At 63.0% G+C, this 57,076-nt stretch carries 52 protein-coding genes, 1 tRNA gene and 2 rRNA genes (2 of these 55 only partly in view); 34 read left to right on the forward strand and 21 right to left on the reverse strand.

The window, feature by feature from the left end:
• The 3 genes from JOH52_RS08030 to JOH52_RS08040 all read left to right on the forward strand — a co-directional run.
• Positions 1–1,644, forward strand: a 23S ribosomal RNA gene (locus JOH52_RS08030) (it extends 1,215 nt beyond the left edge of the window).
• A 223-nt stretch (positions 1,645–1,867) separates the two neighbouring features.
• Positions 1,868–1,982, forward strand: a 5S ribosomal RNA gene (gene rrf / locus JOH52_RS08035).
• A 186-nt stretch (positions 1,983–2,168) separates the two neighbouring features.
• Positions 2,169–2,245: transfer RNA gene (locus JOH52_RS08040), tRNA-Met, on the forward strand.
• A gap of 109 nt (positions 2,246–2,354) precedes the next feature.
• Here the strand turns inward: JOH52_RS08040 and JOH52_RS08045 are convergent.
• Positions 2,355–3,302, reverse strand: a complete 948-nt coding sequence (locus JOH52_RS08045; protein WP_010970326.1) for a sugar-binding transcriptional regulator — start codon at positions 3,300–3,302, stop codon at positions 2,355–2,357.
• A 380-nt stretch (positions 3,303–3,682) separates the two neighbouring features.
• On the opposite strand from JOH52_RS08045, the gene JOH52_RS08050 reads away from it, so the two are divergent.
• The 14 genes from JOH52_RS08050 (at position 3,683) to JOH52_RS08115 (ending at position 17,038) form a co-directional block, all read left to right on the forward strand.
• Entirely contained in the window at positions 3,683–5,311 is a 1,629-nt protein-coding gene (locus tag JOH52_RS08050; protein WP_010970325.1) for an ABC transporter substrate-binding protein, read from the forward strand.
• A 93-nt stretch (positions 5,312–5,404) separates the two neighbouring features.
• Entirely contained in the window at positions 5,405–6,418 is a 1,014-nt protein-coding gene (locus JOH52_RS08055; RefSeq protein ID WP_010970324.1) for an ABC transporter ATP-binding protein, read from the forward strand.
• Positions 6,415–7,413, forward strand: coding sequence for an ABC transporter ATP-binding protein (locus tag JOH52_RS08060; protein WP_010970323.1), 999 nt, complete (start codon positions 6,415–6,417; stop codon positions 7,411–7,413). The genes JOH52_RS08055 and JOH52_RS08060 overlap by 4 nt, the downstream gene beginning before the upstream one ends.
• Positions 7,410–8,336: an ABC transporter permease gene (locus JOH52_RS08065; RefSeq protein WP_010970322.1), complete on the forward strand. Its 927-nt coding sequence runs from the start codon at positions 7,410–7,412 to the stop codon at positions 8,334–8,336. The genes JOH52_RS08060 and JOH52_RS08065 overlap by 4 nt, the downstream gene beginning before the upstream one ends.
• A gap of 17 nt (positions 8,337–8,353) precedes the next feature.
• On the forward strand, positions 8,354–9,235 hold the full coding sequence (locus tag JOH52_RS08070; RefSeq protein ID WP_010970321.1) for an ABC transporter permease: 882 nt from the start codon (positions 8,354–8,356) through the stop codon (positions 9,233–9,235).
• 12 nt (positions 9,236–9,247) lie between these two features.
• Entirely contained in the window at positions 9,248–10,015 is a 768-nt protein-coding gene (locus JOH52_RS08075) for a glycerophosphodiester phosphodiesterase family protein (protein ID WP_010970320.1), read from the forward strand.
• Between the two features lie 67 nt (positions 10,016–10,082).
• Complete coding sequence (locus JOH52_RS08080; RefSeq protein WP_014526990.1) at positions 10,083–10,991, forward strand: TIM barrel protein; 909 nt, start codon at positions 10,083–10,085, stop codon at positions 10,989–10,991.
• A gap of 390 nt (positions 10,992–11,381) precedes the next feature.
• Positions 11,382–12,209: a transporter substrate-binding domain-containing protein gene (locus JOH52_RS08085; protein ID WP_010970318.1), complete on the forward strand. Its 828-nt coding sequence runs from the start codon at positions 11,382–11,384 to the stop codon at positions 12,207–12,209.
• A gap of 66 nt (positions 12,210–12,275) precedes the next feature.
• Positions 12,276–13,556: an NAD(P)/FAD-dependent oxidoreductase gene (locus JOH52_RS08090; protein WP_010970317.1), complete on the forward strand. Its 1,281-nt coding sequence runs from the start codon at positions 12,276–12,278 to the stop codon at positions 13,554–13,556.
• A gap of 17 nt (positions 13,557–13,573) precedes the next feature.
• The gene (locus JOH52_RS08095; protein ID WP_010970316.1) at positions 13,574–14,545 is read left to right on the forward strand and encodes an amino acid ABC transporter permease; all 972 of its coding nucleotides are present in this window, start codon (positions 13,574–13,576) and stop codon (positions 14,543–14,545) included.
• A complete protein-coding gene (locus JOH52_RS08100) occupies positions 14,535–15,416 on the forward strand; it encodes a DMT family transporter (protein ID WP_010970315.1) in 882 nt (293 codons plus the stop codon). Before JOH52_RS08095 ends, JOH52_RS08100 begins: the two co-directional genes overlap by 11 nt.
• Before the next feature lie 14 nt (positions 15,417–15,430).
• Complete coding sequence (locus JOH52_RS08105) at positions 15,431–16,186, forward strand: amino acid ABC transporter ATP-binding protein (RefSeq protein WP_010970314.1); 756 nt, start codon at positions 15,431–15,433, stop codon at positions 16,184–16,186.
• 148 nt (positions 16,187–16,334) lie between these two features.
• Positions 16,335–16,580, forward strand: a complete 246-nt coding sequence (locus JOH52_RS08110) for a type II toxin-antitoxin system Phd/YefM family antitoxin (RefSeq protein WP_003535711.1) — start codon at positions 16,335–16,337, stop codon at positions 16,578–16,580.
• Positions 16,577–17,038, forward strand: coding sequence for a PIN domain-containing protein (locus JOH52_RS08115; RefSeq protein WP_010970313.1), 462 nt, complete (start codon positions 16,577–16,579; stop codon positions 17,036–17,038). Before JOH52_RS08110 ends, JOH52_RS08115 begins: the two co-directional genes overlap by 4 nt.
• A gap of 21 nt (positions 17,039–17,059) precedes the next feature.
• On the opposite strand, the gene JOH52_RS08120 is transcribed toward JOH52_RS08115, so the two are convergent.
• Together JOH52_RS08120 and JOH52_RS08125 are read right to left on the reverse strand one after the other, a co-directional pair.
• Positions 17,060–17,872, reverse strand: a complete 813-nt coding sequence (locus tag JOH52_RS08120) for a fructoselysine 6-kinase (protein ID WP_003535707.1) — start codon at positions 17,870–17,872, stop codon at positions 17,060–17,062.
• A gap of 79 nt (positions 17,873–17,951) precedes the next feature.
• A complete protein-coding gene (locus tag JOH52_RS08125; protein WP_003535705.1) occupies positions 17,952–18,965 on the reverse strand; it encodes an SIS domain-containing protein in 1,014 nt (337 codons plus the stop codon).
• Between the two features lie 218 nt (positions 18,966–19,183).
• On the opposite strand from JOH52_RS08125, the gene JOH52_RS08130 reads away from it, so the two are divergent.
• Positions 19,184–19,915 (forward strand): GntR family transcriptional regulator, encoded by a 732-nt coding sequence (locus tag JOH52_RS08130; protein ID WP_003535703.1) that lies wholly within the window; start codon positions 19,184–19,186, stop codon positions 19,913–19,915.
• Positions 19,916–20,104: 189 nt separating this feature from the next.
• Here JOH52_RS08130 and JOH52_RS08135 read toward each other — a convergent pair whose 3' ends face one another.
• Complete coding sequence (locus tag JOH52_RS08135) at positions 20,105–22,099, reverse strand: putative bifunctional diguanylate cyclase/phosphodiesterase (protein WP_013844880.1); 1,995 nt, start codon at positions 22,097–22,099, stop codon at positions 20,105–20,107.
• 426 nt (positions 22,100–22,525) lie between these two features.
• Between JOH52_RS08135 and JOH52_RS08140 the strand changes: the two genes are divergently transcribed.
• Complete coding sequence (locus JOH52_RS08140) at positions 22,526–23,569, forward strand: class I SAM-dependent methyltransferase (protein WP_010970310.1); 1,044 nt, start codon at positions 22,526–22,528, stop codon at positions 23,567–23,569.
• 125 nt (positions 23,570–23,694) lie between these two features.
• On the opposite strand, the gene JOH52_RS08145 is transcribed toward JOH52_RS08140, so the two are convergent.
• The 6 genes from JOH52_RS08145 to JOH52_RS08170 all read right to left on the reverse strand — a co-directional run bounded on the left by JOH52_RS08145 (position 23,695) and on the right by JOH52_RS08170 (position 31,918).
• The gene (locus JOH52_RS08145; protein ID WP_010970309.1) at positions 23,695–24,894 is read right to left on the reverse strand and encodes a tetratricopeptide repeat protein; all 1,200 of its coding nucleotides are present in this window, start codon (positions 24,892–24,894) and stop codon (positions 23,695–23,697) included.
• A 141-nt stretch (positions 24,895–25,035) separates the two neighbouring features.
• Positions 25,036–25,530, reverse strand: coding sequence for a hypothetical protein (locus JOH52_RS08150; RefSeq protein ID WP_013844878.1), 495 nt, complete (start codon positions 25,528–25,530; stop codon positions 25,036–25,038).
• A gap of 98 nt (positions 25,531–25,628) precedes the next feature.
• On the reverse strand, positions 25,629–26,981 hold the full coding sequence (locus tag JOH52_RS08155; protein ID WP_010970307.1) for an HlyD family type I secretion periplasmic adaptor subunit: 1,353 nt from the start codon (positions 26,979–26,981) through the stop codon (positions 25,629–25,631).
• 2 nt (positions 26,982–26,983) lie between these two features.
• On the reverse strand, positions 26,984–29,071 hold the full coding sequence (locus tag JOH52_RS08160; protein WP_013844877.1) for a type I secretion system permease/ATPase: 2,088 nt from the start codon (positions 29,069–29,071) through the stop codon (positions 26,984–26,986).
• A gap of 103 nt (positions 29,072–29,174) precedes the next feature.
• On the reverse strand, positions 29,175–31,229 hold the full coding sequence (locus tag JOH52_RS08165) for a hypothetical protein (protein ID WP_010970306.1): 2,055 nt from the start codon (positions 31,227–31,229) through the stop codon (positions 29,175–29,177).
• Between the two features lie 137 nt (positions 31,230–31,366).
• Positions 31,367–31,918: a hypothetical protein gene (locus JOH52_RS08170; protein WP_010970305.1), complete on the reverse strand. Its 552-nt coding sequence runs from the start codon at positions 31,916–31,918 to the stop codon at positions 31,367–31,369.
• A 1,010-nt stretch (positions 31,919–32,928) separates the two neighbouring features.
• Between JOH52_RS08170 and JOH52_RS08175 the strand changes: the two genes are divergently transcribed.
• The gene (locus JOH52_RS08175; RefSeq protein ID WP_013844875.1) at positions 32,929–33,717 is read left to right on the forward strand and encodes a helix-turn-helix transcriptional regulator; all 789 of its coding nucleotides are present in this window, start codon (positions 32,929–32,931) and stop codon (positions 33,715–33,717) included.
• 89 nt (positions 33,718–33,806) lie between these two features.
• Here the strand turns inward: JOH52_RS08175 and hppD are convergent, their stop codons facing one another.
• On the reverse strand, positions 33,807–34,919 hold the full coding sequence (hppD, locus tag JOH52_RS08180) for a 4-hydroxyphenylpyruvate dioxygenase (RefSeq protein WP_003536763.1): 1,113 nt from the start codon (positions 34,917–34,919) through the stop codon (positions 33,807–33,809).
• Between the two features lie 130 nt (positions 34,920–35,049).
• Between hppD and JOH52_RS08185 the strand changes: the two genes are divergently transcribed.
• Positions 35,050–35,529: an Lrp/AsnC family transcriptional regulator gene (locus tag JOH52_RS08185; RefSeq protein ID WP_003536762.1), complete on the forward strand. Its 480-nt coding sequence runs from the start codon at positions 35,050–35,052 to the stop codon at positions 35,527–35,529.
• Positions 35,530–35,551: 22 nt separating this feature from the next.
• Here JOH52_RS08185 and JOH52_RS08190 read toward each other — a convergent pair whose 3' ends face one another.
• The gene (locus tag JOH52_RS08190; RefSeq protein ID WP_010970303.1) at positions 35,552–35,998 is read right to left on the reverse strand and encodes a MarR family winged helix-turn-helix transcriptional regulator; all 447 of its coding nucleotides are present in this window, start codon (positions 35,996–35,998) and stop codon (positions 35,552–35,554) included.
• A 79-nt stretch (positions 35,999–36,077) separates the two neighbouring features.
• On the opposite strand from JOH52_RS08190, the gene hmgA reads away from it, so the two are divergent.
• The 4 genes from hmgA to purU all read left to right on the forward strand — a co-directional run bounded on the left by hmgA (position 36,078) and on the right by purU (position 40,249).
• Positions 36,078–37,439, forward strand: coding sequence for a homogentisate 1,2-dioxygenase (gene hmgA, locus JOH52_RS08195; protein WP_010970302.1), 1,362 nt, complete (start codon positions 36,078–36,080; stop codon positions 37,437–37,439).
• Between the two features lie 80 nt (positions 37,440–37,519).
• Positions 37,520–38,536, forward strand: a complete 1,017-nt coding sequence (locus JOH52_RS08200; protein ID WP_003536759.1) for a fumarylacetoacetate hydrolase family protein — start codon at positions 37,520–37,522, stop codon at positions 38,534–38,536.
• 11 nt (positions 38,537–38,547) lie between these two features.
• Positions 38,548–39,201 carry a maleylacetoacetate isomerase gene (maiA, locus tag JOH52_RS08205; protein WP_010970301.1) on the forward strand — a complete coding sequence of 218 codons (654 nt, stop codon included), beginning with the start codon at positions 38,548–38,550 and terminating at the stop codon, positions 39,199–39,201.
• A 163-nt stretch (positions 39,202–39,364) separates the two neighbouring features.
• Positions 39,365–40,249, forward strand: a complete 885-nt coding sequence (gene purU, locus JOH52_RS08210) for a formyltetrahydrofolate deformylase (protein WP_003536756.1) — start codon at positions 39,365–39,367, stop codon at positions 40,247–40,249.
• 384 nt (positions 40,250–40,633) lie between these two features.
• Here the strand turns inward: purU and lpdA are convergent, their stop codons facing one another.
• Genes lpdA through JOH52_RS08230 form a run of 4 tightly spaced genes read right to left on the reverse strand, consistent with a single transcriptional unit; the run spans position 40,634 to position 45,566 of the window.
• On the reverse strand, positions 40,634–42,028 hold the full coding sequence (gene lpdA, locus JOH52_RS08215) for a dihydrolipoyl dehydrogenase (RefSeq protein ID WP_010970300.1): 1,395 nt from the start codon (positions 42,026–42,028) through the stop codon (positions 40,634–40,636).
• 6 nt (positions 42,029–42,034) lie between these two features.
• Positions 42,035–43,315, reverse strand: coding sequence for a dihydrolipoamide acetyltransferase family protein (locus JOH52_RS08220; protein ID WP_010970299.1), 1,281 nt, complete (start codon positions 43,313–43,315; stop codon positions 42,035–42,037).
• 3 nt (positions 43,316–43,318) lie between these two features.
• Positions 43,319–44,332, reverse strand: a complete 1,014-nt coding sequence (locus tag JOH52_RS08225; protein WP_013844873.1) for an alpha-ketoacid dehydrogenase subunit beta — start codon at positions 44,330–44,332, stop codon at positions 43,319–43,321.
• Between the two features lies 1 nt (position 44,333).
• Positions 44,334–45,566, reverse strand: coding sequence for a 3-methyl-2-oxobutanoate dehydrogenase (2-methylpropanoyl-transferring) subunit alpha (locus tag JOH52_RS08230; RefSeq protein ID WP_017274142.1), 1,233 nt, complete (start codon positions 45,564–45,566; stop codon positions 44,334–44,336).
• A 179-nt stretch (positions 45,567–45,745) separates the two neighbouring features.
• Here JOH52_RS08230 and JOH52_RS35885 point away from each other — a divergent pair, with 179 nt between their 5' ends.
• Positions 45,746–45,868, forward strand: coding sequence for a hypothetical protein (locus tag JOH52_RS35885; protein WP_013844872.1), 123 nt, complete (start codon positions 45,746–45,748; stop codon positions 45,866–45,868).
• Between the two features lie 21 nt (positions 45,869–45,889).
• On the opposite strand, the gene JOH52_RS08235 is transcribed toward JOH52_RS35885, so the two are convergent.
• On the reverse strand, positions 45,890–47,227 hold the full coding sequence (locus JOH52_RS08235) for an NAD(P)/FAD-dependent oxidoreductase (protein WP_014529920.1): 1,338 nt from the start codon (positions 47,225–47,227) through the stop codon (positions 45,890–45,892).
• 170 nt (positions 47,228–47,397) lie between these two features.
• Here JOH52_RS08235 and JOH52_RS08240 point away from each other — a divergent pair, with 170 nt between their 5' ends.
• A complete protein-coding gene (locus tag JOH52_RS08240; RefSeq protein ID WP_014526986.1) occupies positions 47,398–47,793 on the forward strand; it encodes a winged helix-turn-helix domain-containing protein in 396 nt (131 codons plus the stop codon).
• Between the two features lie 12 nt (positions 47,794–47,805).
• Here the strand turns inward: JOH52_RS08240 and modC are convergent, their stop codons facing one another.
• The 3 genes from modC to modA all read right to left on the reverse strand — a co-directional run bounded on the left by modC (position 47,806) and on the right by modA (position 50,532).
• Entirely contained in the window at positions 47,806–48,879 is a 1,074-nt protein-coding gene (modC, locus tag JOH52_RS08245) for a molybdenum ABC transporter ATP-binding protein (protein WP_003528799.1), read from the reverse strand.
• Complete coding sequence (gene modB, locus JOH52_RS08250; protein WP_013844869.1) at positions 48,876–49,568, reverse strand: molybdate ABC transporter permease subunit; 693 nt, start codon at positions 49,566–49,568, stop codon at positions 48,876–48,878. Before modB ends, modC begins: the two co-directional genes overlap by 4 nt.
• Before the next feature lie 178 nt (positions 49,569–49,746).
• Entirely contained in the window at positions 49,747–50,532 is a 786-nt protein-coding gene (modA, locus tag JOH52_RS08255; protein WP_010970293.1) for a molybdate ABC transporter substrate-binding protein, read from the reverse strand.
• Between the two features lie 202 nt (positions 50,533–50,734).
• On the opposite strand from modA, the gene ung reads away from it, so the two are divergent.
• The 6 genes from ung to JOH52_RS08285 all read left to right on the forward strand — a co-directional run bounded on the left by ung (position 50,735) and on the right by JOH52_RS08285 (position 55,993).
• The gene (ung, locus tag JOH52_RS08260) at positions 50,735–51,460 is read left to right on the forward strand and encodes a uracil-DNA glycosylase (RefSeq protein WP_003528805.1); all 726 of its coding nucleotides are present in this window, start codon (positions 50,735–50,737) and stop codon (positions 51,458–51,460) included.
• Between the two features lie 121 nt (positions 51,461–51,581).
• Entirely contained in the window at positions 51,582–52,352 is a 771-nt protein-coding gene (gene cobF, locus JOH52_RS08265; protein ID WP_003528807.1) for a precorrin-6A synthase (deacetylating), read from the forward strand.
• Between the two features lie 125 nt (positions 52,353–52,477).
• The gene (gene cobG / locus JOH52_RS08270) at positions 52,478–53,845 is read left to right on the forward strand and encodes a precorrin-3B synthase (protein WP_010970292.1); all 1,368 of its coding nucleotides are present in this window, start codon (positions 52,478–52,480) and stop codon (positions 53,843–53,845) included.
• 2 nt (positions 53,846–53,847) lie between these two features.
• Complete coding sequence (locus JOH52_RS08275) at positions 53,848–54,480, forward strand: precorrin-8X methylmutase (protein WP_003528811.1); 633 nt, start codon at positions 53,848–53,850, stop codon at positions 54,478–54,480.
• Positions 54,477–55,232, forward strand: coding sequence for a precorrin-2 C(20)-methyltransferase (locus tag JOH52_RS08280; RefSeq protein WP_003528814.1), 756 nt, complete (start codon positions 54,477–54,479; stop codon positions 55,230–55,232). The genes JOH52_RS08275 and JOH52_RS08280 overlap by 4 nt, the downstream gene beginning before the upstream one ends.
• Complete coding sequence (locus JOH52_RS08285) at positions 55,229–55,993, forward strand: precorrin-3B C(17)-methyltransferase (protein ID WP_010970291.1); 765 nt, start codon at positions 55,229–55,231, stop codon at positions 55,991–55,993. Before JOH52_RS08280 ends, JOH52_RS08285 begins: the two co-directional genes overlap by 4 nt.
• Here JOH52_RS08285 and JOH52_RS08290 read toward each other — a convergent pair.
• Complete coding sequence (locus tag JOH52_RS08290) at positions 55,957–56,757, reverse strand: cobalt-precorrin-6A reductase (protein ID WP_010970290.1); 801 nt, start codon at positions 56,755–56,757, stop codon at positions 55,957–55,959. The genes JOH52_RS08285 and JOH52_RS08290 overlap by 37 nt on opposite strands.
• On the opposite strand from JOH52_RS08290, the gene JOH52_RS08295 reads away from it, so the two are divergent.
• Positions 56,735–57,076: the beginning of a bifunctional cobalt-precorrin-7 (C(5))-methyltransferase/cobalt-precorrin-6B (C(15))-methyltransferase gene (locus tag JOH52_RS08295; protein WP_014526984.1), read on the forward strand. It continues 891 nt past the right edge of the window; 342 of the gene's 1,233 nt are visible here — the first part of the coding sequence; it begins with the start codon at positions 56,735–56,737; its stop codon lies beyond the right edge, outside the window. The genes JOH52_RS08290 and JOH52_RS08295 overlap by 23 nt on opposite strands.

Raw genomic sequence — 57,076 nt, forward strand, 5'->3', positions numbered from 1 at the left:
GGTCTTTGCGCCGAAAATGTAACGGGGCTGAAGCCATGCACCGAAGCTGAGGATACGTCGTAAGACGTGTGGTAGCGGAGCGTTCCGTAAGCCAGTGAAGGGATACCCGTGAGGGGTCCTGGAGGTATCGGAAGTGCGAATGTTGACATGAGTAACGATAAAGAGGGTGAGAGACCCTCTCGCCGAAAGACCAAGGGTTCCTGCTTAAAGTTAATCTGAGCAGGGTTAGCCGGCCCCTAAGACGAGGCGGACACGCGTAGTCGATGGGAACCACGTTAATATTCGTGGGCCTGGTGGTAGTGACGGATTGCTCAACTTGTCCGGACTTATTGGATTGTCCGGGCGGGGACGCGGTTCCAGGAAATAGCTCCACCGTATAGACCGTACCCGAAACCGACACAGGTGGTCAGGTAGAGTATACCAAGGCGCTTGAGAGAACTATGTTGAAGGAACTCGGCAAATTGCACGCGTAACTTCGGAAGAAGCGTGACCCTTTTCTACGCAAGTAGGATGGGGTGGCACAGACCAGGGGGTAGCGACTGTTTATCAAAAACACAGGGCTCTGCGAAGTCGCAAGACGACGTATAGGGTCTGACGCCTGCCCGGTGCTGGAAGGTTAAGAGGAGGGGTGCAAGCTCTGAATCGAAGCCCCAGTAAACGGCGGCCGTAACTATAACGGTCCTAAGGTAGCGAAATTCCTTGTCGGGTAAGTTCCGACCTGCACGAATGGCGTAACGACTTCCCCGCTGTCTCCAACATAGACTCAGTGAAATTGAATTCCCCGTGAAGATGCGGGGTTCCTGCGGTCAGACGGAAAGACCCCGTGCACCTTTACTATAGCTTTACACTGGCATTCGTGTCGGCATGTGTAGGATAGGTGGTAGGCTTTGAAGCGGGGACGCCAGTTCTCGTGGAGCCATCCTTGAAATACCACCCTTATCGTCATGGATGTCTAACCGCGGTCCGTCATCCGGATCCGGGACAGTGTATGGTGGGTAGTTTGACTGGGGCGGTCGCCTCCGAAAGAGTAACGGAGGCGCGCGATGGTGGGCTCAGAGCGGTCGGAAATCGCTCGTCGAGTGCAATGGCATAAGCCCGCCTGACTGCGAGACTGACAAGTCGAGCAGAGACGAAAGTCGGTCATAGTGATCCGGTGGTCCCGCGTGGAAGGGCCATCGCTCAACGGATAAAAGGTACGCCGGGGATAACAGGCTGATGACCCCCAAGAGTCCATATCGACGGGGTTGTTTGGCACCTCGATGTCGGCTCATCGCATCCTGGGGCTGGAGCAGGTCCCAAGGGTTTGGCTGTTCGCCAATTAAAGCGGTACGTGAGCTGGGTTCAGAACGTCGTGAGACAGTTCGGTCCCTATCTGCCGTGGGTGTAGGAATATTGACAGGATCTGTCCCTAGTACGAGAGGACCGGGATGGACATATCTCTGGTGGACCTGTTGTCCTGCCAAGGGCATAGCAGGGTAGCTATATATGGAAGGGATAACCGCTGAAGGCATCTAAGCGGGAAACCCACCTGAAAACGAGTATTCCCTTGAGAACCGTGGAAGACGACCACGTTGATAGGCCGGGTGTGGAAGTGCGGCAACGCATGAAGCTTACCGGTACTAATCGTTCGATTGGCTTGATCGTTCTTGTTGCCTATGCTCATCGAAGATGAGCATCGCAACTTTCTTTGTCCTCACGCGCGTAGCGCTGCGGACGGCGCGCGCCACAAGGCGCGACGCGCTCTGCGCTTGCGGCCTCACGGCCGGGGCGACAGACAGAAGACGTGTTCAAAAGAAGTGAAAAACTTCACCAGCTTCTCAAAATCGGTTCGAGCCTGCAGCGCAGGCTCAATCTTGCGCTTTGCCGACCTGGTGGTTCTGGCGGGGTGGCTGCACCCGTTCCCATTCCGAACACGGCCGTGAAACGCCCCAGCGCCGATGGTACTTCGTCTTAAGACGCGGGAGAGTAGGTCGCTGCCAGGTCTGCAAAACGCAGGATAAACAAACCGAATATCTTCTCTTATGCATTCGGCCGATACACCGGCCGCCGACAAGCGGCCTTTCGATCGCCAGACCGAACCAAAACATACGAGATTTGCTTTGCAAAACTCGGACGAGATTTTGGCTCGCAAAACTCAGACGAGATTTTGCTTCGCAAAACTCGGATAACGCGGGGTGGAGCAGCCCGGTAGCTCGTCAGGCTCATAACCTGAAGGCCGCAGGTTCAAATCCTGCCCCCGCAACCAAACACATACACATAAACGCCAAAAGGCCCGCAGCAGCGGGCCTTTTGGCGTTTTGGGGCTACCCAGCGCCGATAGGGCGCCCGTTTTGCAGCGTCGTTTCCAGTCGATGTCACCTTTCCTCCGCGCGCTGCAGCATCGCCATGGCGGTCTCGGCGTCGGTGATCAAGATCGTGGGCAGCCTTGCCCGTGCCAGGGCCAGGAGAATGCCGTGCTTGTGCGAACCGCCCGAGGCAATGATGCGGCAGGGGATGCGGCGGTAATCGTCGAACTCGGGCGAGAGCACCTGACGGTTGAGCGGGTGATCGACGGGGTTGCCTTTGGCGTCGATATACCGGCCGAGGAGATCGCCGACCGCACCGCGGGCTATGAGTTCGCTCACCTTCGTCCCTTCCGGAAGGCCATAGCGCACCTGCAGGGAGTGCTGCGACATGTCGCCGGCGCTGAGATAGGATATGTCGACGTCGCAGATCTGGCGGAAGGTCTTGCGGAACACCGACTGCGCAATCAGGGCCTCGCGCGATTGCGGAGTTTCGGCATAGATAGGCGCGACGAAGTAGTGGCATTGCGCCTTCAGCACCTCCGCGAAGCCGCGGACGATCTCGAAGGTGTTGATCTCCGAACCATGCGTCAGCCCGCCCATCATCGATCGGACATCGATCCGGGGTTCGTTGGCGGGCGTCATATGCTGCATCGTCTCGCGTAAGGTCGCTCCCCAGCCAACTCCAATGGAGTGTGGTTTCCGCGTCTGGATCAGGCGATCGAGATAGGCGGCGGCGCCGCGCCCGATGACCGCGTGGAGAAGGCGCGGATCTGCCGGGGCGGGCATGACCACGGCATCATCCAATCCGAAACGGTCGCGCAGCCGCGATTCCAGCTCGACACTCTCGACAAGGGGTGAACTAAAGCTGATCCGGACGATGCCCTGCTCCAGCGCCGCGGCAAGAAGCTCGTTCACCCTCCGGCGTGTGAGATTCATGCGCTCGCCGATCTCGGCCTGCGTCAGTCCTTCCACGTGGTAGAGCCAAGCGGCCTTGGCCATCAGTTTCTGCTGCCCCATGCACCCCCCTGCAACGCTGCGCGTCTGTTAGACCGCATGTCATCCTTAATCGGGCAAGGCGACAGGGAGAAGAGTTACATACGTCACATCAGTGTTACACATGTGAACTAATTGGCGTCTGACGACATTCGGTTGGACGCTTACCCCCAATGACTGCAGCTTCATTCATCATCGCTTTCCACTGCGCGCCGACAGGGCGCGGAGTTACGCAAGCGATGTCTCCTAGGGACCTCTGTCGGCAAGACCGTCCACAGTTTGGTCGTCGAGCCCCTGTCACGAAAGTTTCACCCAAACATCAGGAAGACGACGTCTGGCGGAACTACACCCGACGCTGAACAGCATCCGCGCGGGTGCTCGATTCCATCCAAAAGGAGAGTCTCATGCTTTCAATCAATCGGCGCGGCGCGCTGGGCCTCATGGGCGCGACTGCGGGCAGCTTGGTCCTGCCGCGCTTCGCGTTCAGCCAAGGCAAGCGCCCATCCGTCACCATCGCCGTGCAGAAGATCACCATCAACAATACGCTCGACGTCTGGAACGAGCAGTCGAATGTCGGTGAGCGCGTGTTCTTCCCAAACCTCTGGGAGGGTCTGATCCTGCGCGACTGGATGGGCAATCAGGGTCCGGTTCCCGGCCTTGCGACGGAATGGAAGCGTATCGACGACAAGACCCTCGAGCTCAAGCTGCGCCAGGGTGTGAAGTTCCACAATGGCGACGAGCTCACGGCCGACGACGTCGTGTTCAGCTTCTCCGCGCAGCGCGTGTTCGGGGACACCCAGCCCGCAGGCGGCAAGACGGTCTTCGAGGATGAGCACAAGCCGGCCACCGCCAAGGAACTGCCGGCAGTCGTGCCGGGCACCGGGCGCCGCCTCTGGCCGGCGCTTGCCGGCGTCGAGGCCGTCGACAAACATACCGTTCGCTTCCACAACGCGACGCCGGACGTCACCATCGAGGGCCGCCTTTATGCCTTCGGCAGCCAGATTGCCAACCGTCGCGCCTGGGACGAGGCGGCGACCTATATGGACTGGGCACGCAAGCCGATCACCACCGGCCCCTATATGGTCGGCGAACATAAACCGGACGTTTCCTTGACGCTCGTCGCCTTCGACGACTACTGGGGCGGCCGCCCGCCGCTGGAGCAGATTCGCTTCGTCGAGGTTCCGGAGGTTTCGTCGCGCGTCAACGGCCTGCTCTCCGGCGAATACGACTTCGCCTGCGACCTGCCGCCGGACCAGATCGCCGCGGTTCAGGCCGCGCCCGGATATGAGGTCCAGGGCTCGACGATCCACAACCACCGCATTTCCGTCTTCAATGTACAGAACCCGACGCTTCAGGACCCGCTCGTCCGCCGGGCGATGACCCATTCGATCGACCGCCAGGCGATCGTCGATGCGCTCTGGTCCGGTCAGACGACCGTGCCGGCCGGCCTGCAGTTCCCCTTCTACGGTGACATGTTCGTCGAAGGCTGGACGGTTCCGGAATATAATCCGCAGCTCGCCAAGGATCTCCTGAAGCAGGCCAATTACAAGGGCGATGCGATCCCGTTCCGACTTCTCAACAATTACTACACGAACCAGACTGCGAACGGCCAGATCATGGTCGAGATGTGGAAGCAGGTCGGCCTCAATGTCGAAATCCAGATGAAGGAAAACTGGGGTCAGATCCACGACCCGTCCGGCGCGAAGGGCGTGCGCGACTGGTCGGCCGGCGCCGCCTTCAGCGATCCGGTCTCCTCGATCGTCGCCCAGTTCGGGCCTAACGGCGAGGTTCAGCAGAAGAAGGACTGGGCAAATGCCGAGGCCAACCAGATGGCCCAGATCCTCGAAACGGAAACCGATCATGCGAAACGCAAGAAGGCATTCGCCCGCATGCTCGAGATCTGTGAGCGCGAGGACCCGGTCTACCAGGTGCTTCACCAGAACGCGGTCTTCACCGGCATGAAGTCTTCGTTGAACTGGAAGGCGGCGCCCGCCTTCGCCATGGACTTCCGCGCCGCCAACTGGGCCAGCTGAATTCGACTACGCCGTGTTCCGGCAGCCCGGCGGCTGCCGGAATCCTTTGAGGACCGGGCGGCGATGCCGCGGTCGAAACACCGGGAATGAGAAATGGGCGCTGCCAAGCCGGATCTCGTAGCATTGCGGGACCTGAAGGTCGCTTTCGATGGCGTTCAGGTTCTGCATGGCATCGATCTCAATGTTGCCAAGGGAGAGGCTGTCGGCCTCGTCGGCGAGTCGGGATGCGGCAAGTCCGTGACCTGGCTCGCGGCGCTCGGGCTGCTTCCGGGCAAGGCGGCTGTCACGGGTTCTGTCCGGATCGACGGCCGGGAACTGTGCGGGGCACGCCGCACCGCTCTCGAGGAGGTCCGCGGCGGGCGGATCGCAATGATTTTCCAGGACCCTTCGAGCTCTCTCAATCCCGTATTGCGCATCGGCCGCCAGATCGTCGAGGCGCTTTACATTCACCGCGGTCTTCGCGGAGATGCGGCGCGCGTCGAGGCCCTGCGGTTGATGGACATGGTCGGCATTCCCGATGCGGCGCGGCGCTTCGATCTTTATCCGCACGAATTTTCCGGTGGGCAGTGCCAGCGCCTGATGATCGCGATGGCGCTCGCGGGCGAGCCGGACCTGCTGATCGCCGACGAGCCGACCACGGCGCTCGACGCGACCATCCAGGCGCAGATCCTCGATCTTCTGAACACGCTTCGGGCCGAGACCGGCATGGCGCTCGTCTTCATCAGCCATGATCTGGGCGCGGTCTCGCAGGTTTGCGATCGCGTATGCGTCATGTATGCCGGCCGGATCGTCGAAGAGGGAAGCGTGGCGCAACTCTTCTCGGAGCCGCGGCATCCCTATACGCGGGGACTGTTCGATGCCATTCCGCGGATCGACGGGCCGCGCGACCGGCTGATCCCTATCCCGGGGACCGTACCGAACCCGAAACATCTGCCTGCGGGCTGTTCCTTCTCGCCCCGGTGCCCCCGCGCCGTCGATGCCTGCGGGAGCGACTACCCGCATCTCGAGCCCCAAGGCGACGGACGCCGCCTTGCCTGCATGCGCCCCGTGCCAGCGGTCACGCGCGGCGACGCTGAGAGAAGAGTTCCCGAAGGGCTGATGTCGTGACTGCGCTGATCGAAGCGGACGAACTCGTGCGCATCTACGAAGTCCGGCGCGGGCTCTTCGGCCGCCCAAGCCCGGTGCGCGCCGTCGACGGGATTTCGCTCGCGGTCATGCCCGGCGAGACGCTCGGAATCGTCGGCGAATCGGGGTCCGGCAAATCGACATTGGGGCGGATGCTTCTGGGGCTCGATCCGGCGCAGGCCGGCGAGGTGCGCTTCGAGGGAAGCCCTGTGCCGAAATACGGTACGGCCGGATGGCGGGCGCTGCGCGCCAAGATGCAACTCGTCTACCAGGATCCGCTTGCGGCACTCGACCGGCGCCTGACGCTTGCCGCGCAGATCGGCGAGCCGCTCGATATTCACCGGCTCGTCCCCAAGGAACACCAGGCCGCCCGCATTGCCGAGCTGATGGCGGCTGTCGGGCTTCGCTCCGACCAGGCCGGGCGCTTCCCGCATGAGCTTTCCGGCGGCCAGCGGCAGCGGGCCGTCATCGCCCGCGCCCTTGCTTCGCGGCCGAAGCTCCTGGTCTGCGACGAGCCCGTCTCCGCCCTCGACGTTTCGATCCAGGCGCAGGTCGTCAACATGCTGCGCGATCTCCAGGAAAAGAACGGCATCGCCATGATCTTCATCAGCCACGATCTGAAGGTCGTGCGCAACATCGCCGACCGCGTCGCGGTGATGTATCTCGGCCGGATCGTCGAGGAGGCTTCTTCCGACGTGATCTTCCGGGCGCCGCAGCATCCCTATACGAAGGCGCTCGTCTCGAGCGTCCCGGTCCCGGGCAAGCCGCTCGAAGGCCGGGTGATCCTGCAGGGCGAACCGCCGAACCCGGCCGATCGTCCCTCGGGCTGCGCTTTCCATCCCCGCTGTCCCGTTGCGCGCGACATCTGCCGCACGAGCGTTCCTGCGCTTCGCCGGACCGGCAACGGCCGGACGGCGGCCTGTCATGCGGTGGCAGGCGAAACCGCGTCGGTCGAGACCCTTAGGAGACGGGCATGATCCGCTTCGTTCTCGTGCGTCTGATGCGCGCCGTGATTACGATACTCGCCGTCGTGACCTTCGCTTTCGTCGTGCTGCGCATGTCGGGCGATCCGGCCCAGGTGATGCTCGGTCCCGATGTGCCTCAGGACGCCGTCGACGCGTTCCGCAAAACCTGGGGTCTCGACCAGCCGATCTGGATACAATACCTCGCCTATATCAAGTCGATCTTCACCGGAGATTTCGGCGTGTCGATGCGCGACAAGGCCTCGGCGCTCCATCTGGTTCTGGAGCGGGTGCCCGCGACGCTGCAATTGACGCTTCCGGCGCTGATCCTGAAGCTGATGATCGGTATCCCCGCCGGCGTCTATGCCGCGCTCCACCGGCAGAGCTTCGCCGACCGCGGCGTGATCACGCTGGCGATCATCGGCTTTACCGTTCCGTCCTTCGTCATGGGCCTCGTGCTCGTACTGATCTTTTCGGTTCTTCTGGGCGTGCTGCCGTCCGGCGGGCAGGATACCTGGATGCACGGGATTCTGCCGACGATCACGATGAGCATCGGAGGGATCGGCATTCTTGCCCGTTTCTCGCGCAGCGCCATGATCGAAGTGCTTGGGCAGCCCTACATCCGCACGGCCTCGGCGAAGGGGCTGAAATGGCGCGACGTCATCTGGAGCCATGCGCTTCCCAACGCCGCAGTCCCGATCGTCACCATCGTCGGTTTCATGGTCGGGTCGCTGATCGCCGGCGCGGTCGTGGTGGAATCGATCTTCTCCTGGCCCGGCATCGGGCGGCTGCTGATCGTTTCGGTCAGCAATCGCGACCTCGCCGTCGTGCAGTGCATTCTGCTGATCATCGCCGCGGCAATGGTGATGTCGAACCTCGTCGTCGATCTGCTCTACGGCTGGCTCGACCCGCGGCTGCGTTCGCATGCCGGGCATTAGATCCAAGGAGATGCGCTATGGCTTCCGTTGATCTGGCAGAGAGATCGCCTCTTGCAGGATGGCTACGAGGCTCCCTTTCCTTCCTTCGGCGCAAATTGCCGCTTTCGGTGGCGTTCGGCTTCCTCTGGCTCGCAGCGATGATCGTCATCGCGCTTTTCGCCGGCTACCTGCGGCCCTATGACATCACGGCGATGGATCTGACGAGCCGGCTGTCGGCGCCCGGAACGCTGAAGCACTGGCTCGGCACCGACGAGCTCGGCCGGGACGTGCTGTCGCGGCTGATCCAGTCGATCCGCGTCTCGCTGATCATCGCCTTCGGTGCGACGGTGCTTTCGGCGGTCTTCGGCACGGCGCTCGGTTTCGCGGCAGCGCGGTTTCGGGGCTTGACCGAGCATCTGGTACTCGCGCTTGCCGATTTCCAGGCGGCCCTGCCGTTTCTCATCATGTCGCTCGCGGTGCTGGCCTTCTTCGGCTCCTCCATGGTGCTGCTCGTCTGTCTCATGGGCTTCTACGGCTGGGAACGCTACGCGCGCATCGCCCGCGGCCTGGCGATCTCGGCCGGGGCGCAGGGCTATGCTGCCGCGGTGGTGCAACTCGGCGCCACTCCGGCGCGGGTCTATCTCCGCCATATCCTGCCCAATGTCGCATCGACGCTGATCGTGTCGATGACGCTGACGTTTCCGGAGATCATCCTGATGGAAAGCGGGCTGTCATTCCTAGGTCTCGGTGTGCAGCCGCCGGAAACGAGCCTCGGCAACATGGTCGGCTTCGGGCGCGAATATCTGACCCGCGCTCCCTGGATCATGCTCGCTCCGGCTGCCGTGATCATGCTCACGACCCTTTCCATCTCGCTTGTCGGCGACTGGCTTCGCGACAAGCTCGATCCCACCGTGCGTTGAGGACCCAATCCCATGACGAAAATCATCGGCCACCGCGGCGCCCGCAATCTCTGGCCGGAAAACTCGCTGACGGGTTTCCGCAATGCGCTGCGGCTCGGCGTCGATGCCATCGAGTTCGACGTGCACCTGACCGATTCAGGAGAGTTGCTCGTCATTCACGACGCCGCGCTCGACAGGACCGTACACGCGACCGGACCGGTGCGCCGGCTTTCTCCCGCGGGGCGGCTCGCGACGCGGTTGCGCGATACGGACGAGAGTATCCCGACATTGAGCGACGTGCTGGGCATACTTGCAGCCAGGGACGGACTTCACTTGCACGTCGAGATCAAGTCCGACGAAACGGGAACACCTTACCCCGGCATCGCCGCCCGAGTAGCGGCGGAACTGCGGCGCTTCGGCGTCGACCACCGCTCCCATCTCACGTCTTTCGATATATCGGTCCTCGAGGAGTGCCGCCTCCATGCGCCGCATGTCGCGCGTCTCGTCTCCGTCAATGCCGACTGGGCGGCGCGGCAAGGCGGCCTCTCTGCCTTTCTCCCGGCCGCCGACGGCCTCGTGGACATCGTAGCGATCCACCACGAACTGATGGCGGACCAGTGGGAACTCATCCGTAGCTCGGTGCCTATGGAGCGGCTTTGCGTATGGACCCTCAACGAGGAAGCGGGCATCCGCCGCTGGCTCGAAAGGGGGATCGGGCATCTGACCTCGGACAGTCCCGATCTGGCGCTCGGCTTCCGTGACGCCGAAGTCGCATCAGTGCGCTTAGAGGAAAAGTTATAGCGGTTTCCGACCGGAAACGCGTATTTTCTAGTCCGGTCGTAGCCGGTCATCTCAATGGGGACAATCAATGAGCAATATCATCGCAACCGGCTTCAGTTCGGGTTCCGTCGACGGCGAACTGGAGAGCCTCGAGGCCGACCTGCGCCGACTGAGGGAACTCGGCGTCGACACGGTCGAGCTTGGCCTGACCAGCATCGACCTCATCGCCGGCGGAAGACTGATCAAGGAGCGCGTGGAGCGGCTTGTGGCGCTGACCCGCCAGTTTCCCTTTCGCTACACGGTTCACGGCCTCGTTTCCTCGAACTTCATGGATCCGGCAACGGCGGCCTATCAGCTGGAGGCGGCAAAGGCGCTGGTCGAGATCTGCGATCGCATCGGCGCCGGCATCATCGTTCAGCACGGCGGTCACCTGCGCGCCGAGCAGCTTTTCGAGCGGGCGGAGGCAGACCGGCGCGAGCGTGACGCTTTGTTCGAGCTCGCGGAATTCGCACGCCCCTACGGCGTGCGCATCGCGCTTGAGAATATCTTTTCAACGGCGCCGGGACAGTATCGCCAGACGCCGGCCGAAATCGCCGAGACGGTGAGGGCCGTCGACCATTCCAATCTGGTGGCGCTGATCGACTTCAGTCATGCCTATATCGAGGCCACCTATCGCGGCTTGAATTTTCGCGAGCAGATCCGCGCCATGGCGCCCGTTGCCGGGCACCTCCACGTCCACGATTCCTTCGGCCGCCCGCAGGCCTTTTATCAGGCGTTCTATCCGCAGGAGGCGACGGCACTCGGTATCGGCGACCTGCACATGCCGCTCGGCTGGGGCGACATCGACTGGGAGGATATTTTCGGTGAACTGGATTTCCTGCCCGAGACAGTGCTGATGATGGAGATCGGGCCGCGCTATCGCAATGAGCAGGCCGAATGCCTGAAGCGTGCTCAAGGGCTGATGCTGCTCAGCCGCACCGCAACGGCTGCCGAGTGATCGCCACCTGAAGTTGTCATTGCTGCGTAGGCGGGGCTCTGGCGGATGCCGGGCTCCGCCTTTCCGCGTCCAGCCCTTGGCGCGCTTTCAGGATAGTGTGTAGAGCCTGGCTCCACGCCGTCGCGTTCAACGCCGCCTTATTCCTTCGCACTCCGGCCGAGTCCATCACCGATTCGCATAGTCTCATCATTTCGTTTCATGGCCGCGTGCGCCATGCGGCCTTGACACCGCGTCAGTAGGATTTACTAATTCAGTTGTCAGACATCTTATAACTGGGAGCACGCTGCATGTTCCGTGGATCATGCAGCAAGTCGAAGTGCTACAGCGACCATTGCGCGCCTTGCGAGAGACGCGACGCTGTAGGGCTGGCTTATCGAAGAGGAGGATTGCGTGAAAGGACTGTTTGCAAAGCTCGCTATCGGCGTTGCCGCACTGGCGTTCGTAACCGCCGCACAGGCGGGTGAGACGCTCGACCGGGTGATGGGCAAGAAGGCCATGGTGGTCGCCACCAACAGCGGCTGGCCGCCCCAGAGCTATCTCGACGACAGCAACGAGCTGGTCGGTTTCGACATCGACGTGTCCAAGGAGATCGCCAAGCGTCTCGGCGTCGAAGTGAGCTTCGAAACGCCCGACTGGGCGACGTTGACCGGCGGCCGTTGGCAAGGGCGCTACGATCTGGGTGTTGGCTCCGTCACCCCCACCAAGGCGCGTGCCCAGGTCATCGATTTCGCCGGCATCTATTACTTCAGCCCCTATGTTTACGTGCTGCACAAGGACAGCCAGGCGAAATCCGTCGCGGACCTGAACGGCAAGATCATCGGGGTCGAAACGGCGACCACGTCGGAAGATTTCATCCGCCGTCAGCTGGAGATCGATGCGCCGGGCCTGCCGCCGATCGAATATAAGATCGAGCCGGGCGAGATCCGCACCTTCGCCGATTCCATGCTGCCCTTCGACGATTTGCGCCTTGGCGACGGGGTGCGCCTCGATGCGGTCATCGCGCCGGAGCAGACCGCGCTCAACGCGGTGAAGAACGGCTATCCGCTGCGCGTCCTCGAGGGCGAGTATGCCTTCAGGGAGCCGCTTGTGGTCATCGCCGAAAAAGTCGATCCGGACTGGACGAAGAAGGTGGGTTCCATCATCGACGAGATGAAGAAGGACGGCACGCTCGCGACGCTGACCACCAAGTGGTACGGCAAGGACTACAGCGCCGACTGAACCGATACCTGCGGGGGGCGGCTCGCCGCCCCTCCGCTTGCCACCGCGGTCGACGGGCGAGAGAAAATGTCCTATCCCAATACCTATTACAAGCAGACAATAGCCGAAACGAATGTCAGACCGCCCCTCTCCGGTACGGTCGAATGCGATACCGTGATCATCGGTGGCGGGCTCGCCGGTCTGACGACGGCGTTGCAGCTGGCGCGCGCCGGGCAATCGGTGGTCGTTCTCGAAGCGGAAAGCGTAGGCTTCGGGGCGTCCGGCCGCAATGGCGGTTTCGTCAGCCCGGGTTTTGCCACCGGCAGCGACAACATCGCCCGCATGGCCGGGACCGAGGCGGCGCGGCAGATACACCGGCTTTCGATCGAAGGCGTCGAATTCGTCCGCGAGACGATCGAGGCGCTGAAAATCGACGGCGCAAGGCCCCAGCCCGGCATCACGAGCGTGTTGCGCTACGACGACGGAGGCAGCCTGAAAGCGCATGCCGACGAGATGAGGCGCATCTACGGCTATGAGCTCGACTATCTCTCCACCGGCGAAGTCCGTTCGGTGTTGAAGTCGAACCGATATTTCCACGCCTTGCGCGACCCCAAAGCCTTCCACATGCATCCGCTCAACTATCTTCGCGGACTGGCGCGCGAGATCGAACGGCTGGGCGGACGGATCTATGAAGGTTCGGCGGCGACCGGGAGCGTGCTCGACGGTGCCGAGAAGACCGTGTCCACGTCGGGCGGCCGTGTCAGAGCGCGTCATGTCGTGTTCACCACCGGCGGCTATACGGGCCCCCTGAACGGGCGGCTGAAACGTTCGTTCCTGCCGATCGCGACTTATGTCATGCTGAGCGAGGAAGCGCCGGAACTCATTCGTACCGCCATTGCCACCACGGACGCGATCGGCGACAACCGCCGCGCCGGCGACTACTACCGCCTGGTCGAGGGCGGGAAGCGCCTGCTTTGGGGCGGGCGCATCACCACCCGCGCGGCCTCACCGGCAGCCTTGGCCGGGGAACTGCGGCGCGAAATGGTCGGGACCTATCCGCAGCTCAAGGATCTGAAGACCGAGCTTGCCTGGTCGGGACTGATGTCCTACGCGCGCCACCTCATGCCACAGATCGGCGAAATGCAACCCGGCGTATGGCATTGCACGGCCTTTGGCGGCCACGGGCTGAACACGACCGCCATCGGCGGGAAGCTGGTGGCCGAAGGCATCCTTGGTCAGTCCGACCGCTACAAGCTGTTCAAGCCATTCGGGCTCGTCTGGGCCGGCGGCTATGCCGGACTGGCGGTAGCCCAGCTCACCTACTGGAAACTGCAAGCTCAAGACTGGTGGCGCGAGCGCGCGGCCTGAATGCCGGAGAGAACCAAATGATCGGTCGTATGATTCTGACTTATCCGGATGCAGCGCGGCGCACCGGGACGTTTCTCCTGCTCGCGCTGATAACCCTGACGGTCTACAGCCTGGGTGTCAGCCCGGCCTGGATCGGCCTTGTTCTGCCGACGAGCTCGGAGTGGCTGGCCGCCAATCCCGCGCTCGGACGGTTGGTCGGCGCGGTGATGATCGCGGTGATAGCGGCGCTGAACTGGAAGGCCCTGCGGCAGCTGCCTCGCCGCTGGCAGGTGGCCGGCGTCTGGCTGGAGCTCTTCGCGCTCCTGATGCTCTTCTTCTATTCCTTCAATCTTTCCTTTGCCTTTATCGCCAAGAAGCTCAGCTTCCTGATCTCGCAGGGCGTCGTCACCACGCTCTACATTTCGGTGATCTCGATCGCTGTCGCGACCGTCATCGCGCTTGTGGGCGCAATTGCGAAACTGTCGAAGAACGGTGTGATCTACGGTCTCGCCACCTTCTACACGTCGCTCTTTCGCGGCCTGCCGCTCCTGATGCAGATCTATATCATCTATCTCGGTCTGCCGCAGGTGGGTTACGTCATCAGCGCCGTGCCGGCCGGCATCCTTGCGCTCTCGCTCTGCTACGGCGCTTATATGACCGAAATCTTCCGGGCGGGGATCGAGAGCATTCCGCGGGGGCAGACGGAAGGTGCGACCGCGCTCGGCCTGAGCCCGAGCCAGACGATGGGGCTGGTGATCCTCCCGCAGGCGATGCGTGTGATCATTCCGCCGACCGGAAACCAGTTCATCGCGATGCTGAAGGATTCCTCGCTGATCTCCGTCGTCGGCGTCTGGGAACTGATGTATCTCGCCCGCACCCAGGGACAGACCGAGTTCCGTCACATCGAAATGCTGATCACGGCCTCCATGATCTACTGGATCCTTTCGATCGGCCTCGAATATATGCAGTCCCGTGTCGAGGCACGGTTCGGACGCTTCAATGTCCGTTGACGCGACTGTCGCGCCGGCCGCGGGCGGCCTGCCGCGCAACCTGCGCGCGGCCGCCCTGGGCTTCCTGGCCTTCGCCGTGTTTTCGGGCACGGATGTGCTGGTGAAGCTTCTCGCAGAGCGCTTCGAGGTGCCGCAGGTGACCTTCATGGTGACGCTTGCGGCGCTCGCGATGCTTGCCGTCTACGCCGGCGTCACCGGCACAACGGCGTCGCTCAGGCCGCGTCATCCGGGGCTCGCGCTCCTGAGGGCGTTCCTGCTCGCCGTCGATACGCTTCTGATCCACTACGCATTTTCGGTGCTGCCGCTGTCGGAAGCCTATCTGCTCGCCTTCCTCACTCCGGTTCTTGTGGCGGTGCTGGCCTTCGCCCTGCTTGCGGAACGCCTGTCCATGCTTGCCTGGTGTGGCGTGGTCGTCGGCTTCCTCGGTGTTGCGGTTGCGCTCAGGCCGGGGATCGCGCCGCTCAATCTCGGTCACGCCGCGGCGGCGGGGTCGGCTCTCGTCTTCGCGCTCTCGCTCGTGCTGCTGCGCCGCGCCAAGGCGACGGAGAGCGACCTTGCCCTCGTCTCGACGCTGCTCGTGGTGCTCGCCGCGGTCGCGCTGGCCGTTGCGTCGATCGGCGGCGGACTGGCGCCGGTCGGGCCGGGCGATCTGCTGATAGCCTTCTTCGCCGGCCTCTTCATGCTCGGCGGTCATCTGCTGCTGGTGCGCGCCTTCCGCATGGGCGACGCCTCGGTGGTTGCGCCTTTCCAATACAGCCAGATCGTCTGGGGCTGCCTCTACGGGGCGCTGTTCTTTGCCGCCCCCATCGAACTGCACACGGTCGCAGGCGCGCTCGTCATCGTGCTTTCCGGCTGGCTCGTCCTGAAATAATCCTGGAGACAACAATGCCAACATCGATCGACATCGCTTCGCCGGAGATCACGCTCAGCGGCGTACACAAGTGGTACGGCCAGTATCATGCCCTTGACGATATCAACCTGTCCATCGCGTCGCGGGAGAAGGTCGTCATCTGCGGACCCTCCGGTTCCGGCAAGTCGACGCTGATCCGCTGCGTCAACCGGCTCGAGGCGCATCAGCAGGGCCGCATCGTCGTCGGCGGCGTCGAAGTCGGCGAGGATGAGCGCAAGGTGGATGCCATCAGGCGCGAAGTGGGAATGGTGTTTCAGCAGTTCAATCTCTTCCCGCACCTGACGATCCTCGAAAACTGCATTCTGGCGCCGATGTGGGTCAAGCGCATGCCGCGCGCCCAGGCGACGGAGATCGCGATGGACTATCTCAATCGCGTGCGCATTCCGGAGCAGGCGAACAAATATCCGGGCCAGCTTTCGGGCGGACAGCAGCAGCGCGTGGCGATCGCGCGGGCGCTCTGCATGAATCCGAAGGTCATGCTCTTCGACGAGCCGACCTCTGCACTCGACCCTGAAATGGTCAAGGAAGTGCTGGACACCATGGTGGCGCTCGCAAACGACGGCATGACGATGGTCTGCGTCACCCACGAAATGGGCTTCGCACGCCAGGTCGCCGATCGGGTGATCTTCATGGACCAGGGCCGCATTGTCGAAGAGGGCGAACCGGACGAATTCTTCGCGCATCCGAAGACGGATCGGGCGAGCCTGTTCCTCAGCCAGCTCCTGCACTGATGCATATGGCAGGATTTGTGCGCACCCATCGCTGCTCGGGCAAGCTTTGACCGAGGCAGGCACTGGCTGGCGATACCGATCATATGACGTTGCGGAGCGCGTCGCCTTCCATTATTGTAGGCAATATAACTACTGATGAGGTATTGCCGTGGAAGAAGCCGTTTCGGCAGCGGATGCCAACCGCAAGTTTTCTCTTATCCTGCGCAGCGTGCGGGAGGGGCACAGCTATGTCGTGACGAGCCACGGACGGCCTGTCGCGCGCATCGTTCCCGCCGCCAAAAGCGATAACGCGGTTTCCGGTGCGCGAACAGCGCTGCTGTCGCGCCTCGAACGTCAGCCCGCCGTGATTGCCGGGCGCTGGACCCGCGATGAGCTTTACGAGGACGAGCGGTGAGGGTCGCGCTCGACACCAACGTCCTCGCCTATGCGGAGGGCGTCAACGGTATCGAGAAGCGGGATATCGTTCTGGAACTGGTGCGCAATCTGCCGCAGGAGGCTGCCGTCATTCCCGTTCAGGTGCTTGGAGAACTGTTCAATGTTCTCGTGCGCAAGGCAGGAAGGTCACGGGCCGACGCCCGCGAGGCCATTCTAGGCTGGCGAGACGCCTTTTCGATCGTCGGGACCTCGCCCGAAATCATGGTGGCGGCGGCTGACCTCGCAACCGATCATCATTTCGGCATCTGGGATGCGGTGATCCTTTCCGCCGCCTCGCAGGCCGGTTGCCGGCTGCTGCTGTCCGAAGACCTTCAGGATGGCTTCACATCGGGCGGCGTAACAGTCGTCAATCCCTTTGCGTCTCCGCGTCATACGTTGCTGGAGTCATTGTTGGGAGGGGGCGAGGCATCGGAGTAATCCGTCCCATTCGCCGCGCCGTCAGATCGACTGCGGTTCCTGCGGAAAGCCGCCGACATGCGTGCATGTATCCGCGGCCAGGTCCCTGCCGGCCTCGAGGCATGCGGCAAGGGCGCGCCCTTCCAGGCGGGCGGCGATGAAGCCGGCGATGAAGCTGTCGCCGGCGCCGGTCGTGTCGACGACTTCGACCGCACGAATGCCCGCGGACGCAACCTCGGCGCCGTCGCTCGCGAGCGAGCCGAGCGCACCACGCGTGACCACCGCGAGGCGGGCTCCGCGCGCGAGAAATTCGCCGGTCAGCCTCTCTGCACTCGTTTCGTCCTCGCCGGCCGATCCGAAGGCGATCGAAAGGCCGTCGACTTCGAGATCTGCGGCTGCCGCATTGACCGAGACGTCCTGGGAGACGCTGACGCCTGCGGCAGATAGCGCACGGCGCAACAGGCCGCCGTCGTCCAGCCAGCCGATATGCACATGGTCCATGGTCTTCAGCAGCTCGATCTCGCCGGCATCGGGGCGGTATCCGGCGCAGGCCCCGAAGTCTTCATGGACGAAGATGCGGTCGCCGGCAGGCGTAACGTCGATATCTGTGTAGGCCGTGTTGGTGTCGCGCGCGAGCAGGTGATCGACATTGACGCCGTTTGCAAGCAGCAGGCGGCGAACCTGGGCGCCGTCGGAATCGCGGCCGACGGCGCCGAAATAGAAGGAGCCGTGGCCGAGCCTTGCAAGTTGAACGGCGACATTGATCGCGTTGCCGCCGACATAGGATTGGCGAAGTGGCGCGCGATAGCGGTCGATGCAATTGTCGCCGACTGCGGCAAATCGGAAGGAAGTCATGGCGATCTCTTGTCCTGCGGCGTCACGGCCGCGAATGCGGAAGCAATTGCGGCCGTGCTAGTTTATCGGGCGTCCATGCTCAATAGGCCACGCGCTTGTAGTAACGCCGCGTCGTCAGCGGGTGGTTGCGCATCACTTCGAGGTGCGCGCTGATGCGCTCGAGCACGGTTGCGAGAACGATCGGCGAGACGAGGCCGCGTACCTCTTGCGAAATGCCGGGCAGCGCAAAGTCGGCCGTGTCGAGCACGGTCAGCCTGTCCGTGTAGTTGGGCGCGAAATTCTGCACCCGGTCGGCAAGCGGCCGCAGCGCATCCTCGCCCTTGAAGAGGATGACGCTGACGCCCTTTTCCACGAGCTCGAGCGTCCCATGGAAGAAGTCCGAGGCATGGACCGGGCGTGTCCGGATCCACTGCATCTCTTCGAGGATGCACATGCCGTAGTAGAAGGCCTCGGGCCAGGCGTTTCCGGCGCCGGTGACGATGTGGTAGTCGGAGCCCGCCAGAACGCGGGCGAAGGTCTCGGCCTTGTCCTCGTAACCGCGCTTCACTTCGAGGAGAAGCCCAGGAAGTCTTTCCAGTTCACCGGCGATCTGGTCGTAGTTCTCGATCTCGCCGCGGTGACGCATGATCGACAGCGCGATGAACAGGGATTGCAGGTAGAAGGACTCGCAGGACGTGTCGTCTTCGGCAAAGTTGACGAAGGCATGGTCGCCGCCCTTGCCGAGCGGCGTTTCCTCGTGACCCACCAGCGACAGGACCGTCGCGCCGGCCTCCTTCGCCTTTGCGAGCAGAGCCACGCTCTCCTTGGTCGTGCCGGAGAGCGACGGAATGACGACGATCGACTTTTCCGTCAGGTTGACCGAACCGGTGATGAAGAGCTCAGCCGGCAGGTCGATGAAGGCCGGAAAGCGCGACCTGCGCTGGAGCAACTGGGCGGCCGGCTGCATGAGAATGGCGGCACCGCCGGTCCCGAGGAAAAAGACGTTCTCCGCACCCTTTTCAAGGCAGGAGACGACGACGTCGTCCAGGCGTTGACGCAGGGCAACGGCGCCCGACTGGATGCGTAGGAATCTCTGTTCGTCAAAATTCAGCATGGTTCTCTCTCGACAGGTGGTGGCGATCGCCGGCTGGTGCCAACAATGTTGTAAGACAACTGACAACATCGCATGAAAATGTCAAGGGAGATAATCGGCCGAATGCACCTTCTGCCAGCGAGTTCCAGCAAGGGTATAAGCTAGAATAGCTGTCCCTTGACCTTCCTGGATTTGTCAGACAAGAAGGATCATATTTTGCCGTCATTGGGAGAGAGGAATTGCCCGAGCCCCTTCGCGACACGCGCACCCTGGTCATACAGCTTCGCGACCGCATCGCCGATCTGATCCGGGAGCAGGGGCTCGCTCCGGGCGACAAGCTTCCGACGGAGGCGCAGCTGACGGAGCGTTTCAGGATATCCCGCCCGGCGCTGCGGGAGGCATTGAAGCTACTGGAACAGGATGGCGTCATCTATGTCGAACACGGCCGCGGCCGGTTCGTTTCGGCGGCGTCTGCGGTCCATGTCGAAAGGCCGATCACCGTCTTCGAGAGCGTCACCGACATGACGCGCCATTACGGCTATGCGACCGTCAACAAGGTACTCTCGATCGCCGAGGAAATGCCCGACGCGGTCACGGCGGGGCAATTGCGGCTCGCAAGCGGCGAACGTGTCATCCGTCTCGAGCGTCTGCGTCTGCACAAGGACGAGCCGATCCTCTATTGTCTCGACTACATCCCGCGCAGCATCATTCCGAGCCGCCTTTATGACATCGAATGGGGCGGCTCGCTGCTCGATCTGCTCGACCAGTATAGACACCGGCCGCGCATGTCCGCTGCTACGGTCACGGCGGTGATGCTTCCGGAGGACGTGGTGGAGCGCAACGATCTGCGGGATTTCGGGCCGGCGCTGCTGATCCGCGAGACCTGTTTCAATGCGAGCGGCGTGCCGGTCGTTTATTCCGTCGACTACCACCGCGGCAGCCATTTTTCCTTCAGCCTCGCGCGGAAATAGCGATCCGGGGTCGCACAGCGGTTGCGAAGATCTTGAGGGAAGCGTCCTTCCCTCCGCCCTTGCCGGTCGGCCCAATCAGCGGGATGAGGAAAAGTGTGTGCGGTTTTCCGCCCGCATCCCGCGTCTCCACCTCTTGGAACCGGTCACGTTCATGCTTTTAGGTCGACCCGACCCTAAAAACATCGTGATCTAATGCGGCCTCGCGCGGCTCCGGCGTTTGTCCGTCGGCGGAGGGGTCTGGAAATTTCGCGCAGGCGCGGGTCGCCCCACATGGAAGCCCTGGACGTGGTCGATCCGGAATTGCCGCATGAGCGCGAGCTGTTCCTCCGTCTCGACACCCTCGACCAGGATCTTGTGCCCGCGGTTTCGCACCAGGCCGATAATGTCCCTGAGCATCGCCTTGCCCTTGGGCGTGTCGCAATCGTGAAGGAACGATCGGTCGATCTTCACCGTATCGAAGTCGATCAGGCGCAGCCATGACAGGCCGGCGAAGCCGGTTCCAAAATCGTCGAGCCATATTCTGATGCCCAGCGTCTTCAAATCGGCGATGCAACGCAGGATATCGGAATGCATCTCCATCTCGAGCCCCTCGGTGATTTCGAAGGCGAGCCTGCTGCCGGCCACTCCGGTTTCGCCGAGAATGGCCGCGACCGAAGCTGCGAAGCCTGGCGATCTGAGCTGGATCGGCGAGACGTTCACGCTGACGACGGGCACATGCTCGCTTGCCAGGAGTTCCTGGCACACCATGCCTATGACCCAGCGGCCGAGATCGAGAATGGCCCCGGTCCTCTCGGCAATCGGCACGAAGAGGCTCGGAGGGACGGACGTGCCATCCAGCATCTTGAGCCGCATCAATGCCTCGACCGCGTCTACCCGGCCGGTGGCGACGTCACGTATGGGCTGATAGACGAGTGAGACGAGATTCTGGTCGATCGCAATTTTCAGGAGCGCGGCGATGTTCTCGCTTTCGTCGCTGCTTTGCGGGTCGTTCGGATCGAAGAGGCGCGCGCAGTTACGGCCGTTGGCCTTTGCCCCGTAGAGAGCGCGATCCGCTTCATGGATCAGCCTCTCGAGCTTCGAACCGATCTGGTTCCGGGTGAAACCCGCGCCGACGCTCACCGTCACGATCGACATGCCGTCGCGGCGCTGTTCGTGCGGCAGCGCGAGCGTCTCGACACTGTGCCGTACGGCTTCCGCCAGATCCGCAGCCTGCTCCCGCGTCTTCAGCCGTGCGAGCACGATGAATTCCTCGCCGCCATAACGGCCGATCGAGCCATCGTAGGGCGCGATCGACTCCTTCAGTGCATTGGCAACGAGAACGAGGCAGCGATCGCCTTCCTGATGGCCGTAAAAGTCGTTGTACCGCTTGAAGAAATCGACGTCGATAAGGATTGCTGCGAAGCTCTTCCCGCCTCTTTGCCAGTCGCTCCAATAGTCCCGGAGCTTCTGGTCGACCGCGCGACGGTTGTCGAGGCCCGTGAGCGAATCGGTATGCGACAGCCGCAGCAGCGCTTTTCCGCGGTCCGAGGCTTCCTTCTGCTGGATCTTCGCCTCGAAGGCATTGAGAAAGACCTTGTAGCGCTCCCGGTTGAGCTTCCAGTTCACATAGGACGTGAAGACGAAGCACGAGACGTAGAAGGTTCCGAAGGCGACCTGATAGGACACGCTTTTCGGTATATAGAAAATCAAGGCGAGAAAGAACGTGGCGAGGACGATTCCCGAGGTTACGACCGACAGGCGAAAGTGAAAACTGAAGAATAGATTGGCGCCCATCATGAATATCGCGCCAAAAATCATGTAATAGGAAATACTCTCGGTCTGGCTGGTCATCAGCGACGGGAACAGCCAACCCCAATAGCCCGCCACGAGTGCCCCTGCGCAGGTGAGATCGAACCACTTCGTCTCGGCATCCAGCCGAAACAATGTCTCGATGGCGGCAATCGCCGTAGCGCCCACCGCAAGGCGTGCCAGGATTGCATAAAACGCGACATCCGGAACGAGCAGGATATCCGTGGCCGCGAACAGCAGATAGACGGCCACGGCCACCCAGAGGCCCTGGCGGCTTGCCATCCGGCGCGTGACTTCGCCTTCTCTCCGGTAGAGCGCTTGCAGCTCTACAGATTGCAGTCTGGGCGGCTGCGCCTGCAGATCGATCTCAATTACCTCGGCCAACGTGTGCCTCATGCACCGATCCCAATCGCTTTGCGCCGCCCGCCGCGAGGCTGAAACTCCTTGCGGCGATCGGCGCGTCCTGGATCACGATGATTTAGATCGGATCGACCTGAAACCATGAACGTGATCGATTCTAAAAAGTTGAGACGCGGGGCGCGGGCGGAAAACCGCACACACTTTTCCTTATCCCGCTCTTGTCGTTTCACGCCCCATCCAATCCCAACAAGCCCTACGAAGACAGCCAGAAACGTCCGGCACAATAGTCGAGGCAAATTAAGTTTTGCTGAATTGGCAAAGATCAGAAGAGCGTTCAATAGTGTATTGAAACAATCCAATGGCTGTTTTTATTAACCATATTATTCGAAAACTTGAAACCCGGCTGGCGCGGTGCCGCGTCCTGCGCATAATGTTAACAAACAGTTAACGGATGAGTAACGCGTGAGCCAATTTCAGATCGTACTAGACGGCGAGAGCCTCATTACGCCCGCCGCCATCGCAACCGAATTCAATTCCCAGAGAATCGAGTTTTACGAAGAACAGCTGGCGACAGGAAAGGCCGAGATTGCGCTGATTTTGAACATCGCGCAGCAACAGTTCGGACAAAGGCGAGACCCTGCGGAGATAATACATAGGATTGCCGGGTCTCTTCATGAGGCGCGCAACAAGTATCAGCCGAGCGTCTGGCAGGAGCTGATACCACTGGTGCAGAATCACGCGGTATCGGACTTCTTCCTGCAGGACCCGTTTACGCGCTGGTCGTTCGAAAAGCCCCGAGGTTATTCCGGCGACGCCCAGTTGCTCGACTTCATCTATGGACATCCGAGCATTGCCGGGGAGGTCGCAAAGGCCACGCCGCTCGGGCGAGCGCTCTACGATTACACCAAGGAGGCCTCGTCTTCGGTGGCCGTGCGGGAGCGGCGCGACCTGCTGACGCGCCATGTCGATGAGATTGCGGCGACACGGGGAGGGGAGGCCGAGATCCTGACGATCGCGGCCGGGCACCTGCGCGAGGCCAACCGCTCGGCAGCCTTGCGGGATGGAAGCCTGAAACGGTGGGTCGCCCTCGATCAGGATCCGCTGAGCGTCGGTTCGATCGCGCGCGACTTCATGGGAACACGCATCGAGGCAGTCGACGGGTCGGTCAAAAGTCTTCTCACCAGGTCACAGGAGCTCGGCCAGTTCGATTTCATCTACGCCGCCGGGCTTTACGATTACCTTACCGAAAAGGTGGCGGTGAAGCTCACGCGCAGATGCCTGGAAATGCTGAAGCCGAACGGGGTCTTCCTCTTTGCCAATTTCGCGCGCGACATCCATGTCGACGGCTACATGGAAACTTTCATGAACTGGGCGCTGCTGCTTCGATCGGAGTTCGACATGTGGCAGATCATCCATGCCAGCGCTGACAGGGAAGCCATCGAAGCGCGCGTGCAGTTCGGTGCGAACCGTAACGTCGTCTACGGCATCATTCAAAAGCGTTCATAAGGCAGAGCGGGAGTGCGTGCGGTTTTCCGCCCGCATCCCCCTCCAACCTGTTGGACTCGTTCACAGCGACTGCGCGCGCCCCGGCAGGGCGCGCCGCTGTGGCGGGGTGCAAACAGGAACCGGCTTCAGTGCTTCAATTTCGAGGCCTTCCAGCCATATATCGACGGTGTCGCATGCAGATGGGCCGATGAGCCCGCGGGCAGCAGAGGTGTCAGGAGCGGCTGCGCAGCTGCCGTCAACCGATTCGCATCCTCGTGCGCTTGCGTCTCCTGTTCCTGCTCCTCCATGCCGGCGACACCCATCAGGCGGATCAATATCTCCTGTGCCCTTGTCTTGCAGAGGAAGTGGTTCGCGTCATCGGATACGATGTCGTGGAAGCTCTGGAAGGTGGCGATAGCGGCATCCCTTTGGCCTGAAGCCAAGCGCGCGACCGCGAGTTTATAGCGCAGGATGCCTCGATGCGGATAGCGGGCAAGCAGCTCTTGAAACGTCTTGCCCGCCTTGCGGTAGGATGCCTGCGCCATTTGCGTGTCGCCGAGCCAGTGGAGAACGTCGTCCGCGTTCGGCACCGCCGGCAGCAAAGTGCGATAGAGATGCTCCGCCTCCACATAGTCGCCAACGTCGCTCAAGAGATGCGCAAGGCGACAGCGTGCCTCGATATGTCCCGGAACGGTGCGGATCAGCTGCCGATACCCCGCTTCGGCTCCGTGGAAGTCGCCGAAGGCGTGCAGCGCCACCGCCCGCTCCAATACGATGCCGAGGCTGCGGCGATTGAGACAGTCGCGCAGGTTCCTGCCCGTGAGGGTTCTGAGAAGCATACTGCGGAGGCGACGCCCGCAGGCGTCGATCCTCTCTCCCTCGTCGGCGGTGTCGACGCGCGCAAACTCCCCTTCGGGAAAGGCATCGAGCAACCGGTCGAGCCGCGCCGAGGCCGCGCCGCAACGGTCGAACCGGATGCTTGTCCAGTTTTCGGAAGCGAGGATGCCGGCGAATGCGTCTGCCGCCTCGCTTTCAAGGCCAGGTGTGCAGAGGAAACCGGTGCGTCCGGTTCCGTGATTGCCGATCATCAGGATTTCGTCGACGAAGAGTCCCGTGTCCTCGTCCTGAGAGGTCGCCAGCTCGAGCGGCAAGAACGCGTCGTACCGTTTTCCGGCGGCGCGGTGCTTCCAGGCCAGAATGAGCCACCTCTCGCGGTGCGGAAGGTATTCCTGCAGCCAGGGCCAGGAGAGAAAAGCGTGCGCTTCCGGATCTGAACGATATATCTTGTTCCAGTTTCTATGATTTTTTTTAAATTCTTCGATGCAGTCGATAACGTGGACTGTCATTGTCGCCTCTTTGAGGCAGTATACTCGATACTCGCCAAAATCGTTACGTTAGTGAATAATTGAATATAATAATGCTTCTATTCAGTATACACCGTCCAACTGCGCAGGACAACCACCGAGTGCCGGTATTCGGCTGCTCCCCTATATGGAGCGCTCGTCGAAGTTCGGTCTCGATCGAATGAACGTCCATAGACGTTTGCTGATATCGGTGATCTCGCGGACCGCATTGTCGAGACGCGCCATCTCGCGTGCATCCAGCTGCTCGACCTTGCCGTAGCGCACATCCTTCTCGCCTTCGACGAGCCGCATCAGCTGCGTGCTCGAAATCTCGCCCTGCTCGTCGACGGAGTAGATGCAGTGATTGTACTTGTTGCGCATCTTCGATTGCTGCTTCAGGCGCTCGGTTATGGCGAGCACCTCGTCGCGAGTCGCCACGGGGATCCGCGGCAGCTTCGCCAGACGCTCTGTCAGATCGATACGCGCGCGGGTCGTATTCAGCGTCAGGAAAACGACGATGGCCGCGTCCTTTTCCACCCCCAGAAGGTGGGCGATCACGTAGATCAGCAGGCTTTCGGTGTTGGTCCACACGTAGTTCAGGCGACCAACGAGCAAAAGCACATCCTGTGCAGCCGCCATGGCGATCTCCAAGCGGTCCCGAGAATGATGCGCCAGGACCGGATTTGCGCAATTGCATTTTCCGCCGATCGAAACCGGCTTCCATCGATGTCCTGCATTCAGGTCTCCTTGAACGCGCGCGACATGCTGTCTGTGATGGGCTTCGTCAGATATTCGAAGAAGGTGCGCTCCGAGGTGGTGATCAGCACCTCGGCCGGCATGCCGGGCACGGGGTGGAAGCCGTGGATGCGTCCGATCTCGCTCGCCGGCACTTCGACGCGCACGATATAGACGTCGCGCTGCTGGCCGCCGGCTACTTCCTCCTCGATCGAATCCGCCGACACGTAGAAGACCTTGCCTTTCAGCACCGGCGTCGTGCGGCGATTGAGTGCCGAAAGCCGGATCGTCGCGTCCTCGCCGACCTTGAGCTGATCGATGGCGGTACGCAGCAACTGCGCCTCGATGATCAGCGGCACATTGGCCGGTAGGATCTCCATGATCGGCTTTCCGCTTGCGATGACGCCGCCGGCCGTATGGAAGTAGCTGCGCACGACGGTGCCGTCGACAGGCGAGCGGATGGTGGCGCGGCCGAGCACTTCTGACGCCTCCCGAACCTGCTCGCGTACGCCGTCGAGATCGGCCTCGGCCGCTTCGAGGCCATCGAGCGCCGCCTGCTTGTTGGTATTGACGGCGATGACCGCCTCCTGGCGGTAGCGGTCGATCTGCGTGTAGCTCTCCTTGACCTCGGATTCGAGCCGGCCGATCTCGCCGATCGCGTCGGCGATCGCGCGGTCCAACGCCATGAGTTCCGGGCGCCGGATCAGGCCCTTGTCGGCGAGCTTGCTCTTGGCCTCCCGCTCCTCGTTGAGAATCTCCAGCTGCCGGTTGAACGATGCCTGCTGCAGAGCGTATCCCCTGGCCCGGAATTCAAGCGAACGGATGTTCTGGTCGATCAGGTTCAGCTGGTCGCGCAGCTTGATCTTCTTGCTCTGAAAATTGACGTTCTGGCTTTCCATGATGGCGCGGACGTCGGGATCGTCGGCCTGTCGGGCGACAATTTGGGGTACGCTGAAGGCGTCTTCGCCCACCGCCTCCGCCCTCAACCGCCCGACGACTGCCTCCAGGCGGAGGCGCTTGAGGTTGAGCATACGTGCGTTGGCCCGGGCGACCGTCTGGTCGAGCTTCACGAGAATGTCGCCGGCCTTGACCTTGTCGCCCTCGGCGACCAGCAGTTCCTCGATGATGCCGCCTTCCAGATGCTGGACGATCTTGTTGTTGCCGTTGGCGACGAAGCTTCCCTGCGCGATGATTGCCGCGGCGAGCGGTGCCGCGAAAGCCCAGTAGCCGAAGCCGCCGAAGGAGATCGCGATCAGCGCCAGGCCAAGCAGGGTGTGGAGCCGGATCGAACGGGGGACCTCGGCATACCACTCCGCCGGATTTCGAGGTTCGCCGCTCCGCTTGTCGCTTTGCATCGTCACTCTCCGTGAATGCGGGATTGCCCGCGGTCGCCTTCGGCCTTTGCGCCAAGCGCGGCGAGCACCTCGTTTCGGGCGCCGAACATCGCCACGGTGCCTTCGTGCAGCACCATAATCTTGTCGACACACTGCAGGAGAGCAGGGCGCTGCGTGATGGTGACGGTGGTGATGCCCTCCTTCCTGGCATGCAACAGCGCGCGGGCAAGTGCGGCCTCGCCATTGCTGTCGAGGTTCGAATTCGGCTCGTCGAGGACGACGAATTTCGGATTGCCGAAGAAGGCGCGCGCCAGAGCTATGCGCTGTTTCTGACCGCCCGACAGCGGGGCGCCGTCAGCGGCGACCACGGTCTCGTAGCCTTGCGGAAAGGTTGCGATCAGTTCGTGCACGTCGGCGAGCACCGCCGCCTCATAAACCAAGCTGTCGTCGACATCGTCGCGCATGCGGCAGATATTGGCCTTGATCGTACCCGGGAAGAGCTGGACGTCCTGGGGAAGGTAGCCGATGCTTTCGCCGAACTGGCGCTGATCCCAGTTGCGCAGGTCCATGAGATCGAGGCGAACACTGCCGGACGTGGGCAGAATCGAACCGACCAGCATCTTGCCGAGGGTGGTCTTGCCGGAGCCGGAATTGCCGATGACCGCAAGCGATTCCCCCTTTGCCAGCGAAAAGGAGATGCCGTTCAGGATCACCCGCTTCTGCGGCGGCGGGACGAAGAGGATGCGCTCGACGTCGAGCCTGCCTTCCGGCTTCGGCAGGCGCAGCCGCGGGAAGTTCAAGGGCGAGGTGAGCAAGAGCTGCCTGATGCGCTGATAGGCGGCACGCGAGTGATTGAGCTGGTTCCAGCCTTCGATAGCCCCTTCGACGGGCGCGAGCGCACGCCCGGCAATGATCGAAGCGGCGATCACCATGCCGCCGGTCAGTTGCCCTTCCATCGCCAGATGCGCTCCCCAGCCGAGAAGTGCCACCTGGGTGAACATCCGCACGGCCCTGGAGGCGCCGGTGAACATTATGTTGCGGTCCTGAGCGTAGACCTGCGCCTTGAGCGAGGCCGCCGTCTCCTGGCCCCACATCCTCACCGCTTCCGGAATCATCGCCATGGCATTGATGATCTGGGCGTTGCGCGCCATCGAGTCGAGATGAAAATTGGCCCGGCCGAGCGAGGCATTGGCTTCGCTGAACGGTTTTGTCGTCGCCTTCTGATTGAGATAGGCGATGACGAAGAGAACCGTACAGCACAGGATGACGATCATGCCGAGTTGTGGCTGTATGAGGTAGACCACGATCACGAAGAGCGGTGTCAGCGGAGCGTCGAGGAAAGCGGTGAGCGTGCCGGAGGTGATGAAGGCGCGAAGCTGCTGCAGGTCGCCCAATATCTGGTAGTCCCGGCCGCTTCCGTGCAGCGAGGCTCGGGCTGCCGCACTGAGGATCGGTGTGCCGAGCTGGACCTCGATTTCGACGGCGGTGCGCATCAGGATGAAGCGGCGGATCGCGTCGAGAATAACCTGGAGCGCCACGGCGCCGAGCACGGCGATCGTCAGCATGACCAGCGTGTCCTGCGAGCGGCTGGTCAGGACCCGGTCGGATATCTGGAACAGATAGATCGGGATGGCCAGGACCAGGACATTGATGGCCAGGGTGAAAGCGATGACGATCAGCATGTTGCGCCGGACAGCGGCCATGCCGTTGTGCAGGCTGGCGGCGAAGTTCGCCGGTCCCATGCGCTTGTGAAGCGTGCTCCGGCCGCCGCCGTTTTCGCTCGCTTGCCCTTCACCCGTTGCGCTCGGTTCAACCGGGCGAAGGTCGCCTTGCTTCATCGGGCCCGGATCATTGTCGATCGTTCGCGGCAGCCCTGGGGGTTGCCGGCGTCCCACCTTGGGAACCTCGCCCTCGTTGCGGCACGCATCGGTCGATGCCGATGCTTGCTCTCGCTCCGAGAAGCTTGCCGCGGCTGCCTTTCCGTCCGACCCTGACCGCTTTCCGAAGCGTGTGACAGCCTCGGCTTCGGCCGTCCCGGGCAGCTCCAGCCGTGCGACATCGTGGCGCTGCGGCTTGCCTCGCCCGGCATACCACTTCGACATGTCGTTCATGCTCGCTCCCCTGCGCTTGCGCTTGAAGTCGTTTCGGTTCGAACCGTCCAACGGGTCTTCCGTTCGAACCTGTGCAGTCCCAAGGGCTCGAAGCGGATCGGCTTCAAGCCAGTATCGTATGCATGACGTCGCTCCACTGGCTCCCGGACTGGTCGGTGCCGACATCGCCGTCCATGTCTTCGCCTTGCCGCGCCGTATCCTCGCCGATAAAGGCGATGAGTTCGGTCGTCAGACCGCCACTTTCCCGCTGAAGGTCCGGCATCCCGTCGACTATTCCCGATTGAATGAGCACCGCGTCGGAATAGGACCCGCCTCCGACATAGGTCGTCCCGCTGGAACCGTCGAAGTCGATGATTTCGGCGACATTAACGACGGCATTGTTTCCCGTATGCACCGTGACCGAGGCCTCCGATCCATCTTCGAGCACCTTGCCGACGGCATACGAGACGGCATCGGCGTCGCCGAGAATGCTGACCTGTTGGACGATCGTGATGTCGTAGAGATTGCCGGTGATGAACAGGATGTGCAGGTCGGCATAGCCCTCGAAATCATGGTCTCGCAGGAGTTCGTCCGGCAATGTACCGTCGCCCTCGCGCATCTGGTCGGCGGCCTCATGAAAGTAGTCCGGCATTGCCTCAAAGCGGACGCCGGAGCTCACGTTTTCGATCGAGGCCATGTTCCAGACGAGATTGCCGCCCGTGTCCAGCGCGATGCCCTTGCCGGCGGATATGCCTGCGATCTCGTCATTGTCGTAGAGGATGGAGATCTGGCTGATGACGTTGAGATCGACTAGCCGGCCGCCGACGAGGACCAGATCGTAATGCTCGGCAATGCCGAGGAACGATGCGACGTTCACTGCCGTGTTGCCGCCGCTGAGTACGGTCGTCTCCGCACCCGTCCTGGTGACGGTCAGCCTGTCATTGTCGCTGACGAAGTTGTACTGCTCGATCCAATGGACGAGGGAAAGGTCGCCTTCGACGACATTCACCTGCCAGTTTTTTGGGAATGTCGGAGATTCGGCCGGAATCTCCGGTTCCCCGGGAAGGCTCGCCCCGGATTCGCCTCCCCCGAAGCTTGCTATGTTCAGTGCGACGGTCGTGGTCATCGTCGCGCATGTACCGGAGATCGCGCCGTCGAGCGTGTCCCTGTCGGCATAGACGTAGGATTGCGAGATGACATCGATTTGATGGTAGTCGCCCATCACGGCGGTCACGGGTGCGGCCGCGGCAGTGCCGACGACGCTGGCAACATTGGCGACGACATTGGTCCCCGCGTCGATGTCGAGGTCGCCGTTCTGAAGCGGTTTGTCGAGGGGCGTCTCGGCGGGGTGCGCGGTGTGCTCTCGCCCGGGAAGATTGTCGCGCAGTTCCGGCGCGGTCTCGGCGCGGGTGCCGTTGACATAGGTGCCTTCAATGCGCTCTGCGATGAGAACGGCATCGCCCGACTCGTTCTTCACCAGTTCGTCCGGAGAGGCGGCTTGCGGAAGGTTCTCCGGTCCGCCTGTCGCGGGCGCGGCCGGAACGGCCTGTTGGCTGGTGCCCGCCATGGAGGCAAGTGCTTCAAGGTTCGCCACCCCTGCGGCGAAAGAGGCGGGCGCATCGGCGGCGCCGATCCGCGCGAAGGGCGAGGCTTCAAGGGCTTCCGCGAGAAAATCTTCGAGCGTTTGGTCAACATGCGTCAGGTTGCGCGGTTCCACAAGCATGCCGGTCAGGTTCACGACATCGTCGTCATGAAGGGTGCTTGCCTGATAGATATGGCTGAACACCGGGTCGGGACCCGCAGGAGGCATCGTACCCGACGCTTCGGGGCCGTTGCCGGAGATGCCGTGGTCCTCCCGGGACCGGACATCCACCTGTCCGGCTTGCGCCGCGCCGGCCGGTTGGTCGAGGTGATGCCGTGACGGGGCTACATGATCGGCGGAGTCGAGCCGGGCGATGTCGTAAGCCCGGAGTTCGTAGGAGATATCGGGATCGTAGCTTTTCAACGCGAAGTCAGACCGGAAATCAGGCGATTGTACGTAGTCGGAATCTTCCTTTTGCACAGTCTTCGGGGTTTCATATCCCTGCAGGTATTCAAATCTTATACGCGCGTCATCGATAGCCGTGTTGAACAGCCCTATGAAATGCGCAACGATCTCGTTGATCTTCTCCGAGTGCATTGTCCGATCCTTCCCCTTTCCGCAGCAAAGGGTGCCTTCGACCTCTTTTTTTCTTCAAACGGATACGAGTGAAGGAAACGTGCGGGCGTTCGCCCGCGATCGGTCTTCCCCGTTGCACGGCCGGAGCATCCGGTAATTCATTCGACGTCGCCATCCGACCCCGCCGGGATCACGCCCGGATCGCCAACGATGGTGCTGACGTCGGCGTTGCTGAGAAGGTTCGCGCCCTGGACGATTTCGTGGTGGAAGTCCGGATTTACCGGGCCTGGCGGCGTCTCCGTCGAGGGGTGGGACGCATCCTCGCCCTTGAGATCCCAACCATCCGGGGCGAGGCCGTCGGCACCAGGTTCTCCGCTACCTGCGCCGGGATCGGCATTGCCGCTCTTGCTGACGTCATAAGCACGGTCCTGATCGGCGAGGCTATTGGCCTGGGCGAGGCTGAACCCGGCTTCGTAGATGCTGGCGCCATTGCCCAGAACATTGTCGACGTCAAGGGAAAAGGAAAAGCCGTCGCCGAGGGAGAAGGCAAAGTCGCCCCCGGCGGTCTCGGTGAGACTGGTGCTGCCACCGGCAACCGACCTGCTGGACGTGTTCGTCGCTACGCCATCGGCAAGCGCACCCGTCTTCAGCTCGTCATCGGCACTGAAGTTGTCGTGGAGCCCAAGATTCTTCTGTGAGGAATCGGGCATAAGCACTTCCTCATAAGAGGGGGAGCCAGCACCGAAACCCTTCATCTTTTATAGGATTCTTGAGGCGCTGGCTCTTTTGGCGGTTTAGCGGAAATGAAATCTTCCGTCTCTGCTTGCAATGTCATTTTGGCGCGATACTAAGCGCCTAAATTTATACGTATGATAAATTCATAGTCATAAGATTTGGCATATAAACGTAAGTATCTATACTTCCGATCTTCTACGCGAAACAACGACCGAAGACGCACAAAATGTTGGTGCGACCATTGGAGTGTGATCTGGAACGCTGCTGAGTGAAAGCTACCTATTGTGGTTATGAGACTCGGCACCGGCCGCCTCGGAATTTTCGCCTTATATTCGATGCGCCGCAACCGAAGCGCTCGTTTCGAGCGCAGCTCGCGCTTCCCTCGCCATGGCTGTGCATATACATTGATCCAGCCGCTGCGCTAAGAAACTGAAAATACTCGAGAATGTTGATCGGAGTCGTGCAGGTCGTTTGCCGGGGCCCGCTTGGAACGCGGGAGTGAAGGCCGGCTGCAGGAATCCGTGGCGGAAAGTGCGCCGGCCACCTGCGTCAGCACCCGATCGAGTGTATTGGCCGCGGCCCGCATTACCTTCGCGATAATCCGATGTGAGTATCGACCTCGTCAAACGGAGTGGCGAATACTTGTCCGAGTTACTGCGAAGAACTTCGCGGGACTGACGAGGCGTAAGGTGCGGCACCCCTCAAAACCGAGGGCCCGGCGAAAGGCGCGAGTGGCGTTGCCGATCCCGTACGAATTTCGCGGATTCGCCCAAAATTGGTTCGTTCTTGAACGATTTAGACAGGATTGTGGCCGCCACCTAATCCTTTTGGGCGGTTTTACATCCCCCATATTTACGATACATTAGCCAACATAAATTCTTTTTTTCCAGAAATTTTTTTTATCCAAGCAATTTTCACAACGCGGGCCTTTCTCCACATGGGTAAAAAACCCGTAAAAACCAAGGGGAAGTCCGAGGAGGGGATAATGTATCGTGCGAGTTCGGGGTTGGGCGGGTTCGAAGACAGCAAAAGTGTATTACCGAAAAAAAGCAAAATAGTCATGCTAGCCAGGACGGACCTCTTCGCCGAGTGTCTGACCCAGGCGATCGGGGCGCGTTTTCAGGACCGGGAAGTGGTGCGGCTTTCGGACGCCGACAGCCTTCTGGACGGCAACCTCGTAGATGTGACGCTGGTCATGCTCTACCGCGTGCCGACGGCAAACTTTCCGTCGATCATCAGGATGATCCATGAGTTTCATCCGAAAGCGGCGATCGGCCTGCTGGTCGACAACGCGGAAGGGCTCGACGCGTCGGTTTCGCACCTGGTCGAGGAGGGGATGATCCACGGTGTGTTGCCCCTGAATCTCCACCTCGATGTCTGCCTCACCGCCATAGACCTCCTGATGAAGGGCGGCGAACATTTTCCCGCCGCACTGCTCAGGCGCCTCGCGCCGAAGAATCCTGGAGAGCGGGACCTCGCCACCCGGAACGAGACGGCTTCTGAAAATGTCGATCCGGAGCGCAGGAAAGGATTTGGCCAGGTCGTCCTTACGACACGCGAAATCCAGATTCTCGATCTCATCTGCATGGGCACGCAGAACAAGATCATCGCAGATCGCCTCGGACTGTCCGAAAACACCGTCAAGGTGCATGTGCGCAACATCTACAAGAAGATGAACGTGCGCAATCGCACCGAGGCGGCCTCGCGCTATTTCAGAAACGACGGAGGCATGGGCCCTTCCCTCACGCCCTCGCCGACGCGCTGGCGCAACTGACCGTTCGACCCTAAGACAAGGCTGCCGCGCGGCGTCTCTACGCCGCCCGGCAGCTCTATGTTTCCGGCCATACTGGACATCAGCAGCCGCTATTCCGCGGCCTCGTGGCCAAGGACGCCGCGCCGGATCTGGTCGGCTTCGATCGATTCGAACAATGCGCGGAAATTGCCTTCGCCGAAGCCCTCGTCGCCCTTGCGCTGGATGAATTCGAAGAAGATCGGACCGATCACCGTTCGCGAGAAGATCTGCAGCAGGATCTTCGTCATGCCGCCATTCACCACGCCCTCGCCGTCGATCAGGATGCCGTGTGTCCTCATCCGGTCGATCGGCTCGTCGTGTCCGTGAACGCGCTGATGGGACATTTCATAATAGGTTTCCGGTGGCCCCGGCATGAACTTCAGGCCGTTTTCGGCGAGTTTGTCGGTCGCATCGTAGATCGCCTCGGTACCGACGGCGATGTGCTGGATGCCTTCGCCTTTGTACTTCTTCAGATACTCCTCGATCTGGCTCGTGTCGTCCTTCGATTCGTTCAGGGGAATGCGGATCTTGCCGCAGGGCGAGGTAATCGCCCGGCTGACGAGGCCGGTGATGCGGCCATCGATGTCGAAGAAATGGATCTGCTTGAAATTGAACAGTTCGCGATAGAAGGCCCACCACTTGTCCATGTTGCCGCGATAGACGTTGTGGGTCAGGTGGTCGAGATAGTAGAAGCCGACGCCGGGCGGCTTCGGATCACGCTCTCCCAGCCATTCGAACTCGGCGTCATAGGCCGATCCCTTTTCGCCGTAGGCTTCCACGAAATAGAGAAGCGAGCCGCCGATGCCGACGATCGCCGGCACGTCCAGGCACTTGTTGTTGCCGGTATAGGCTTCGGCGCCCTTGGCGACGGCGTGCTCGAAAGCATGCTTCGCGTCGACGACGCGCCAGGCCATCGACGGGGCGCAGGGCCCGTGCTCGCCGACGAAGCGCATGGCATGCGATCCGGCTTGCGCATTCAGGACATAGTTGATATCGCCCTGCCGCCAGACGGTGATGTCCTTGGTCTTGTGCCTGGCGATCGGCGTATAGCCCATACGGCCGAAGAGCTCCGCAAGCTTCTCCGGCTCCGGGTGGGCGAACTCCACAAACTCGAAACCGTCCGTCCCTGCGGGGTTCTCCGCCGAAATCGCGGGGGGCGGTGCGTCATGTGGGAACGGGCCCATCGTCAGTCTCCTCTTATCCTCCAAACTCTGCTGGATTATGGCGCAGTTTCGATGCATGGTGCTTGTATTCTTGCGTGATTCAGCAGGATCGGCGCATGAATTGTGCAGAGAAGCGTTTGAGGGTGCATGAATGGAGCTGCTTGACGGATTCGATCTCAAGATCCTGAGCGAACTGCAGCGCGACGGTCATCTGACCAACAACGAATTGTCCGAGCGCGTCGCGCTGTCTCCTTCGCAATGTTCGCGCCGGCGTACGCGCCTGGAGGCGGAAGGCTTCATCACCGGCTACCAGGCGCAGATCGACCGTCAGAAGCTGGGGCTCGATCTGATGGTGGTGATTTCGGTCACGCTGGCCACGCACAATCGCGACAATGCCAAGCGTTTCGCCAATCTCGTTTCGGCTCTGCCGGAGGTGCTGGAGGCCTACGCGCTGACTGGTGAAATGGACTACCATCTGCGCGTCGTGACGCCGGATCTTGCCGGGCTCTCCCGCTTCGTCAACGAGGTGCTCCTGCCGCATGACAGCGTGCAGCACGTCAAGACATCGATCGTACTGGAGACGCTCAAGAGTTTCGAGGGGCTGCCGATACCGGCGCGGATGAAGGGGTAAGCGCTAACCGTCCGCACCTTTGCTAGCGGTCATTGATCGCCCGCTCCACGGCGCCCAGGCCCTGCGAGAGCGCCTCCATATTCTCTGCCCCAAGCACGGAATGCAGCTCCGCCTGATAGTCGCTCGCAAGCTCGGTCAGCTCCCTATAGGCCTGCCGGCCCGCCGGCGTCAGCGCCAGATGCTCGAAACGGCGGTCCCGCCCGTCCTCCTCGCGCTTCAGCCAGCGGCGCTGCTCGAGGCTGAAGACCGCGCGGCTTACTTTCGTCTTGTGCATGGTGGAGTGCGCGCCGATTTCGGTTGCCGTCATGCTGCGGCGGGAGCTGCCGAGTGCCGCAAGCGTTCTCCATTCCGGGCGCGTCAGCTGGTATCGCGCTTTGTATTGTGCGGCAAAACGGAGGGCGACGAATTCCGCCGCCCGGTTCAGCCGATAGGGCAGGAAGTTCTCCAGTTCGAACCGCTCCTCGGCCATGGCTTTCCTTCCTTGATAGTTACAAAACTGACAGTTACGCTTGTAACTAATATAGCGAAGGAATGAGGAGGCTCAAGCCATGTTGGAGAAGGCGGAAAAACAGCGGCGGGCAGGTTCGGGTCAGCAGCGCGCAGCCGGCTATATGCCTGGATTCGGCAACGACTTCGAGACGGAAAGCCTGCCCGGAGCGCTGCCGCAGGGGCAGAACAGCCCGCAGAAATGCAATTACGGCCTTTATGCCGAACAGCTTTCCGGCTCACCCTTTACGGCACCCCGCGGCACGAACGAGCGCTCCTGGCTCTACCGGATCCGACCGAGCGTCCGCCACACCGGACGCTTCCGCAGGGTCGACTATCCGCATTGGAAGACAGCGCCGCATGTGGGCGAGCATTCCCTGGCGCTCGGGCAGTTGCGCTGGAGCCCTTTGCCGGCGCCCTCGGAAGCGCTGGACTTCCTTCAAGGCATCCGCACGATGACGACGGCGGGCGACGCGCTGACGCAAGCCGGCATGGCCGCGCATGCCTATGCCTTCAATGCCGACATGGTGGACGACTATTTCTTCAACGCCGACGGCGAGTTGCTGATCGTTCCCGAAACGGGCGCGATCCAGGTTTTCACCGAACTCGGCAGGATGGACGTGGAGCCGTCCGAAATCTGCCTCATACCGCGCGGCATGATGTTCAAGGTCACTCGCCTCGGAGAGGAGAAGGTCTGGCGCGGTTACATCTGCGAGAATTACGGCGCGAAGTTCACGCTCCCGGATCGCGGCCCGATCGGCGCCAATTGCCTTGCCAATCCGCGCGACTTCAAGACGCCGGTCGCCGCCTACGAGGACAAGGAAACGCCGTGCCGGGTACAGGTGAAGTGGTGCGGCTCGTTCCATATGGTCGAGATCGGCCATTCGCCGCTCGACGTCGTTGCCTGGCACGGCAATTACGCGCCCTACAAATACGACCTCAAGACCTTCTCGCCCGTCGGCGCGATCCTGTTCGACCATCCCGATCCGTCGATCTTCACGGTGCTGACGGCGCCTTCGGGAGAGGAGGGGACGGCCAATGTCGACTTCGTCATATTCCCGCCCCGCTGGCTGGTCGCCGAACATACGTTCCGCCCTCCCTGGTATCACCGCAACATCATGAGCGAGTTCATGGGCCTGATCTACGGGCGCTACGATGCGAAGGAGGAAGGATTCGTTCCGGGCGGCATGAGCCTGCACAACATGATGCTGGCGCACGGGCCGGACTTCTCCGGGTTCGAGAAGGCTTCCAACGGCGAGCTGAAGCCGGTGAAGCTCGACAACACCATGGCTTTCATGTTCGAGACCCGCTTCCCTCAGCAGCTGACGACGTTTGCCGCAGAGCTCGACACGCTGCAGGACGACTACATGGATTGCTGGTCCGGCCTCGAACGGAAATTCGACGGCACGCCTGGAATCAAGTGACTTCCGCCGCCGAACCGTGACATGCTGCAAATATCCGCGCCACCCGGCGAGGATCAACAACGCATCGGGAACACCACTCCATGAAACTCGCGACGCTGAAAGATTCCACCCGCGACGGCAAGCTCGTCGTGGTCTCGAAAGACCTGACCCGCTGCTCCGAGGTGGGTCATATTGCCCGCACGCTGCAGGCTGCGCTCGACGACTGGGCGCATGCGGGTCCGCGGCTGGAGCGCGTCGCCGAGGGGATCGAGACCGGGGCGCAGCCGACCATGCGATTTCATGAGCACGACGCAGCCTCGCCGCTGCCGCGTGCCTTCCAGTGGGCGGACGGTTCGGCCTATGTCAATCATGTCGAGCTTGTCCGAAAGGCGCGCAATGCCGAGATGCCGGCAAGTTTCTGGACCGATCCGCTGATCTATCAGGGCGGTTCCGACAGTTTTCTCGGCCCACGCGATCCGATCCTGATGGCCGACGATGCCTGGGGCATCGATATGGAAGGCGAAGCCGCTGTCATCGTCGACGACGTGCCCATGGGTGCGACGCTCGATGAAGCAAAGGCCGCGATCCGCCTAGTCATGCTCGTCAACGACGTCTCCCTGCGGGGCCTCATTCCCGGAGAACTCGCCAAGGGCTTCGGCTTCTATCAATCGAAGCCGTCCTCCGCCTTCTCGCCGGTCGCGGTGACGCCGGAGGAACTCGGCGAAGCCTGGGATGGCGGGAAGCTGCATCTGCCGCTTCACGTCGATCTCAATGGCGAGCCCTTCGGGAGGGCCAATGCCGGTATCGACATGACCTTCGATTTTCCGCAGCTGATCGTGCACGCCGCGCGAACGAGGCCGCTTTCGGCCGGCACGATCATCGGCTCGGGCACCGTTTCCAACAAGCTCGAGGGCGGGCCGGGCAGGCCGGTTTCCGAAGGCGGGGCCGGCTATTCGTGCATCGCGGAATTGCGCATGATCGAGACGATTGAAGGCGGGGCGCCGAAAACGCAATTCCTGAAATTCGGCGATGTCGTCCGCATCGAGATGAAGGATCGCACCGGCCATTCGATTTTCGGCGCCATCGAACAGAAGGTCGGAAAATACGAGCGCGGCTGAGGCCGGGCAGGGTGGAGACGGGTGTGGCGAACGAAACCGTGCTTTACGACTATTGGCGCTCGTCGGCGAGCTACCGGGTGCGGATCGCCCTCAACCTGTGCGGCGAAGCCTATCGCTCCGTCCCGGTCGACCTGCTCGCAAAGGCTCATCGCGCGCCGGAGCATCTCGCCCGGAATCCGCAGGGATTGGTGCCGGTGCTCGACATCGACGGCGAGCGCCTCACCCAGTCGCTCGCCATCATCGAATATCTTGCGGAGACGCGGGATGGGACGGGTCTCCTCCCGGCCCATCCCATCGACCGGCAACGCGTCCGCGCGCTTTCCTATGCCGTGGCGATGGATATCCATCCCGTCTGCAATCTCGGCGTGGTCGCCCGTGTGATGGCGGGCGCGGGCGACGGCGAGGCCGCGCGGCGCGAGTGGATGCAGAAATTCATCGGCGAGGGTCTCGCTGCCTTCGAGCGTATGCTGGACCACCCCGCGACCGGTGCATTCTGCCATGGCGATCGTCCGACGATGGCGGATCTCTGCCTTGTGCCCCAGGTCTACAATGCGCGGCGCTGGGATGTCGATCTTGCGGCCTGCCCGCTTCTGGTCGCCATAGATCGCCGCTGCGCCGGCATCGACGCCTTCCAGAGGGCGCATCCCGACCGCGCAAAACCTTAGATCCCCGTCGGGATGCGATTTCGTCATTCCGGACCTCGTGTGGCCTGTTCCGCCAAGCCGATGTCGCGAATGGATCGGCGGGCCGCAGATCGCCAAGCTAGTTTTTGCGCGACTGCCCGTGTAAGGGGGCGCGTGGGAACACCTCAAAACGAGAGATTCATCGATGAAGAGCTATGTGCTGACCGTCAGCTGCAAATCCACCCGCGGCATCGTCGCCGCCATCACCGGCTATCTCGCCGAAAAGGGCTGCTATATCAGCGACAGCTCGCAGTTCGACGATTTCCAGACGGGCCTGTTCTTCATGCGCCTCACCTTCATCAGCCAGGATGGCGCCAAGCTCGAAGAGCTGCGCGAAGGCTTCGAGCCGGTGATCAAGCGCTTCGAGATGATGATGGAGATCCGCGATTCCGAGGAGCGCATGAAGGTGCTGCTCATGGTGTCGCGCTTCGGCCATTGCCTGAACGATCTTCTCTATCGCTGGAAGATCGGGGCGCTGCCGATCGACATCGTCGGCGTCGTTTCCAACCACTTCGACTACCAGAAGGTGGTCGTCAACCACGACATCCCCTTCCACCACATCAAGGTGACGAAGGAGAACAAGCCCAAGGCCGAAGCCCAGCTGATGGACGTCGTCGAGCAGACCGGCGCCGAACTGATCGTGCTGGCCCGCTACATGCAGGTGCTTTCGGACGCGCTCTGCAAGAAGATGTCGGGGAAGATCATCAACATCCACCACTCCTTCCTGCCGTCGTTCAAGGGGGCGAACCCCTACAAGCAGGCCTATGAGCGCGGCGTGAAGCTGATCGGCGCGACGGCGCATTACGTCACCGCCGATCTCGACGAAGGTCCGATCATCGAGCAGGATATCGCCCGCATCACCCATGCGCAGTCGGCCGAGGATTATGTCTCGATCGGCCGCGACGTCGAAAGCCAGGTGCTGGCCCGCGCCGTGCACGCCCATATCCACCACCGCTGCTTCATCAACGGCAACCGCGTCGTCGTCTTCCCGCCGAGCCCGGGTTCCTACGCCTCGGAACGGATGGGGTGATCGTCAATCCTTGCCAACATTGGCATTACAGCGCCGCGCGTCTTATTAGACGCGCAAAGGTGGCTGTAGTACTTTGATCTACTGCATGTTTTTGTCCTTTAATCGGACACTATCAAAGGAAACATGCAGTAGCGGTCACCCACCCCCTCAACCGCCTGCCGGCACCTTCTCCCCGCAGGCGGGGAGAAGGGATATGCTGCGCCCGCTCGCTCCCTCGAACGGGGCGGTGAATGCGGGATTCAGTTGGCGCCGCTTGTCCCTTCTCCCCGCCTGCGGGGAGAAGGTGGCGGCAGCCGGTTGAGGGGCAATCCCGACCGAAGGAGGTTGAGGCGGTTGGGTTCCCGAGGGATGAAGCCGGCGCGCGGGAGGGGTTCGGGCGTCGCTTCAAATATGCAGAGCGTGCCCCAACGTCTTGAGGGCTGCCTCCTGGAAGGCTTCCGATTGGGTCGGATGCGCATGTATGGTGCCGGCGATGTCCTCCAGCCGCGCGCCCATCTCGATCGCCAGCGCAAAAGTCGCCGAAAGTTCCGAAACGCCATGGCCGACAGCCTGGATGCCGAGAACCAGGTGATTGTCGGCGCGGGCGATGACCCGCACGAAGCCGTCCTCGGAGAGCGTCGTCATGGCGCGGCCGTTTGCCTGGAAGGGAAATTGGCCGATCTTGACGTCGATGCCGGCGGCGCGCGCCTCTTCCGGCGAGAGGCCGGCGCCGACGATTTCCGGGTCGGTGAAGCAGACCGCCGGAATGCAGCGCTTGTCCCAGCTCCGCTTATGCCCGGCGACGATTTCCGCGACCATTTCGCCTTGTGCCATCGCCCGGTGCGCAAGCATCGGCTCGCCGGTCACGTCGCCGATCGCATAGACGCCGCGCATCGAGGTGCGGCATTGGTCGTCGATGCGGATGAAGCGGCCTGAGTGGTCGAGGTCGATTTCCTCCAACCCCCAGCCATCCGTCACGGGCCGGCGGCCGACGGTGACGAGGACCTTCTCCGCCGGGACCTCGAAGGCGCGGCCGTTCTCCTCGGCAAGCAAGCCCCGCCGATCGGCGGAGAGCCGTTTGGCCGCGGTGCGGGTGAAGACCTCCACACCGAGTTCGCCGAGCCGCTTCATCACCGGCTTCGAGAGATCGGCGTCGTATTGCGGCAGGATCCGGTCCAGCGCTTCGAGCACGGTGACTTTGGAGCCAAGCTTGGCAAAGGCGGTTCCGAGTTCGAGACCGATATAGCCGCCGCCGATGACCGCGAGCGTCTGCGGCACGTCCGTCAGCGCCAGCGCTTGGGTCGAGGAAATGACGCTTCCGCCGAAGGGGAGGTCGGGAAGCTCGACCGGCGCCGAACCGGTCGCGATTACGATTGCTTCCGCCCGAATGCGCTGAAGCCCGGTTTCCGTTTCTACATCCACCGTCTTGCCGTCTACGAATCGCCCTTCGCCGATGACCGCCTTGACGCCCGCCTTCTTCAGGAGCCCCGTGACCCCACCGTTCAGCCGTCCGACGATGCCGTCCTTCCAGGCGATCGTTCGCCTGAGGTCGATCGCCGGAGCACTCAAGGAAAGGCCGAGCGGGCCCTTGCCCGAGGCAGCCGCGCGCAGCCTGTGATATTCGTCCGCCGCATGGATCAGCGCCTTCGACGGAATGCAGCCGACATTCAGGCAGGTGCCGCCCGCCTTCGCTTTCTCGACGATCACCGTGTTGACGCCGAGCTGGCCGGCGCGGATCGCCGCGACATAGCCGCCGGGTCCGGCGCCGAGAACCAGGAGCTTGCAGGAGATTTCCTTCATGGACGCCTATCCTTCAACGAAAATCAGCGCCGGCGTTTCGAGCAGCGTCTTCAGGCGCTGGACGAAGACCGCGGCATCCCAGCCGTCGATGACCCGGTGATCGAAGCTCGACGAGAGATTCATGATCTTGCGCGGGACGAATTGTGCGCCGTCCCAGACGGGACGGACAGCGATCTTGTTGACGCCGACGATCGCCACCTCCGGATGGTTGATGACCGGCGTAGAAGCGATTCCGCCGATAGCGCCGAGCGAGGAGATGGTGATGGTCGAGCCGGTGAGTTCGTCGCGCGTCGCGGTTCCGGTACGGGCGGCGTCCGCCAGCCGGTTGAGCTCGGCCGCGCAGTCCCATATTCCGCGAGCCTCGGCATGGCGCACCACCGGAACGGTCAGCCCGGCGGGCGTCTGGGTGGCGATGCCGATATGGACGGCGGCGTGGCGGTGGATGACGCCGGCATGGTCGTCGAAAGTGGCGTTGACGCCGGGCTGCTCGGCGACGGTCTTTACCAGCGCGCGCATCAGGAAAGGCAGGATCGTGAGCTTGGCCTGCTCGGGCTTGCGGTCGCGGTTCATCGTCGCGCGCAGATCCTCGAGCGCCGTCATGTCCACCTCTTCCACATAGGTGATGTGGGGGATGCGTGAGGTGGAGAGCGACATCTTCTCGGCGATCCGGCGCCTGAGGCCGATCATCCTGACCTCCTCGACGGCGGTCTTGCGGACGAGGCCGGTCTGAGCCGGCAGCGGCTCGGCGCCACGGCTGATGAAGAGATCGAGATCCTCATGGGTGATCCGGCCGGCCGGCCCGGTGCCGGCTACCTGCCTGAGATCGATGCCGCTCTCTCTGGCGCGCAGCCGCACCGCCGGGGAGGCGAGCGGCTTTGCCGAAAGATCCGGCGCTTCGCGCGGCGCCGGTGCGGGTTTCGGCGCAGGCTTTTCAGGCTGCGGCGGCGCCTTGGCCTCAAGCCGGGAGGAGACGGCGACGGGCTCGTCCAGCACCTGTTCGGCCAGCGCCTCCGGGATGCTGTCCGGGGCAGCTTCACCCGCCTCGCCGGCGGTCTCGATCCTGACCAGCGGCGCCTTCACCGCGACCGTGTCGCCGACCTCCGCCCCGAGCCACAGGACCTTGCCGGTGACGGGCGAGGGGATTTCGACCGTCGCCTTATCGGTCATGACGGCGGCAAGCACCATGTCTTCGCGCACCGGGTCTCCGGGCTTCACATGCCATTCGACGAGCTCGGCCTCCGCGACACCTTCACCGACATCCGGCATCTTGATGATGAATTCACCCACGGGTCAGCCCTCCATCGCTTCGGCGAGCGCACGCCCGACGCGTGCCGGACCGGGGAAATAATCCCACTCCTGTGCGTGCGGATAGGGCGTGTCCCAACCCGTTACCCGGACGACCGGGGATTCGAGGTGATAGAAGCAGTGTTCCTGAACGAGGGCGGCGAGCTCGGCACCGAATCCCGAGGTCAGCGTCGCCTCGTGCACGACCACGCACCGCCCGGTCTTCTTCGCCGATTGCACGATCGTCTCGAGGTCGAGCGGCAACAGACTGCGCAGATCGATCACTTCCGCGTCGATACCGGTCTCCTCGGCCGCCGCGAGCGCCACATGCACCATCGTACCATAGGCGATGACGGTCACGCCTGAGCCCTTGCGGCGTATCTCGGCCTTGCCGATCGGGATCGTATAGTGACCGTCCGGAACGTCGCCGAGCTCGTGCTTGGACCAGGCCGTGACCGGGCGTTCGTGATGCCCGTCGAAGGGGCCGTTATAAAGCCGCTTCGGCTCCAGGAACATCACCGGGTCCGGGTCCTCGATCGCCGAGATGAGGAGGCCCTTGGCGTCATAGGGATTCGACGGCACGACGACCTTCAGCCCGCAAACATGGGTGAAGAGCGCCTCCGGGCTCTGGCTATGGGTCTGGCCGCCGAAGATGCCGCCGCCCGTCGGCATGCGCACGACGATCGGGCAGGTGAAGTCGCCGTTCGAGCGGTAGCGGATGCGCGCAGCTTCCTGCGTGAGCTGGTCGTAAGCGGGATACATATAGTCGGCAAACTGAATCTCGACGCAGGGTTTCAGCCCGTAGGCGGCCATGCCGATGGCGGTGCCGACGATGCCGGACTCGCTGATGGGGGTGTCGAAGCAGCGCGTCTTGCCGTATTTCGCCTGAAGCCCCTGTGTGCAGCGGAAAACGCCGCCGAAATAACCGACGTCCTCGCCGAAGACGACGACATTATCGTCGCGCGCCATCGACACGTCCATGGCGCTGCGCACCGCTTCGATCATCGTCATTCTGGCCATGTCAGTACCCCGCCTTCTGCCGTTGACGGCGGATATGCGGCGGTATCTCGGCATAGACGCCTTCGAAGATATCCCGTACCGACGGCCTGCCGCCGGCATGCAGCGTTCCGTGGCGTTCCGCTTCCTTCTGCGCCTGTATCACTTCGTCCATGATTTCCGCCTCCGCCTGCGCATGCCGCTCCTCCGACCAGGCGCCGCGCAGGATCAGGTGTTTCTTCAGGCGCAGGACCGGGTCGCCTAACGGCCAGGCTTCCGATTCGGTTTTCGGGCGATAGGCGCTCGGATCATCCGAGGTCGAATGGGCGCCGACGCGGTAGGTCACGTATTCGATCAGCGTCGGACCGAGATTGAGCCGCGCCCGCTCGGCCGCCCAGCGCGCCACCGCATAGACGGCCAGATAGTCGTTGCCGTCGACCCTGAGCGCCGGAATGCCGAAGCCCAGACCCCTCGCGGCGAAGGTGCCGGAACCGCCTCGGGCGATGCCCTGGAAAGTGGAGATCGCCCACTGGTTGTTGACGATGTTGAGAATGACGGGCGCCTTGTAGGTGGAGGCGAAGACCAGCGCGGAGTGGAAATCCGACTCGGCGGTCGAGCCGTCGCCGATCCAGCCGGCGGCGATCCGCGTATCGTTCTTGATGGCGGATGCCATGGCCCAACCGACGGCCTGGACATATTGAGTGGCGAGGTTGCCTGATATCGTGAAGAAGCCATGCTCCTTGGAGGTGTACATGACGGGCAGCTGCCGGCCGTGGCAGGGATCGAGCTCGTTCGAGAAGATCTGGTTCATCATCTCGACCATGGGGTAGTCGTCGGCAATCAGGAGCCCCGCCTGGCGGTAGGTCGGAAAATTCATGTCGCCCTTGCGAAGCGCCTTGCGGAAGGCGCAGCTCACCGCCTCCTCGCCGAGATGCTGCATGTAGAAGGACGTCTTGCCCTGACGCTGCGCCATCAGCATGCGCGCGTCGAAGGCGCGCAGCAGCATCATGTGCCTGAGACCCGTCAGCAGTTCCTCATCGGAAAGAAAGCCGGCCCAGGGGCCGACTGCCTCGCCCTCGCGGTTGAGCACCCGAATGATCGAATAGGCGAGGTCGCGGATCTCCTCGGGGTCCACATCGACGTCCGGCCGGGGTACAGAACCCGCCTTTGGTATCTTCACGTTGGAAAAATCGGGCAGATCGCCCGGCCGGACGGCCGGTTCGGGGACATGCAGGCTCAAGCGGCTGAATTCATCCATGCGGGTTCCGGCCTCCCTTCCGGATTGCGCGTCGCGCAACTCGATACCCCGGAAGAACGGTGCCGCCGCCTGGCGGTTCCGGCTGGGTCCGGGGTTCCTCCGCCCCGCCTGCCATGCCGCTACGGCCTCCCGTTCTCCCGACAGGATATGGGCACAGACTGCCACGAGTCAGGGGCCAGATGAAGGGCTTTCGCCGCCGCGCCCGGCTGCTGCGCGAAGAAAGACAGATTCGTGCCGGCACGCATGCGGCACGCGTTGGCACGCCCATGCCGGTGCTGGTGGCGGGTAATTTTCTTTCGTGAGACCGGCGGGCGACCGGCCCCTCAGACCGGTGGCGCGATCTCTATCGGGCTGCCATCGGCAAAGCGAGAAAGGCGGAACGCGGAGGGATCGACGATCGGCGGGTTTCCGGTGACGAGATCGGCGACGAGATGTCCGGCACCGGGGCCGATGCCGAAGCCGTGACCGGAGAAGCCGGTGGCGATAACGAGGCCCGGCAGCTCTTGCGCGAGCGAAATGACCGGCACGACGTCCGGCGTGACATCGATCAGGCCGGCCCAGATCTGCACCGGCTCGACGGTACGGAGCTTCGGAAGGGCCTTTTTTGCTTCCTCGAATGCCATGAGCACGGATTTCGGATCAGGCCGCGGATCGAGGATGCGGTGGCGCTCGAAGGCGCCAGGCCGATCGAGGGGCACGGATGCGATTTCGAAAAGCTCGCGCCAGCTCTGGGCGCTCAAGCCTGCCTGCACGGCTTCGCCCTCGGCCCGTCTCGCCGCGCGAAAATCGCGGAAGAATGCGAATGTGTCCGGCACAAGCGGATGCAGATTGGCACCCGCGGTGGCGATCGTGTAGCCGCCGTCGATGCGTTTGCGATAGGCGTAAGTCGCCGTTGCGCCTGCGCCGTCCGGGCCGCCCTCGACCGGAGCGGTCCTGAGCACGGTGTTGCGCACCTTCAGCTGCGGCAGCCGAATGCCGAGGCCCTTGCAGAAGAGCCGCGACCAGGCGCCGCCAGCAAGCACCACCGTTGACGTTTCGATGCGGCCCTTTTCGGTGACGACGGCGCTTACCCGACCCGCACTCTTCTCGATCCCCCGCACCGCACAGCCGGTCACGATGCGTGCGCCGGCGCGGCGTGCTCCGGCCGCGATTGCGGGCACCGCTTTCTGCGGCTCGGCTCGGCCATCGCTCGGCGTATAGAGCGCGCCTTTGTAGCGGATCGCCGCTCCGGCCATGCGCTCCCGGGTCTCGTCGGCGGTGAGCTGGCGGCTGTCGACGCCATGCGGCTTCGCGATCGCGAGCCAGGCATCGCGGTTGGCGACGTCCTGCTCCGTTTCGGAAATATAGAGAATGCCGCTCCGGCGAAATCCGGTCTCGCCGCCGACACGCGCATCGAGCGTGTCCCAGATTTTCAGCGCCTCCATCGCCAGGGGAATCTCGCGCCGATCGCGGCCCATGACGCGAACCCAGCCCCAGTTGCGGCTCGATTGCTCGCCGCCGAGAACGCCCTTCTCGCAGAGGACGACCTCCACGCCGCGCTCGGCGAGAAAGAGCGCCGTGCTCACTCCGATGATACCGCCGCCGATGATGACGACGTCGGCACTGCCGGGCAGCGAAGGATCGGTTTCAACGAGGTCGAGAGCGGGGCCGGGCATGGTCATCTCTTGGGTTTGTTCAGCTGTTTCTATCGCTGCATCCAATGTCGGCTTCGATCAAGCCTGCCCGGCCGGTTTCGGGCGGCGATGCACAGTTCCCGCATGCCCGAAGTTCCCGCATGGTCTTTGAGCGGTCGCGCCTTCCCGTCTCCTGCGCGAGGCTTTATGTTCGCTCCATGCGCGACACCGAAGCCGACCTCCGCCCGATCCTCCGCATCGACTTCCCGCCGGACGACCGTCTCGGGCGCGGCAAGATCATGCTTTTGGAACACATCCGCGAGACCGGCTCCATTTCCGCTGCCGGGCGGGCCATGGATATGTCTTACCGGCGTGCCTGGCTACTGGTCGACGCCTTGAACCGTATGTTCAAGGAGCCGGCGGTCGACTCCCAGCGTGGCGGCAAGCAGGGCGGCGGCGCCGTCCTCACCGCTTTCGGCGAGATGCTGATCGAGCGCTTCCGGGCGATGGAGGCCAAGGCACAGGCGGCGATTGCGGACGATCTCGATTGGCTGGACGCCATGCGCGACTGCAATGGTGCTCCGCAAGAGGAGCCAGCTGGAAAGCCGTTCTAACCATTCGCTTCTCTAATAATCGAGCGCGACGGTCTTGACGACGGCGTGCACCTGCTTCCCCGGCCGCAGGTCGAGCGCATCGCGGGAAAGGGTCGTGACTCGCGCGGCAATGACGTTGCCGCCGCAGTCTACGCGCACGTCGATGCTTCCTTGCCGCGGCGAAGAGAGGCCGACGATCGTTCCCGGAAGCACGTTGAGGGCGCTGATGCCTTCCGGGCGGCGGGTCGCCAGCATGACGTCGCGCGCCGCGATGTAGAGGCGAAGTCTCTGCCCGGGCTCGGCGACGAGATGCGGCACGCGGATCAGGCAGTCTCCGGCGCGTACCACAGTCAGCTCGTGGCCTTCGTCATGACTGTCGACGATGCCCTCGATCAACGCGCCGGCTTCTCGCCGGCCGGGGCCGGATGTCGGGAACGGCTCGTTCAGAACGGCCGCCGTTTTGCCGGAGGCCTTGACCCGGCCGTTTTCCATGACGACGACGCGCTCCGCCAGCCGCGCCACTTCAGCCACCGAATGACTGACATAGACGATCGGAATCCGCGTCTCGTCGCGCAGCCGCTCCAGATAGGGCAGGATTTCGGCCTTTCTGGCGTCGTCGAGCGCGGCGAGCGGCTCGTCCATCAAGAGCAGGCGGGGGAAAGCGAGCAGCGCCCGGCCGATGGCGACGCGCTGCCGCTCGCCGCCCGAGAGCTTCGAGGGCATGCGATCGAGCAAATGGCCGATGCCGAGCATTTCGACGATCCTGCCGAATTCGGGCCCTGACCGCGCCGCGCCTGCGAACCAGCGGCCATAGGCAAGATTTCCGCGGACGCTCAGATGCGGAAAGAGGCGGGCTTCCTGGAACACATAGGCAAAGCGGCGGCGGTGGACGGGGGTGAAAAGCCGGCGCTCACTGTCGGCGATCGTGTCGCCGTCGAGCACGACGCGGCCCTGATCGGGCCGGAGGAGGCCGGCGATGATGTTGACAAGCGAGGTCTTGCCGGAGCCGGAGCGGCCGAAAAGAGCGGTCACCCCGCCCTCCGAGCCGAAGGCGGCGTCGATCGCGAAGGAGCCGAGACGAAGGCGCGCTTCGACCTCGAGCCTCATGCCGCCACCGTCCGCCGCGCCGCTGCTGAAGCCATGGCTTCCGAAAGCATCAGCGCCGCCATCGAAATGACGACCGAGATCACGGCAAGGCGCATCGCGCCGGCGTCGCCGCCCGGCACCTGTGTGAAGGTATAGATCGCGGCGGAAAGCGTCTGCGTCTCGCCGGGAATATTGGAGACGAAGGTGATGGTCGCGCCGAATTCGCCCATGGCCTTGGCGAAGGAAAGGACCATGCCGGCGAGAATGCCGGGGAGGATCAGGGGCAAGGTGACCGTCAGGAAGATCCAGGCGGGGCTCGCGCCGAGGGTACCCGCCGCCTCTTCGAGCTTGCGGTCGACTGCTTCGATCGACAGCCGGATGCTGCGGACCATGAAGGGGAAGCCCATTACCGCGCAGGCGAGCGCCGCTCCCGTCCAGCGGAAGGAAAAGACCAGGCCGAAGTTCTCCGCGAGAAATGCACCGACCGGTCCGCGCCGGCCGAAAAGGAGCAGCAGAGCGAAGCCCGTGACTACCGGCGGGAGGATCAGCGGCATATGGACGAGGCCGTTCAGGAGCGACTTGCCCCAGAAGCGGCCGCGCGCAAGTATCATCGAGACGAGGAGCGCAGGCGGGAGGCTCGCAAGCATCGCTACGGTGGCGACCCGCAGGCTCAGGCGGACGGCCGTCCACTCCGCGTCGCTCAATGCCATCCAGTCCAAGCTCGTACTCCCGTTCCTGACGCGCCGTGTCGTGCAATCATTCGCTAGATCACGTTCATTTTTTCAGGTCGAGTCGGCCTGAAAACATGAGCGTGATCGATTCCAAGAAATTGAGACGCGGGATGCGGGCGGAAAACCGCACACACTTTTCCTCGTCCCGCTCCAGTTTCTATTCCAGAACCGTGAAGCCCTCGGCCTGGAAAAGCGCCGCCGCCTCCGGCGAGCGGACGAATTCGAGGTAGGCGGCGGCATCGGCATTCCTGCTGTCCGCGGTGATCGCGACCGGGTAGATGATTGGCGGGTGGCTGTCCTCGGGGAAGGTGCCGACCACTTTCACATTGGCATCGGCTGCGGCGTCGGTTCGGTAGACGATGCCGTAGGGCGCCTCGCCACGCGACACGAGGAGGAGGGCGGCGCGGACGCTTTCGGCGCCGGCGACCTTTCCGGCAACGTTCGGCCACAGCCCAAGCTTTTCCAGCGCGGCCTTGCCATACTTGCCGGCGGGGACGGAATCCACGGCTCCCATGGCCAATCGCCCGTCGCCGAGAAGACCGGCGAGGTCGAGACCCGGCTCGATCTCGACAGCCGGGGCGTCCGACTTGCCGGAGACGAGGACGATGCGATTGCCGAGCAGGTTGGAGCGCGTGTCGGCCTTGATCAGCTTCTTGTCGGCGAGATAATCCATCCAGGCAAGATCGGCCGAGATGAACACATCGGCGGGCGCGCCCTGCTCGATCTGTTTCGCCAGCGCCGAACTCGCCGCATAGGACACGATCGCTTCCTTGCCGGTCTGCTTGAGCCATTCGCCGTTGATCGCATCGAGCGCATTCTTGAGGCTCGCCGCTGCGAACACGGTGACCTTCTCCGCCGCCTGGGCCGGTGCAAAGGCCGTTCCCGCCAGGACCACGCCGAGCGCCAGTGATATGGCCTTGAGCCAGTCTCTTCTCGTTGTCACACCCAAGTCTCCCCGTTCGTGATATTTCCCAAGATATAACGCTTCGGTATTTTGGTTACCGCTATATTCGTAGAAATACAATGCGGCCGTTGCGCCGTAATCAAAATCGGTGAACCGATGGGGCGGAGACTACGCGAGCGCTTGCGATAGGCGCCCAGGCGTCTAAATTCCGGAATGGGACCCAAGGAGGTGGACGATCCACATGGACGCGACGATCAGGCTGGAAGAAAGCTGGAAAGCCGTTCTGGGCGGGGAATTCCGCCACGGTTACATGGCCGAGCTCAAGCGGTTCCTGCTGGAGGAGAAGCAGCAGGGTCGGCAGATTTTTCCGAGGGGCGTCGAATATTTCCGTGCGCTCGATCTGACCCCGCTCGACAGGGTACGCGTCGTCATCCTCGGCCAGGATCCCTATCATGGCGACGGGCAGGCGCATGGGCTCTGCTTCAGCGTTCGTCCGGGCGTGCGCACGCCCCCTTCACTCGTCAACATCTACAAGGAATTGCAGGAAGACCTGGGTATTCCGCCGGCGCGCCACGGCTTCCTCGAAAGCTGGGCGCGCCAGGGCGTGCTGCTTCTGAACAGCGTGCTGACCGTCGAGCGTGGCCGCGCGGCCTCGCACCAGGGCAGGGGCTGGGAGCGCTTCACCGACGCCGTAATCCGGGCGGTCAACGAGCAGGCGCAGCCCGTCGTCTTCATGCTCTGGGGCTCTTACGCACAACGCAAGGCCGCTTTTGTCGATCGTTCGCGTCACCTCGTGCTCACCGCACCGCATCCGTCACCCTTATCGGCCCATGCGGGGTTCTTCGGATGCCGGCATTTCTCCAAGGCGAACGCGTTTTTAACGTCCAAGGGGTTGGATCCGATCGATTGGCGGTTGCCGGAAGATCCCCCCTTGGCCGTCGAGCGGCAGATGGCGCCGAACTGCTGACGCGGCCGTAGCGTTTGCCGTCGCGAATGGGCCTTGCACCCGCCGCGGCGATCCGTCAAAGACTGCCCGACTATGCGGGTAGGACTGGCCCGGCTATGCGGGTGGCGCGATGGGAGACGGCATGCGACACATCCTGATCATCGGTATCGGTGCGGGCAACCCCGAGCACATGACGGTTCAGGCGATCAATGCGCTGAACCGGGCTGATGTGCTCTTCATCCCGACCAAAGGGGAGAAGAAGACCGAGCTCGCCGAGCTGCGCCGCGGGATATGCGCCCGTTACGTGACGCGGGCCGGCAGCCGCACCGTCGAATTCGCCGTGCCCGTCCGCCGCACCGAAGGCCGCAGCTACGTGGAAAGCGTGGACGACTGGCATGCGGGCATTGCCGCCGCCTACGAGGCGCTGCTGGAGAGCGAGCTTGCGGAAGGGCAGACCGGCGCCTTCCTCGTCTGGGGCGATCCGATGCTTTATGACAGCACGATCCGCATCGTCGAACGCGTGAAGACGCGCGGCCGGGTCACCTTCGGCTACGACGTCATTCCGGGCATTACCAGCCTGCAGGCGCTCTGTGCCAGCCATCGCATCCCGTTGAACCTCGTCGGCAAGCCGGTGGAAATCACCACCGGCCGGCGGCTCGCCGAAAGTTTTCCGCACAGGAACGAGACGGCCGTCGTCATGCTCGACGGCGAGCAGGCGTTCCGGAAGATCGAGGATCCGGACGCCGAGATTTATTGGGGCGCCTATCTCGGCACGCCCGACGAGATCGTCATTGCAGGGCGCCTCGCCGAGGTGAAAGAGCAGATTCTCGAAGCGCGGGCCGCGGCGCGCGAGCGGATGGGCTGGATCATGGATATCTATCTGCTGCGCAAGGGCGCCGATTTCGAAGAGTAAACGGGCATTGCCGTGCTCTTGGCCGCCGATCTTTGATCTCTCTCGACGCGCCCGCCTGTGATATAGGCTCGATCGATCAGTCCTGCCGTGACGGCTCCGAGACACCGAAGGATCACCGAAGACGAATGACAAGCTGCGCCGCTCCACGAGCCGACCGATCTGCGACCGGCACATCGATGCGCCGCGGGAGCTGTCCCTCGCTGGCGGCGCCGATGCAGACCGGGGACGGCCTGCTCGTGCGGCTGCGACCGGCGGGCGACGGTCTGACGCCGGCGGAGATGAGGGCGATTGCCGGTGCGGCTGCGAGATGCGGCAGCGGGGTCATTGAGGTCACCGCACGCGGCAACCTGCAGATACGCGGCCTGACGCCGGAAAGCGTTCCGGCGCTCGCCGAAGCGATAGGGGCGGCGGAGATAGCCATTGCCGAAGGGGTCGCGATCGAGACGCCGCCGCTTGCCGGATTCGACCCGGACGAAATCGCCGATCCTCGCCCGCTCGCCCGCGCGCTGCGCGTGGCGATCTCCGGCGCGGGTGAGGCGCTCAGGCTTGCGCCGAAACTTTCGATCGTCGTGGATGGAGGCGGCCGCTTCCACCTGGGAAGCCTGACCGCCGACCTGCGTGTCTCTGCGCTCGCGCATGAGGGCGGCGTGCGATGGCTGTTTTCGCTCGGCGGGACGGCGCGTTCGGCAAAGCCCGTCGCGCTCCTGGAATCGAAAGATATCGTCCCGATGGTTCTCGAAATCCTGGGAGATCTCACTGCGCGCGGTCCCGCTTCCCGCGCCCGCGAGCTCGATGCCGATCTTCTTCGGCAGCGCGCGGCTGCCGGCGATGCCCTGCCGCGCGTGGACGGTCCCGTTTTTTCGCCGCCACCGGCGGGCATCCACCACTTCGGCGGCGCCGGCACCGTGCTTGGCATCGGGCTGGCCTTCGCGCAAACCGATGCGGGTAGTCTCGTCGCATTCCTCCGGCAGGCGGAGGAACTCGGCGCAAACGAGATACGCTTGGCACCCCCGCACGGTCTGTTCGTCCTCGGTCTTTCGGGCGAAACGGCGGCCGTTGCGCAACGGCTCGCCTCTGCGCACGGCTTTCTGGTCGCCTCCGGCGATCCGCGCAATCACATAGCCACCTGCGCGGGCCTCGCCTGCGCCTCGGCGCGGATGGACACAAAGGCGATGGCGAGGCTGTTGCTGGAAGCTGCGCCGGACCTCCTCGACGGTTCGGCGACGGTGCATCTCTCCGGCTGTCCCAAGGGTTGCGCCAGCCCCACGGCGTCGCCGCTGACGCTCGTCGGTGCGCCATCAGGATATGCGCTTGTCGTAAATGGCACTGCTTCCGTCGCGCCGAGTGCCTACAGGGATGAAAACGGAATAGGATCTGCGTTCGGCGCGCTGAACGCGCTCGTGCGGGAAAACAAAGACGCTGGCGAATCGGCGCTGTCCTGTCTTACACGGCTCGGGACCGCGCGCATCGCCGCCGCGTTTGAACAGGGATAGAAATGCCTGATTACGATTACATCCGCGATGGCAACGCCATCTATGAGCGTTCCTTCGCGATCATCCGCGCGGAAGCCGACCTTTCCGGATTTTCGGAGGAGGAAGCCGATCTCGCCATACGCATGGTGCATGCCTGCGGCTCGGTCGAGGCGGTGCGCCAATTTGTGTTCTCGCCCGGCTTCGTCTCCGCCGCGCGCGCGGCGCTGAAAGACGGCGCGCCGATTCTCTGCGACGCCGAAATGGTCGCCCATGGTGTGACCCGCGCCCGGCTGCCCGCCGGAAACGAGGTGATCTGCACGCTCCGCGATCCGCGCACCGCGGAGATTGCGACCGAGATCGGCAATACGCGTTCCGCCGCGGCGTTGAAGCTCTGGGGTGAGCGGATGGCTGGCTCCGTCGTTGCGATCGGCAATGCGCCGACCGCACTGTTCTATCTGCTCGAGATGCTGCGCGACGGCGCCCCGAAGCCGGCGGCGATCCTCGGAATGCCGGTCGGTTTCGTCGGTGCGGCCGAATCGAAGGACGCGCTCGCCGAAAATTCCTATGGCGTTCCCTTTGCGATCGTACGTGGCCGCCTCGGCGGCAGCGCGATGACCGCCGCCGCACTGAATTCTCTCGCGAGGCCGGGCCTGTGAGCGGCGTGGAATCAGGCCGGCTTATCGGCGTCGGAACGGGTCCCGGCGATCCTGAACTCCTGACCGTAAAGGCGGTCCGGGCGCTCGGCGAAGCGGATGTCGTCGCCTATTTCGCCAAGGCCGGACGCAACGGCAACGGCCGCGCGGTGGTCGAAGGTCTTTTGAAGCCGGGCATGACCGAATTGCCGCTCTACTACCCGGTGACGACTGAGATCGACAAGGATCATGACGCCTATAAGCGCCAGATCACCGACTTCTACGACGCCTCGGCCGAGGCCGTCGCCGCGCATCTTCTCGCCGGACGGACAGTCGCGGTGCTGAGCGAGGGCGATCCGCTTTTCTACGGCTCCTACATGCACCTCCATGTGCGGCTTGCCGGCCGTTTCCCGGCCGAGGTCATTCCGGGCATCACCGCAATGTCCGGCTGCTGGTCGCTCGCGGGGCTGCCGCTGGTGCAGGGCGACGACGTGCTCTCGGTTCTCCCCGGCACGATGGGCGAGGGCGAGCTTCGGCGCCGCCTTGCCGACACGCAGGCCGCGGTCATCATGAAGGTCGGCCGAAACCTGCCGAAGATCCGCCGGGCGCTGGCGGCGGCAGGCAGGCTCGAGGCGGCCGTCTATGTCGAGCGCGGCACCATGAGGAATGCAGCGATGGTTCCGCTCGGCGAGAAGCCGGACGACGAGGCGCCCTATTTCTCGCTGGTGCTCGTTCCAGGCTGGAAGGACAGGCCCGGATCGGAGGGCAGGGCATGACCGGAAAGCTCTTCATCGTCGGCACCGGCCCCGGCAATCCGGCACAAATGACCCCCGAGGCCGAAGACGCGATTGCGGTCGCTACCGAGTTCTTCGGCTACGGCCCATATCTCGATCGACTGCATCTTCGGGCTGATCAACGGCGCATCGCTTCGGACAACCGCGAGGAGCTCGACCGCGCCCACGCAGCGCTCGCGCGCGCCGCAGCCGGGGCGGATGTCTGCGTCGTCTCCGGCGGCGATCCCGGCATCTTCGCGATGGCGGCCGCCGTCTGCGAGGCGATCGACAAGGGGCCGCAGGAATGGCGTGAGGTCGATCTCACGATCACGCCCGGCGTCACCGCAATGCTCGCGGTCGCAGCCCGGATCGGGGCACCGCTCGGACACGATTTCTGCGCCATGTCGCTTTCCGATAATCTGAAGCCCTGGGATGTCATCACCCGGCGGTTGAGGCTTGCCGCCGAAGCGGGGCTCGTCATCGCGCTCTACAATCCGATCAGCAAGGCGCGTCCCTGGCAGCTCGGCGAGGCCTTCGAGGTACTGCGGCAGGTGCTGCCGGCCCAAGTTCCGGTGATCTTCGGCCGCGCCGCCGGGCGGCCCGACGAGCGCATCGCGGTCATGCCGCTCGGCGAGGCCGACGCCGGCCGCGCCGACATGGCGACCTGCGTGATCATCGGTTCGCCGGAGACGCGCATCATCGCCCGCGAGGGAAAGCACGACCTCGTCTACACGCCGCGGTCCTTCACCGGAGAAAGCCATTGACGGATGCGTTCGAGCGCCTCGTCACAGTCGCCGACCGATTGAACGTCGGCAGGCTTGTGGCGCTCGACCATCACCACCTCGATCCCGAGCTGACGCGCCGCCGCTATCTTGCCGTAGGTGGCCGCGCCGCCGCTGTTCTTGGCGACGATGACGTCGATCCCGTGACGTTCGAGCAGTTCTGTTTCGTCGGCCTGCGCAAAGGGGCCGGAGGCGAGGATGGCGGTGACATCCGGCAGATCGAGCGGCGGCATCACCGGATCGACGCTGCGCACGACGTAGCTGTGCTGCGGCGCCCTCTCGAAATGGAAAGCCTCCTGCCGGCCGATTGCCAGAAAGACGCGGCGCGGCGCCTCGCCCAATGCGGGAACCGCTTCCGCGACGCTTCCGACGCATGTCCATCGATCGCCGGGTTCTGCAGCCCAGGCGGGGCGGCGGAGCGCAAGGAGCGGCGTTCCGGTCATTTTAGCCGCTGCGGCTGCGTTGAGCGAGATGCGGGCGGCGAAGGGGTGCGTCGCATCGATCAGCAGGGCGATGTTTCGCTCGCGCAGGAAGACGGCGAGCCCTTCGGCGCCGCCGAAGCCGCCGGTGCGCGTAGGAAGCGGCTGCGGGCGGGGATCGGCGGTACGGCCGGCAAGCGAGATCGCCGTATCGTAATGGGGTTCGGAGACCAGGCGCTCTGCGAGCTGCCGCGCCTCGGTCGTTCCGCCCAGGATCAGAATGCGAGGTCTGCCCGTGGCTGACATGTCGAACAGTGGCTCGGCCATCGTCGCTCCCTGGCTCATCGTGATCGGTATCGGAGAAGACGGTGTAGCCGGTCTCGGCGACGAGGCCAAGCGCCTCATTGAGGCCGCTCCCGTCGTCTTCGGCGGGGCCCGCCATTTGGAACTCGCTGCGCCGCTGATCGGTGGCGAACGCCATATCTGGCAGAGCCCGTTTGAAAGATCGGTGGAGGCGATCGTCGCCCGTCGCGGCAGCCCCGTCGTTGTGCTCGCCTCCGGCGATCCGTTTCTTTACGGCGTCGGCGCCACGCTGGCGCGCCGCGTAGATGCCGCGGAAATGCGCACCATCCCCGCGCCGTCCGCC

This window comes from Sinorhizobium meliloti (genome assembly GCF_017876815.1).
GTDB lineage: Bacteria > Pseudomonadota > Alphaproteobacteria > Rhizobiales > Rhizobiaceae > Sinorhizobium > Sinorhizobium meliloti.

Bases quoted from the DNA above. Each gene is read 5' to 3' on its own strand.
- JOH52_RS35885 (WP_013844872.1), top strand. From the start codon at position 45,746: ATGAAGGGCTTTCGCCGCCGCGCCCGGCTGCTGCGCGAAGAAAGACAG.
- JOH52_RS08275 (WP_003528811.1), top strand. From the start codon at position 53,848: ATGCCTGATTACGATTACATCCGCGATGGCAACGCCATCTATGAGCGT.
- modC (WP_003528799.1), bottom strand. From the start codon at position 48,879: ATGAGGCTCGAGGTCGAAGCGCGCCTTCGTCTCGGCTCCTTCGCGATC.
- cobF (WP_003528807.1), top strand. From the start codon at position 51,582: ATGCGACACATCCTGATCATCGGTATCGGTGCGGGCAACCCCGAGCAC.
- JOH52_RS08125 (WP_003535705.1), bottom strand. From the start codon at position 18,965: ATGCTGAATTTTGACGAACAGAGATTCCTACGCATCCAGTCGGGCGCC.
- JOH52_RS08150 (WP_013844878.1), bottom strand. From the start codon at position 25,530: ATGGCGGCTGCACAGGATGTGCTTTTGCTCGTTGGTCGCCTGAACTAC.
- JOH52_RS08135 (WP_013844880.1), bottom strand. From the start codon at position 22,099: ATGAGGCACACGTTGGCCGAGGTAATTGAGATCGATCTGCAGGCGCAG.
- JOH52_RS08070 (WP_010970321.1), top strand. From the start codon at position 8,354: ATGGCTTCCGTTGATCTGGCAGAGAGATCGCCTCTTGCAGGATGGCTA.
- JOH52_RS08235 (WP_014529920.1), bottom strand. From the start codon at position 47,227: ATGACCATGCCCGGCCCCGCTCTCGACCTCGTTGAAACCGATCCTTCG.
- JOH52_RS08090 (WP_010970317.1), top strand. From the start codon at position 12,276: ATGTCCTATCCCAATACCTATTACAAGCAGACAATAGCCGAAACGAAT.
- JOH52_RS08160 (WP_013844877.1), bottom strand. From the start codon at position 29,071: ATGAACGACATGTCGAAGTGGTATGCCGGGCGAGGCAAGCCGCAGCGC.
- ung (WP_003528805.1), top strand. From the start codon at position 50,735: ATGGACGCGACGATCAGGCTGGAAGAAAGCTGGAAAGCCGTTCTGGGC.
- JOH52_RS08095 (WP_010970316.1), top strand. From the start codon at position 13,574: ATGATCGGTCGTATGATTCTGACTTATCCGGATGCAGCGCGGCGCACC.
- cobG (WP_010970292.1), top strand. From the start codon at position 52,478: ATGACAAGCTGCGCCGCTCCACGAGCCGACCGATCTGCGACCGGCACA.
- JOH52_RS08055 (WP_010970324.1), top strand. From the start codon at position 5,405: ATGGGCGCTGCCAAGCCGGATCTCGTAGCATTGCGGGACCTGAAGGTC.
- modB (WP_013844869.1), bottom strand. From the start codon at position 49,568: ATGGCATTGAGCGACGCGGAGTGGACGGCCGTCCGCCTGAGCCTGCGG.
- JOH52_RS08075 (WP_010970320.1), top strand. From the start codon at position 9,248: ATGACGAAAATCATCGGCCACCGCGGCGCCCGCAATCTCTGGCCGGAA.
- JOH52_RS08155 (WP_010970307.1), bottom strand. From the start codon at position 26,981: ATGCAAAGCGACAAGCGGAGCGGCGAACCTCGAAATCCGGCGGAGTGG.
- JOH52_RS08045 (WP_010970326.1), bottom strand. From the start codon at position 3,302: ATGGGGCAGCAGAAACTGATGGCCAAGGCCGCTTGGCTCTACCACGTG.
- JOH52_RS08065 (WP_010970322.1), top strand. From the start codon at position 7,410: ATGATCCGCTTCGTTCTCGTGCGTCTGATGCGCGCCGTGATTACGATA.
- JOH52_RS08230 (WP_017274142.1), bottom strand. From the start codon at position 45,566: ATGGATGAATTCAGCCGCTTGAGCCTGCATGTCCCCGAACCGGCCGTC.
- JOH52_RS08105 (WP_010970314.1), top strand. From the start codon at position 15,431: ATGCCAACATCGATCGACATCGCTTCGCCGGAGATCACGCTCAGCGGC.
- JOH52_RS08100 (WP_010970315.1), top strand. From the start codon at position 14,535: ATGTCCGTTGACGCGACTGTCGCGCCGGCCGCGGGCGGCCTGCCGCGC.
- JOH52_RS08080 (WP_014526990.1), top strand. From the start codon at position 10,083: ATGAGCAATATCATCGCAACCGGCTTCAGTTCGGGTTCCGTCGACGGC.
- JOH52_RS08050 (WP_010970325.1), top strand. From the start codon at position 3,683: ATGCTTTCAATCAATCGGCGCGGCGCGCTGGGCCTCATGGGCGCGACT.
- hmgA (WP_010970302.1), top strand. From the start codon at position 36,078: ATGTTGGAGAAGGCGGAAAAACAGCGGCGGGCAGGTTCGGGTCAGCAG.
- hppD (WP_003536763.1), bottom strand. From the start codon at position 34,919: ATGGGCCCGTTCCCACATGACGCACCGCCCCCCGCGATTTCGGCGGAG.
- JOH52_RS08165 (WP_010970306.1), bottom strand. From the start codon at position 31,229: ATGCACTCGGAGAAGATCAACGAGATCGTTGCGCATTTCATAGGGCTG.
- JOH52_RS08240 (WP_014526986.1), top strand. From the start codon at position 47,398: ATGCGCGACACCGAAGCCGACCTCCGCCCGATCCTCCGCATCGACTTC.
- JOH52_RS08225 (WP_013844873.1), bottom strand. From the start codon at position 44,332: ATGGCCAGAATGACGATGATCGAAGCGGTGCGCAGCGCCATGGACGTG.
- JOH52_RS08170 (WP_010970305.1), bottom strand. From the start codon at position 31,918: ATGCCCGATTCCTCACAGAAGAATCTTGGGCTCCACGACAACTTCAGT.
- JOH52_RS08185 (WP_003536762.1), top strand. From the start codon at position 35,050: ATGGAGCTGCTTGACGGATTCGATCTCAAGATCCTGAGCGAACTGCAG.
- JOH52_RS08290 (WP_010970290.1), bottom strand. From the start codon at position 56,757: ATGGCCGAGCCACTGTTCGACATGTCAGCCACGGGCAGACCTCGCATT.
- JOH52_RS08145 (WP_010970309.1), bottom strand. From the start codon at position 24,894: ATGACAGTCCACGTTATCGACTGCATCGAAGAATTTAAAAAAAATCAT.
- JOH52_RS08120 (WP_003535707.1), bottom strand. From the start codon at position 17,872: ATGACTTCCTTCCGATTTGCCGCAGTCGGCGACAATTGCATCGACCGC.
- purU (WP_003536756.1), top strand. From the start codon at position 39,365: ATGAAGAGCTATGTGCTGACCGTCAGCTGCAAATCCACCCGCGGCATC.
- JOH52_RS08175 (WP_013844875.1), top strand. From the start codon at position 32,929: ATGTATCGTGCGAGTTCGGGGTTGGGCGGGTTCGAAGACAGCAAAAGT.
- lpdA (WP_010970300.1), bottom strand. From the start codon at position 42,028: ATGAAGGAAATCTCCTGCAAGCTCCTGGTTCTCGGCGCCGGACCCGGC.
- JOH52_RS08200 (WP_003536759.1), top strand. From the start codon at position 37,520: ATGAAACTCGCGACGCTGAAAGATTCCACCCGCGACGGCAAGCTCGTC.
- JOH52_RS08285 (WP_010970291.1), top strand. From the start codon at position 55,229: ATGACCGGAAAGCTCTTCATCGTCGGCACCGGCCCCGGCAATCCGGCA.
- JOH52_RS08190 (WP_010970303.1), bottom strand. From the start codon at position 35,998: ATGGCCGAGGAGCGGTTCGAACTGGAGAACTTCCTGCCCTATCGGCTG.